Origin of the sequence: Streptomyces sp. NBC_00005, assembly GCF_045160215.1 — a bacterium.
In the GTDB taxonomy this organism is placed as follows: Bacteria; Actinomycetota; Actinomycetes; order Streptomycetales; family Streptomycetaceae; genus Streptomyces.
On the sequence record NZ_CP108316.1, the window covers coordinates 10,900,159 to 10,957,829 of the forward strand.

Genomic DNA, 57,671 nt, shown 5'->3' on the forward strand with positions numbered 1-57,671 from the left:
ATGCGCGGGCTTCGCCCTCACCGCAGCGCTGTGGCCGCTGGTCTGACCCGGTGTCGACGCACACAGCGCGCCTGCCCGGACCCTGACCGGTCCGGGCAGGCAGCTCCGGCGCGCGACAGGGCTGTTGCTGCTCGGGGGCCAGATGCGGTCGACCAGCACTCTGGTGCCATCGGGTGTGGGCCGGTGTGCCGTAGACGCGGCGGACGTACACCGTGCGTTGTGTGAGCATGGAGGGGCCGCAGGTGAGTACTCCGCTTCGTCCGGCATCACACGTAGTAACGAGAGATGATCTCGAGCCGCGCCACTTCATCCGGACCCGGATAAGCCACCAGCACCGGCAGACCGCTTGGATCCCGGCCCTCGATGAGAGTGAAGCCCTCAGCTTCCCTGGTGTCGACACGGTCGGAGCGGGCTCTGAGCACGCGCTCGCACCGCACGAAGTCGTCACGGCTGTCCGCCGTCCAGATCACGTACTGCGCGCCGACATGGCCCACCGAGTGCTGGGCTTTCGGGCCTACAGCGCGTAGGTATACCTGGAGGCCGTTGTGGCTCACGAGCAGCGCGGCCGTGGCGGTACGTACGGTGACCTCCATTTCAGCAGCTCCCCGTAGAAGTCCGCCGATGCGTCGTGGTCGTGGACGAACACCACGACCGAGGCCAGCCGGGGGCCGCGCGCCTCCGGTCCGCTACCGGTCGGCTTCGAATCCGGTGGAAGCTGCGCAGGGTGCTGGCCGGAGGACGCCGCTTCATGTGGGTAGGCCATGAGGACCCTTCCGCGTTCGACCGCGATACGAGGGCTTCTTTGTGCGGTTCCCGGTCCCGTTTACACGCTCCCCGGACCGTGTCCTGCCCGCTGGAAACGTGCCTGGCCACGCAAGGGCCAGTGGTCCCGTGTGGCTTTCTGGCGTCCGGGAGCGGGCAGGCAGGATCCGGGCACTGGTGGCTTGGGACAGGCGGGAGCAGGCTGGGAAACGCGGACGTTCCTTCATGCCGGATGCCGGTCGCGAATCCTGAACATGGCTGGCTGGTGCGCTGTTCCCTGGTGGACGTCCCGGACTTGCTGTGAGGTGGGAGCGGGGAGCGGGGGTGGGGTGACCAGTAGGCAGAACTCAAGTGTGGAGTGACCGTGAGGAGCCGCTGATGACACCGGAGCACAAGGTGCAGGTGCGCAGGGCATACGAGGAACCTGAACGGGGAGACGGCACGAGGGTGCTCGTCGACCGGATCTGGCCGCGAGGTCTGACCAAGGCCAAGGCCGGCCTGGACGAGTGGTGCAAGCAGGTCGCCCCGTCCACGCAGTTGCGCAAGTGGTACCACCACGATCCGGACCGCTTCGAGGAGTTCGGGCGCCGCTACCGCAGCGAACTGGAGGATCCGGAGCGTGCGGAGGCGCTTGCGCATCTGCGCGAATTGGCGAAGCACCGGACACTGACGCTGCTCACCGCGACCAAGCAGCCCGAGATTAGCGAAGCCGAAGTCCTCGCCGGCCTGCTCCGGAGCTGAACTTGGTCGGCGTCCGGCCGGGCCACGGCAGCCGCGCCGCGGTCTGCGATGGGTCCCTGGCCACCGGTGGCGGACGGGCTCGCCCCAGTCCAGCCTGGAGGAAGGCAGGGGTCTCGATGAGGACGGCAGGCCCTGTGACCGGCGCGGTGCGGGCCTAGCCCCAGCGCCGATCCGAGCACCCATCGCATGCGCAGCCTCGGCCGCACGGCGGAGAGGAGAGGCACTGCCATGAATGCGTTGTCCGCACTGAGCGAAGCGGGAGTCTCGATCTGGCTCGATGACCTGAGCCGGGAAAGGCTGGTGTCAGGGAGCCTGGCGAGACTGGCCGAACATGACCATGTGGTGGGCGTGACCACCAATCCGACGATCTTCGCCAAGGCGATCACACACGGTGAAGCGTACGACGGGCAGATCGGCGACCTGGCTGTGCGTGCAGTGGAGGCTGGTGAGGCGCTGCGGGCGCTGACCACGTTCGACGTGCGGTGGGCGTGCGACGTGCTGCGCCCGATCTACGACGCGACGGACGGCGTCGACGGGCGGGTCTCGATCGAAGTGGACCCAAGGCTCGCGCACGACACGGCGGCGACGCTCGCGGAAGCGCGGGCGCTGTGGTGGCTGGTCGACCGGCCCAACCTGTTCATCAAGATTCCGGCCGCCCGGCAGGGCCTGGGGGCGATCGTCGCGTGCCTGGCCGAAGGGATCAGCGTCAACGTCACGCTGATCTTTTCCCTGTCGCGGTACGACCAGGTCATGGACGCCTTCCTCGACGGGATGGAAGGAGCCCGCGCCGCGGGCCGGGAGCTGTCTGCGATCGGATCGGTGGCCTCGTTCTTCGTCTCCCGCGTCGATTCCGAGGTCGACGCGCGGCTGGACAAGGCCGGCAGCGCGCGGGCGGCCGATCTGCGCGGGCGTGCGGCGATCGCCAATGCACGCCTGGCCTACCAGCACTACGAGCGGGTGTTCTCCTCTTCGCGGTGGAAGGCACTGCAGGGCGTCGGCGCGCGACCGCAGCGACCGCTGTGGGCCTCGACTTCCGCCAAGGACCCTGCCTACCCCGACACGCGCTATGTCGTCGACCTGGTTGCCCCGGGCGTGGTGAACACCATGCCCGAGGCCACCTTGCGCGCGGTCGCGGACCATGGGCAGGTGCCGGCCGACTCGGTGCGTTCCGGCTACAGCGACGCGCAGCGGGTACTCGACGGGCTGCGGGCGGTCGGTGTGGACTACGACGACGTCGTACAGGCCCTTGAGGACGAGGGCGTGGAGAAGTTCGAGGCCAGCTGGGAGAGGCTCGCCGAACAGCTCTCCGACACTCTCAGCACAGCGCGTCCGCCTCAGACCGGGGCTGATCATGACTGACAACAGCGCGTATGTGATCGTCGGAGCCAGTCTGGCCGGGGCCAAGGCCGCGCAGGCGCTGCGCGAGGAGGGCTTCGACGGCACGCTGATCCTTATCGGGAAAGAGAGCGAGCGGCCCTACGAGCGACCGCCGCTGTCGAAGGGCTACCTGATGGGCAAGGACGCCCGGGAGCAGATCTACGTCCACCCGCCCCAGTGGTACGCCGAGCACGACATCGACCTGCGCCTGGGGACGGCGGTCACCGCGCTCGACCCGGCCCTGCACGAGGTGACGCTCGCGGACGGCAGCCGCCTCGGGTACGCCGAGCTGTTGCTGGCCACGGGCTCCTCGCCGCGCCGTCTGCCGGTGCCGGGCGCGGACCTGGACGGGGTGCTGTATCTGCGCACGGTCGAGGACAGCGACCGGATCAAGGACGCCTTCTCCTCCGCCTCACGGGTGGCGGTCGTCGGGGCCGGCTGGATCGGCCTGGAGACCGCTGCCGCGACCCGCGCCGCCGGTGTGGAGGTCACCGTGCTGGAGAGGGCTGAGCTGCCGTTGCTGGGTGTCTTTGGCCGCGAGGTCGCCCAGGTCTTCGCGGACCTGCACCGTGACCACGGGGTGGATCTGCGTTTCGGCGTGCAGGTCGCCGAACTCACCGGCAGCGCGGGTACCGTCGACGGCGTGCGGCTGTCCGACGGTACCCGCATCGATGCGGACGCGGTCATCGTCGGCATCGGCATCGTCCCCAACACCGGGCTCGCCCAGGCCGCGGGTCTTCAGGTCGACAACGGCATTCTCACCGACGAGCGGCTGGGCACCTCCGCACCCGGCGTCTACGCCGCGGGGGATGTCGCCAACGCCTTCCATCCCCTGCTGGACCGGCGCATCCGCGTGGAGCACTGGGCCAACGCGCTGCACCAGCCACAGACCGCCGCCAAGGCGATGCTCGGCCGGGAAGCGGCCTACGACCGGGTGCCGTACTTCTTCTCCGACCAGTACGACCTGGGCATGGAGTACGCCGGATACGCCGAGCCCGGCGGATACGACCAGGTCGTCTTCCGCGGCGATGTCGGCGCACGCGAGTTCATCGCGTTCTGGCTGGCACGCGGCCGGGTGCTGGCAGGCATGAACGTCAACATCTGGGACGTCACCGAACCGATCCAGGCCCTCGTCCGCTCCGGCCAACAGGTTGACACCCGAAAACTCGCCGACCCGCAGGTGCCCATCGACTCGCTCCTGCAACGCCGAGGTGTAACCGACCAGCAGTAGCTCAGGCCGCATGCCGCAATTTCAGCGGGATCTAATTAACTGTCGTGTCTCATGAGGTTGGTTCCACGAAGTCCTCGATCGTGAGCTGCCGAGGGAACGTGTCAAGCGGCTCCGGCGGCTGGTCGAAGCTGACGCGGTAATGAACGGTGCCGCATGCAACGGCTTGCTGGCCCCGCTCAGTCAGCCGGTGTCGTGATGTTCGCGGCGCCAGTTGCTCCGAAGTCGCCGCATGCCAGCACCGAGCCCCGCTCAGTACTGGGCGAGAACCGGCGCCGCGATCTGGGTGCACCGGGACGGGTCAGTTCCCGGACGGCACGCTGTAAAGCTGCGCAAGGTCGCCGGAGAGGGCGGCCTTGACGAAGCGGCTGGGGTCGTCGACCAGCACCTCGATGGCCCCGGCCTGCACGCCGTCGAGGCTGGCTCGTGCGACATCGGCCGGGTCGATCTTGGGGGCATCGCGTCCCGCCATCATGTCGGTATCCGCGGCCCCCAGATGCACGCCCTGGACGAGGATCTTCTGATCGGCGAGTTCAACGCGCACGCTGTTGGTCATGTTCCACTCCGCGGCCTTGGCCACGGAGTAGGACCCCGATCCTTGGGGGGTGGCCACCCACGACAGCACGGACAGAATGTTCACGATCGCTCCTTCGCCGTTGGAACCAAGGTGTGGAGCGAAAGCACGAATGACCCGGAGCGTACCGAAGAGGTGAGTTTCCAGATCCTGCCGGATCTTGTCCAAGTCATCGGTCAGGAGCTGCGCCCCGGTAGCGATGCCGGCGTTGTTGACCAGTACCGCAACGTCCCGCGCTGCCGCAGCTGCAGCGGCGATCGATTTCTCGTCCAGCAAGTCCAGGTACAGCGGCGTGACCCGCGAGTCGGACGTATCGATCAGCTCCGGGCGGCGAGCAGTGGCATAGACCTTCTTGGCTCCCCGAGCCAGCAGCTCGTCGACGAAGCGCCGACCGATCCCGCGGTTGGCTCCGGTCACGAGTGCGGTGGAACCGGCAATATCCATGATCATTCCTTTCAGCGGGCGGAGGAAGATTCGTTTCCGCCACGCACCGCCTACGCTAAAACTTGACGTTGACGTCAGGGGCAAGCCGTGGCGGGCGACATTGCGGGGAGGAGGAGTCACGATGCGTATCGGCGAACTGGCCAACAAGGCCGGGGTCAGCACGCGCGCCCTGCGCTACTACGAGGAACAGGGCCTGCTGCAGCCCCAGCGCACGACCAGCGGTCAGCGCGTCTACTCAGAGTCGGCCGTGGACCGTGTGGGGATCATCCAGCAGCTCTACACAGCTGGTCTCGGCAGCCGCCTGATCGCGGTCCTCCTGCCCGCCATCGACGCCCGCCACGTCGACCCCGAGCTGCTGCAACGCTTGCTCGACGAGCGCTCCCGTATCAAAGGGAAGGTCGCCGAATTGCAGGACGCGGGCCGCCGACTCGACATGCTGATCAATCTCGCCACACACCCGGGTATCGACTCGTGCCCCACCTCGCTCGACCATGCGGTGACTCGGGAATCCGCCTCAGCCTGACGCCGCATGGCACCAATCTCTACGCGTCCGCTGGGAACGACGGGACGACATCCACGAAGCCTTCCTCGGCCTCGCCGTGTGCCTGATCACCAACAGGCACGTACAGCGGCTTTGTCAGGGCCAGTAAGGCAGTCACAGGCGTGGTCGTGCTGTGCAGGCGGCCGCAGTCCCAGGCGGCGAGCCGTGGACGACCGTGCCGGGGCCGGTGTCGTCCGCTGCCGGGCCGTAGCCCGGTGCCGCGCTTCCGCCTGGGTGTGGCTGACCGCCGCCGCGGTCACGGAGATCAGGTCACCGTGAATCCGTCGAACGTGGCGATGCCCCGTCCGTCCATCCAGCCGTTGGCCGCGGTCATGAAGACCCCGACGTCCTGTGCGGCAGCCGCGCCTCCCGGTGTGGCCGTGCCCACCGTCGTCCAGGTGACGCCGTCCGTGCTGGCCTCACCGGTGTACGAGGCGCCGGACCTGGTCAGCCGCAGCCGCACCGGCGCGGTGAAGGAGCCCGACTGTTCGATCGAGTCGAAACGGCCGTCACCGTCCGCGTCCCAGCTCAGCGCGCAGCCGTTGGACGGTGTGATCGCCAGGTTCACATAGCCCGCGGTCCCCTGGGTGCCCAGGTCGTTGCGGACGATGAGGCCCGCCCGTGCCCAGCCCCCGGACGCGTCCTGGGACGTGACCGTGACCTGGGCCACCGTTCCGTCCTTGTACCCGCCCGCCCGGTACACCGCCCCGAACTCGTTGGTGCCGGCCCACAGGTCGGCCCCCGCGCCCTCGATGGCGATCTCGTCGCCGGCCTGGCCGAACACCGCGTCGTTGTAGGAGACCGTGCGGTACGGGTCGCCGACCCCGGCCGCGGCCATCAGCCGTACCGGCGCCACCGCCTTCCCGCCTCCCGCGTACGCCGCCGCCGCGACGACTTGGCCGACCAGTTCCGAAGGCGCACCCGCCAGAGAGACCTCGAAGCGAGCGGCGAACGTCTCGCCGGACGCCACCGACGCCTTGCTCACCGGATCGAGCGGCTTCACCGCCATGCCCTCGGGGGCGGTGACGGAAAGGGTCACGCCGCGTGCCGCCGTGAACCCGTTCCTGTTGGTGAAGGTGACCGTCACCGTCGCGGGCGTGCCCTCGGCCACCGCTCCCCGGTCGACACCTGCCGTGAGGGCCGCCTGGTAGGGAGTGGTGGCGAGCAGGTCGCGCACGCTGCGGGCCAGGGCGTACGGGGAGCCGTGGGGATCGGTCGGGTACGTCTCGTGTGCGTGCGCCCAGCGGTCCTCCAGGGCGAACCAGTCGATCGTCGCCGGGTCCTTTCCCGTGGTGAGCGCGTTGAAGTACGTCTGCCAGCGGGTGCGGTACAGGCCGCCGACCAGTCCGGACCACTCCCGGTTCGCGTAGTCGTGCAGGCCCTCCTCGCTGCTTTCGCGTCCGCCCCAGGTGGTGATGAGGGAGCGGACGTCGTACTCGAGGCGGTCCTTCTCGGCCCGGTCGGCGCCCCAGGAGCGCGCGTCGGCGAGCCACGGCCCGAGCAGATGTGGGCCGGAGGTCGCCAGCAGGTCGTCGAGGAGGTCCATCCAGCTCAGCCAGGTCTTGGTCAGCTTGCCGAACAGGGACTTGTCCCCGGCATCGTGTGCGGCCTTGATCTGCGGCAGCAGGACCCGGCTGCGGTTGGACAGGACCTGCCGGGCCACGTCGACGACGTCGTAGCGGTAGGCCGAGCTGTCCCTCAACCCCGCTTGTACCGCGAGGAGTTCGGTGAGTGCGGCGTCGAACGCCGTGGTGTCGTAGCGGTCCTTCTCCGGCCCCCAGGCGGCGGCCTTGTTCGCCGTCAGGCTCGGACGGGCGCCGAACAGGCCGTCGGGTGCCTCGCTCCAGGAGTCCGCGCGGGACATGTTGTACGCGGTGTCGCGGATCGTCTGCCAGGCCGCGGCGGCATGCCGGTCGGGGCCGCCGTAGCGGGAGAGGGCGTACGCGGCGAACCAGTCGTCCAGGTCCACGGTGCCGGGCGTCCAGGCCAGGTCGGTGAGGAGGGCGAGGGCGGGCGCGTTGTTGTCGGCCCCCTCGGGCATCGCCGCGATACCGGCGAGCGCACTGCCCTTCTTGTCACGCCACTTGGGGTACTGGTCCACCCAGTCCGGGGCGTTGGCGCCGATCGGGGTGTGGCCGCCGAAGTTCCAGATGCTGCCGAAGGCGTACGGGGTGCCGCCCCAGTCGCTCTCCCGGTCCGTGACGGTGGTGTAGCGGTCCGAGAGGCCGTCCACGATCAGCATCCGGCTCTTGTCGACGCCGTCGAGGAGTTCCTTGGCCGGGTTGTTCTGCCAGCCGAGGATCGCCCAGACGGCCCCCGGGTGGGCCTTCTGCAGGGCCACCTCGACGGCCTTGGCGGCCTCGCCCACCGGCACGTCACCGGCGTTGCCGCCCTCGTGCAGCAGGTCCATCTTGTACATCGTGCTCTCGCCGAATCGTTCATTCTGGGCACGGTAGAAAGCGGCGGCCACGTCGTCGAAGGCCGTGGTGCGCGGGTCGAGCCAGTCGGGGCGTTTGAAGGCGCCCCAGGTGCCCTGCGCCACCACCGCCGCGTCCCCGCCGTGCTTGGCGGGGAAGTCGTCCGGGACGCTGCCGTAGTAGCCCGGCAGGACCGGCGTCATGCCCAGGTCACGTATCCGGTCGGTGATCTTCTCGGCGAGCGCGGCACGCTTTTCGATGAGCTGCCGGGAGATGGGCCCGCCGAAGCCCGACATGTTCTGCAGCAGCCACCAGGGCTGGCGGGCGGGGGCCGGGATCCAGGCGCGCATCTCGGAGTCGGTGTAGCCGAACTGACGGAACGTGTCGTAGTAGACGGCGTCGCCGCCCATGTAGACCAGGACCCGGTTGACTCCGTGTACGGCCAGCACGTCCAGCTCGTACTGCCAGGCGTCCCAGTCGCGGTAGGCGCCGGTGTAGCCCTCGTTGGTGTCGTTGAAGGCGAAGCGGTGCGGCACGTTGGCCGTTCCCGTGATCTCCGCGGCGGGCGCGGGGAGGGTGCGCGGCAGGTTCAACTGCTCGCCGGTCCAGGAGACGGAGGCGTGCGCGGTCCGCCGCAGGTAGGTGTGGAGGCCTGCGAGCAGCACGGCGGGGCTGGTGCCCTCCACAGTGATCTGTCCGGCCCGGCCGGTGACCCGGAAGCGGTCGGTGTCGTCCTTGACGGCCCGCAGGGTGAGCTGCTGGTAGTGGTCGGGAAGCAGCCGCTTCACAGCGGCCGCCGCGGGCGCGGTGTTGAACAGGGCGCCGTCGGCCGCGTACGCGCCCTGCGGGAGGGGCAGCAGCGCGGCGCCGCCGAGCACGACGGCGCCGGTGAGGATCCGTCTGCGGGTGACACCTGTGATGCCGAGGTGGTCTCGGTTGTCGTGCATGAACGTCCTTCCGCAGAGCTCAGTTGATCGGCGTGATCGTCAAGGCGAAGATGTGCAGGGCCGGGGCGCCCGCCTGGATGCCGTCGCTGACCTTGGGCAGGACCACGAAGCGCAGTTCCTTGCCGGCCGCAAGATCGACGCCGAACGTGAACAGGCTGACGGGGTTGTCGTCCCGGCCGGAGCTGATGTGGCGGTAGGGCAGCACCACCGCGGCGGAGGAGTTCGCGCCGTACCAGTCGGGGACGGCGACCGAGAACGCCTGCTCGGTGCCGTCGGCGTAGACGACCTTGCCGTCGCCCTTGCCCTCGCCCCAGGTGCTGGTGGCGAGGAAGGACAACCGGGAACCGGAGCCGGACAGCAGCACGGTCTGGCCGTAGGAGATGACGTTGTCCTTGCTCCCGGGCCGGGTGTCCGGCCAGGTGAAGGGCACCCCGTCGTAGGTGACCGTGGCCCCCGGAGTCAGCCCCACCGACGCCAGCGCCTCGGCGGACAGGCTGGAGTTCGAGCCGTCGATGTTCGCGACGGTGAGGACGTCCTCGGTGGAGATCCCCGCGTTGTCGAACGCCTTGGGCAGCGAGCGGTACGGCAGCAGGACGGGGATGGTGGCGCGGGTGCAGTCGGAGCCGTGGCGGTGCACGTCGAAGAGGGCGTGCGCGGTGAACACGACCCGGCCCTCCGCGTCGTCGGCGAGCCGGGTCCGCCAGGTGCGGGTCACCGACCGTCCGGGCGCGAGGTCGCCCAGGCCGTCCTGTTCGGCGGAGTCGTCCACGGCGAGATAGAGCACGGTGCCGCGCAACGCGATCCTGGTGGAGTTGGTGAGGGTGGCCGTCAGGGTCACGGTCTTGCCGGCCTCGGGTGCGGACGGGGCGACGGTGAGTGAGACGGGCGGCGAGAGGAAGTCCTCCTCGGGACGGTAGGCGGTCACGAGTTCTCCACGGTGAAGTGGTCGAACACGGCCTGGACCGTCGTGCCGGGGTAGTTGAGGTTCACGGCGCTCGCCACCACGCCCGCGTCCAGGGCGCCGCTCGCGGAGGGCACGGTCGCGCTCGCGATCTCGTTCCAGGAGAGGCCGTTGTTGATACTGGTGTACGCGGTGTAGGTGGTGCCGGAGCGGACCAGGCGCAGCAAGGCGGGATGGGTGGAAACGCCGCCGCCTGCCCAGGTGTCGAGGTGTCCGTTGCCGTCGCTGTCGGTCATGAATTCCACGCCGTACGACTTCGACATGGTGAGTACGGCGTAGCCGCCCTTCTCCGGGGCGGTGAGGTCGTTCGCGACGGCGATCCCGTACTTGGCGGTGGGGTTGTCGCTGCCGGTGAGGCTGACCGTCTCGACCTGCACCACGCTCGACTCGGCGGCGGAGCCGGGAAGGAGGATGCCGCCCTTCTCGTCGGTGCCGCCGGAGAAGTCGCGGCCGCCCGCCCAGATCACCAACTGGCTGCCGTACTGGCCGAACTTGGCGTCGTTGGTGGTGGCGAACGTCCGGTACGGGTCCCGCACCTCATTGGGCTCGTAGGGCACCGTGAACGTCTTCACGGACCGCGCGCAGTCGCTGCTGTCTTCGTCGACGTCGAAGACCAGGTGCGCGGTGAACGACACGTCCCCGGCCACGTCGGCCGGCATCGCCGTCTCCCAGCGCCGGGTTGTCTTCGCGCCGCGCCCCAGGTCGCCGAGCGGGATGGTCTTCGCCGCCGTGGTGGCGCCGGGGTTGATCAGGTGGAGCACGGCGTTGAGGAGGGGGAAGGGGCAGTCGTTGGTGAGGACCGCGGTGGCGGTGACCGTGTCACCGCCGGCCGGCTCCGCCGGCTGCGTGGTGACGGTGAGGGTGGGGCCCAGGGTGTCGAACTGGGTGCCGTTGCTGATTCCCATGCCGCTCACCGGGCCCAGTCGACGGTGAAGACATTGGCGATGTCGCTGGGCAGGGAGGACGGGACGGTGATGTTGATCTTTCCGTCACCGCGGGTCCACCTCAGACTGCCGCTCGTGCCGAGCAGCCGGATCCGGGACGTGGCGCTGATGGGGATGTCGCCCGGCACCGAAAGGGTGCCGCTGGGCTTGCCCAGCACGATGATGTTGAACTTGCCCGGGGAGACGGTGTAGCGGATGCCGAGCGGGCTGCCCCCCTCTTCTGCCCGCACCCAGGGCGTCGACCCGTAGATCGCGGGGCCGTTGACCTTCAGCCAGGCGCCGATGTCCATCAGCCGCTCCTGCATGATCTCGGGGATCGTGCCGTCCGGCTTGGGGCCGATGTTGAGCAGCAGGTTGCCGTTCTTGCTGACCACGTCGGCGAGCAACTGGATCAGGAACTCGGAGGTCTTGTAGTCCTCGTCCGGCTCGTGCTTGTTGTAGCCCCAGGAGTAGCCGATGGTCATGCAGCACTCCCACTTCTGGGGATCCATCGTGGGATTGGTGCGCTGCTCGTACGTCGCGAAGTCGAAGTGGGTGTCGAACCGGTCGTTGATCACGACACCCTTGGGGCGCGTACGGTTCTTGGCCTGGTTGTAGTAGTGGGCCATGGGTTCTTCGCTGCGCCACGGCGGGTTGTCGGCGGGCCGGAACCACTGGCCGTCGGCCCAGAGCAGCTCCGGGTCGTAGCGGTCGATGATCTCGTACAGCTGCTTGAGCTCGTAGTCGCCGACGTAGTCCTGGACCGGCTTGTAGCCGGTCATCGGGATTTCCTGGTCGGTGTAGAAGTTGCGCATCGGCCGGCCGATCGCCGGGTTGAAGAACTCGCCGAGCGAGTAGTACAGCCCGGGCCGCACGGTGCCTCGTTTGCGGGCCGCGGTCATCAACTCGCCGACCAGGTCACGCTTCGGGCCGTACGCCACGGAGTGACGGTCCGTCACCTTGCTCGGGTAGAGGGCGAATCCGTCGTGGTGCTTGCTGGTCAGCGCGAAGTACTCGGCGCCCGCCTGCTCGAACAGCTTCACCCAGGCGTCAGGATCGTACTTCTCGGCCTTGAACTGCGGGATGAGGTCGTCGTAGGTGACGTTCTCGCCGTAGGTGTCGCGGTGGTACTTCCACTCGGCGGAGTCCTTGGTGCTCTGGTACCACAGGTACCACTCGGAGGCGCTTCTCGGTGTCGCGCCGCCGATCACCGAGTAGATGCCCCAGTGGACGAAGATGCCGAACTTGGCGTCCTTGTACCAGCGCGGCACCGGGTGGGTGTCGAGGGATGCCTTGGTGGCCTGGTAGTCGGGAATGCCCGGGACTCCGGACGTGGTAGCCGAGGTGAGCGCCTGGGCGGTGCCGGGCGGGGCGAGCAGCACCGCGCCACCGAGGGCGGCAGCGGTGGTCATGAAGTGTCTGCGGTTGACTGGCATCAACATGCCTCTCACTCTTGGGTGGAGAAGGAGTCAAAAAGTGCGGTCGTGATCTGGCCGGGGTAGTTGAGGTTGACCGCGCTCGCGACCAGACCGGCGTCCCCGGTGCCGCTCGCGGAGGGAACGGTGGCGGTGGCGACCTGCTGCCAGGCGGTGCCGTCGGAACTGGCGTACGCCGTGTAGGCGGTACCGTCGCGGACGATCTTCAGCCAGGCGGGGTGGTACGAACTGCCGCCCCCGGCCCAGGTGTCGAGCTTCCCGTCACCGTCGCTGTCGGTCATGAACTCCAGGCCGTACTGCGCGGACATGGTGAGCACCGCGTAGCCGCCCGCATGAGGCGAGGTGAGGTCGTTGGCCACGGCGATCCCCGCCTTGGCGGACGGGCCACTGCCGGTCTGACCGACGACCCGGGCGGTCACGGTGCCGGACGGCGGCGCGGCGTCGGCGAGGTAGACCGCCGCCTTCTCGTCCTTCCAGCCGGACAGGTCCTGGCCGCCCGCCCAGATGGCGAACTGGTCGCCGTTCTGGGCGTATTGAGCCTTCTCGGTCGTGGTGGCGGTCGTCAGATACGGCGCCCGCACCTCGGACGGGGCGGGGGTCACCGTGGCGTCCACGCTGTCGGAGTCGTGCCGTGTCCGGCCGTCCTGGACGAAGGAGGTGCGTACGCCGATCTCGTGGGTGCCCCAGACCGCGTCGGCCGTCGGCGTCACCGTCCAGGTGACCTTGGCGCTGTCGCCCGGGGCGAGGGAGCGTACCCGCGTGCTGCCGGCCGGTTCGGCGGACCAGCCGTCGGGGAGATCGAGACGCGTGCTGACCTCGGTGACCGCTTTGGTGCCCGTGTTGGTGACCATCGACGTGATCTCCGTGCCGTCGCCGCCGGCCTGCAGGGTCGGCCGGTACGGGGTGATCCGGACGCGGGCAGACGGGCAGTCGCGGCCCGCCCCGAGAGTGGTGAGGTCGACGGCGTCGGCGAAGGCCTTCATCCCGACGTCGTTGGGGTGCAGATGGTCACCGGAGTCGAACGCGGCGGCGTAGCGGGTGGGGTCGTCCGGGTCCCGTACGGCCTTGTCGAAGTCGGCGTAGCCGTCGAAGACGCCGCCGTCGCGGACGAACGTGTTGACCTTCTGCCGGTCGGCCTCCTTGGCCTCGGTCCACCAGTCGCCCCAGCCGCGATACGGCACGACCGTCGCGCCGATCACGCGCAGCCCGCGTTCGTGGGCGCGGCGCACGATCTCCTTCATGCCGTCGATCACCTGATCACCGGTGGCGCCGCCCCAGCTGAGATCGTTGACGCCCTCGAACAGGACCACCGTCCGGGCGCCCGGCTGCGACAGCACATCGCGCTCCAGCCGGTCCAGCGCCGACGGGTTGCCGTCCACGCCCGCCGTGATCCGGTTGCCGCTGATGCCCTCGTTCAGCACCCCGGCGGTGGACGAGCAGGCCGACAGCCGCCCCGCCAGATAGTCGGGCCAGCGCCGGTTGGCGTTCGACGTGGAGGCCGCGCCGTCGGTGATGGAGTCGCCGAGCGCCACCACCGCGCCCGCCGCGTTGCCGCCCTGTACGTCGACACCGGTCAGGAACGGGAAGGTGGAGTCGGTCTTGGTGAAGGCGTCGCCGTCGGCGTCCGCGGCGTGGTCGCCGCCTCCGTCGGGTGTCCAGTAGACGGTCTGGAGGCCCATCCAGTGCTGGCTGATGTGGGTGAGCCGGCCGGGGAAGTACAGGCTGACGACCAGGTCGCTGCGGGACGGCACGGTGAGCTGGACCTGATCGCCGGCCGCCTGCTCGCCGGCCGCGATCGTCACCCCGCTCTTCCCGCCGAACCGCAGCTTCTGCGGCTTCGCGACGGCGGAACCGCCATCACGAAGTCCGACCGTCGCGTGTCCGATCGTCACCGGCTCGGTGGTGAAGTCGTTGGTCAGGCGGATGCGCACGCTCGACCCGCCGGCGCTCACCCGCACCGGTATCCGAACCGTCACTTCCGAGGTGCCCGGGTCGTACGCGGCGTGCTGGGCGGTCGCCCACGTCCCCGTCCAACCCGGCTGCGCGGTCTCGGCAGCGGCCGGCGCCACCGGAAGCAGGGCTGCCACGGTGGCAGCCAACGCCGTGGCCAGGACCGCGAATCTTCGGTGCCCACGCAGGTGTTCAAGCCGTCTGGACACGGTTCCTCCTCATCAGGAACAGCCGCGGCCGAGGCCGAGGGACGTCAGGTCGATGGAGTCGGCGAATGCCTTCATCCCGGCGTCATTGGGATGCAGATGGTCACCGGAGTCGTACGCCGCGCCCAGCCGCTGCGGATCCGCCGGATCCCGGACCGCCCGGTCGAAGTCGGCGTAGTCGTCGAAGACCTTGCCGGAGGCCCGGACGAACGCGTTGACCTGCTGTCGCCGCGTCTCCGTCTCCTCGGTCCAACCGCCCCAGGTGAAGTCCTTGTACGGGGTGATGGTGGCGCCGACGACCCGCATCCCGCGCTGGTGCGCCCGGGCGGCGATCTCCGTCATGCCGGCGATGATCTGCTCGGCACTCGCCCCGCCGAGATCGTTGATCCCATCGAAGAGGATCAGAGTCCTGGCGCCCGGCTGGGAGAGCACATCCCGGTCGAGCCGGTCGAGCGCCGAGGGATTCGTCGCGGTCCCGGCGGTGATCCGGTTGCTGGTGATGCCCGCGTTGAGCACCCCGGCGCCGGGCAGGCAGGCGTTCAGCCGGGCCGACAGCAGATCGGGCCAGCGCTGGTTGGTGTCGGCCGTCGAGTAGGACCCGTCGGTGATCGAGTCGCCGAGCGCCACCACCGACCCGGTCCTCGGCGCGGTCACGTCGACGCCGCTGAGGAACGGCCAGCTCGTGGTGGTCCAGGTGTAGGCGGCGCCGGAGGTGTCGGCGGCGTGGTCACCCGCACCGTAGTCCGTCCAGTACACGGTCTGCTGCGCCCACCAGTGATCGGTGATGTGTGTGACCTGGCCGGGCAGATGGAGACTGACGACCAGGTCGGCCAGTGCCGGCACGGCGAGTCCGACCGGATCGCTCACAGCCTGGCCACCCGCCGGAATGGTGACCGCGCGCTTCCCGCCGAACCGCAGGTCGTACGGGCGGGCCACGGCGGAACCGCCGTCGCGCAGGCCCACGGTCGCGTGCCCGATCGTCACCGGGTCGGTGGCATAGGCGTTGGTCAGCCGGATGCGTACGGATGAGCCGCCGACGCTGGTGTGCACCGGCATCCGTACCGACACCTCGGACATCCCCGAGATCTCGTAGTGCTCGCTGGCCGCCGTCGCCCAGGTCCCCGTCCAGCCGCGCCCGTCGCCTTGCTGACCGGCCTCGGCGGGTGCCACCGTCCCGGCCACGACGGCCGAGACCGCCAGGAGCAACGCCGCGAACCTGCCGCGTATCCCATGCATCTGACGCCCCTTACTGTTCCGCGCCGGTGCGCGCGAGCGCCGCGTACGCCTTGGTGGCGCCCTGGGCCTTGAGGTTCACGAACGCCGGCGTCACTCCGAGCGGCGCCGCGTACCCCTTGAGCGTCACGGGGCCGCGGACGACCTTGCCGTTGGTGACGTCATGCCACGTTCCGGTGGGCAGGAAGACGTCCCGGGTGGTGCCTTCGTCGAGCTTCGGTGCGGCCAGTACGGCCGGGCCGAGCGTCCACTCGTCGGCGACCGTGTAACTCGCCTCGTCCTTCGGGAAGTCGAAGAACAGCGGCCGCATGATCGGATCGCCGGTCTTCAGGGTGCTCTGCACCTGGTCCCAGATGTAGGGAGCGAGCTTCTCGTGCGTCTTGATCGCCTGCCGGTAGAGGTCGACCGTCTCGCGGTCGTAACCGACCCACTCGCCGGTCGTCGCGTCCCGTACGCCGGTGGGCGAGGTCGAGGCGTACATCAGCGGCATCAGGGACGCCGCCTGCGCCCAGCGGGCCAGGACCTGCTTCGTGGGCGGCGGGTAGCTGAGCGAGCCGCCGATCATGTCGGTCTCCACGAACGGGTAACCGATCATGGAGACCGCCAGGTTGGCCGAGACCGCGGCGCGCAGCCCCGCGAAGGTGGTCGGCTTGTCGGCCGTGCGGGTGGCGAAGCCCTTGGCCTGCGCGGCGTTCCACGCGACCCGCAACCCCGCCCCCTGCTGATCGAACTCGTCGGCCAGCTCGGTGCCGTACTTCACGTAGTCGGCGCGGGTGGCCCCCGGGTAGGGAGCGCACCGGTCGTCGAAGAAGGCGGTGTCGAACTTGAACCCGGCCACCCCCAACTCGCTTGTCTGGTCCTTGAGATCGTTGGTGTACCACTGCCGGGCGGCCGGGTTCGCCAGGTCGATCAGCCCGGTCTGGCGGCCGTTCCACCAGGTGAACAGGCACGGCTTGGACGGGTCGGACGGGTCCTTCAGCAGATACCCGTTGTCGACGGCTTCGGAGAAGTCGGCGGCGGTCTCGGGCATGTACAGGCCCGTCCACATACCGAGGTCGAAGCCGAGGCGGCCGAGTTGCCTGGACAGCGCGGGCAGATCGGGGAAGCGTTCGCCGAAGTCCGAGGCGATCACGCTCTCCTCGATCTGCACCGCGTGCCCGCCGAGCCCGGCGCCGGCCAGCGCACGGGCCCAGGCGAGGACGTTCTCCTGGGTCTGCTCGCCGTAGAGCTGCGCCCAGGAGTTCCAGAGCGGTGTGGCGTACTGCTCGTAGGGGGTGTCGGAGCGTTCGGGCTTGCCGACCAGCGCGATGTGGTCCCGGTACACCTCGGCGGGGGTGTCCTCGACGAACACCGTGGAGGCGGCGGGTCGGTCTCCGGTGACGGTGAACTCGCCGAGCCCGTTGCCGCCGGAGTTGATCCGCACGTCCATCGGGTCGTTCGTGTCCGCCCACAGTCCGGTGGCGCTGGAGGTGTACCAGAAGGGGGAGACCACTTGGTAGGACGCCGGGCTGAACCCGGTGTCCACCACTTGCCCGGAGTCCAGCGGCCACGGCTGGACGGTCTGGTCGCTGTTCTCGCCGTGTCCGTACCAGTGCCCGGCGCTGCTCAGGTCGTACGCCGTGCTGAGCGCGTCGGCCTGTGCGCCCGACAGGGACCAGTTCATGTCGTACCGGTCGGAGCGCAGGGTGATCCGCAGATCGATGGTGACGCCCGGCAGGTCGGTGGCGGCGGTGACGCGCAGGGTGTTGCCGTCACGGGTGCTGCCGGTGACCTCCCCGACGATGTGCCAGTCGGAGCCGATCCGGAACCGGAACGCCGCGGGCGCGGTAGCCAGCACGGTCCGGCCCGCCCGTACTGTGGTGAGGGTCAACCGGTCCGTGGCGACGCGCAGTTCGTAGGCGGGTGTCGTGAGGGTGACCGGCCCCCCGGAGTCGGCGGCGGCCGGTGCCGTGCCGAGCAGCGGGGCGGCCAGCACCAGCGCCGCCGAGCTGCGGCGGACGGTTCGTCTCAGACTGGGCATCAGGCACCGCCGCCGCAGGTCAGCTTGGCGTCGGCCCAGTCGGCGTGGTCGAGGGCGTTGCCGTCCCCGGCGTCCGAGACGACGAGTTCGAGCCGCCGCGCGCCTGCCACGTCGACGTCGATGTTCTTCGTCGCGGTGTCCCGGTCGACGGTGCCGCTCTCGTAGACGGACGTTCCGTCGGCGAGGACGGTGTAGGTGACGGTGGCCGGGCCGTCGGACCGGCCGTACGTCTCCTGGTCGAGGCCGAGCGCGGCGTGGAAGGTGGTGCAGGTGCCGCCGAGCCACACCTGCACGCTGCTGGCGGCGTGCGTGCCCAGGCCCTTCTCGTAGACGGTGTCGTGGAGAGTGAGCGGCAGGCCGTCGCCCTCGGCGTTCTCGCCGACGGACTGGTCGCGTTCGACCGGGCCCCAGCCGTTGCTGCTGGAGGCGAACGGCAGATCGCTGACGTAGTGTTCGCCCGCCGTGAGCGGCGGTGGCTGCGCCGCCACCACCTGTTCCCCCGTCACCGAACCGGGTTTGCCTGCCCGGGTGAAGTCGGCGGTGACGCGGAGGATGGCGACGGTGGCGGTCTTCTGGTCGGCGGGCACGGTGACAGTCCACTGAGCCTTCGCCGAGCCACCCGGTTCGAGGGTGCCGAGTTTCACCGGATCGGCCGGGGTCGCGTTCCAGCCGTCGGGCAGCTTCGGGCTCAGGGTGAGGCCGCTGAGCGTCTTGGCGTTGCCCGGTACGGAGGCCGTCGCCGTGACCTGGTAGGTGGTGCCCGGCTCGACGCTGTCGGGGGCGTCGACGGTCACCCGCGCCGGGGTGGCCGGGTCGGCGTAGGTGGCGGCGTCGTAGGCCGGGGCAGCCACATCGGCGACCCGCAGCGAGGACGTGACATTGCCGAGCGTGGTCAGGCCGACCTTGCCCAGGCCGCCGCTCTTGGTGTCCTCGCTCCACGAGGCGATGGCGATGGCGTTCTTGCCGTCGGCGCGCAGGATGCCGTTGGGGATGGGGAAGGTGTGCTGGGGACCGGTGTCGTTGACGTAGTTCCCCATCAGCCAGCCGTTGACGTAGATGAGGGCGCGGTAGTCGCGGTCGGGGTTGTCGGTGATCGTGACGCCGACGGAGACGTCCTGGCCCGTGGGCAGCTTGGGGTTGAAGGTGGTGCGGTACCAGGCGATACCGGGAGTGGTGTCACTCGTCGGCAGCGTGGCCGCGTCCCACGACCCGTCAGGGAATCCGGGCAGGGTCCAGCCCGAACGCTCCCCGTACAGACCGCCGTTGTTCATGTGCCCGCGCACCGGGTCGACGGGCTTCTCGCCGCCCCGCGCACCCTGGATCCGCCAGGTGATCTGCGCGTCGGAGCCGGCCAGATACGCCGTGGTCAGGCCGCGCGGTTGCTTGTGGTCGTCGCTGTTCCAGGTGAAGTCCTCGTTGTGGCCCATGGTGCCGACCAGGACGGAGACCACGTTCTCCTTGCCCTTGTGCAGCAGACCGTCGGCGATGGGGAAGGTCTTGCGGCCGGTCTGACTCGTCCCGGCGAACTTCCCGTTGATCCACACCGAGTACGCACCCACCGCCGCCGAGCCGGTGTCCGGGTTGGTGGCGTAGGCGGTCAGGGAGAGGGACTTCTCGGTGCCGGTGGCCTTGAAGCGGCCCCGGTACCAGACGTAGCCGTAGTGGTAGCCGTACTCGTCCTGATAGAGCACTGGCAGAGTCCCGGGCTTGGTCGGGTTGTTGGTCGTCAGCTTGTCGGCGTACGTCCAGGACGAGTCGTCGAAGCCGGGGGCGGCCTCGGGGGTTTCGGCGGACGTCTTCCAGCCGGTCAGCTCGGGGAGCTTGACGTCCTTCGGGCCGGGCACGGTGCCCAACAGGCTGCCGGAGGAGGTCGGTTTCACGCTCAGGGGTGCGCCGTTCCAGGTGACGTTCCGTACGCCGGACGGGGCGAAGACCTCCAGCGGGCCCGCCTTCTTCGCGTCGCCGGTGAGGGCGAGCGTCGTTCCCAGGCCGGTGACGGTCGCCGTGCGGACCAGTTCGGTGCCGCGTTCCAGGACCGGACCGGCTGCCGTGTCCTGCCGCCAGAGGTTGGCGGCCTGGTCGTCGGTGCCGATGAGCAGCAGCAGGTCGGGGCGGCCGGCGCTCTGGACGAGGACTCGGGTGACGCCGGAGTGGGTGTAGTCCAGCTTCAGGTCGCCGCGCTCGGCGTCCCAGCTGACGTCCGCCTTGCCGTCGAGCACGGTGACCTTGGGCTTGGCGGCGTAGCGGAGCATCGTCTGGCCGGGGTCGCCCTCACCGCCGTACAGCACGGCTTGTGTACGGCCACCGGTCTTCGCGCTGGTCAGCAGCTCGCTGGTGGAGTAGACAAGCCGCTGCCCGCCGCCGAGGTCGTGGCCGGCGATGAGGATCTTGCCGGTCTTGCCGTTGAGCCGGGCGGTGACCGGATAGGTCCCGTCCGGGGTCTTCCAGTCGAAGGTGGTGGTGGCGTCGGCGTCGGCCATCGGGTCGCTGTGCCGGAGGTAGAGGAACTGGGTTTTGGTGTCCGGGTTGGCACGCGCCTCGATGTGCACGGCGTCGTTGGAGGAGGCGGGGGCGTCGGCCGGATCGGTGGCCGTGAGCGGGGCGGTGGTGGTGTAGAAGAGGCCCTGCCGCTTCATCTCGTCGTAGTCGGCGCCGGTCTGGCGCGGCTCACTGATCGGTGCGCCGTAGTCGTACGACGTGTAGACCTGGCGCGGGTCGGCGAGCCAGCCCCAGTTGGTGCCGCCGTAGGTCATGTACAGGTTCTCGATCGTCGTGCCCTGCATGACCTCGTGCTTGTTGACGATCTTCTGGTAGGCGGGGCCCATCTTCTCCGGGCACTTCTCGTAGCCGGTGTCGCCCCAGGTCTGGAACCAGCCGGTGCCCGCCTCGAAGATCGACAGCGGCGCGTTGTCCTGCTGCCGTTTGAGGGTGGGCAGCCACCACTCGCCCTTGCAGAAGGAGTTGTACTGGTCCAGCTCGCCGACGAAGTCCAGGCCCTCGCCACCCGCGTACTGCGGCATCGGCTCGTTGCCGACGAGGGGCACGGTGATGCCGTCGGCCCGTACCTGCTTGGAGAGATCGACGATGTAGTCGCGGCCTTCGGGGTCGTACAACTCGTTCTCGACCTGGTAGAGCAGCACCGGGCCGGTGCCGTTCGTGACCTGGTGGCGGGCGAGGATCTTGTCGATCTCCTTGAGCCACTCGCGGGCGGCGTCGAGGTATTCGGGGTCGGTGGAGCGGGCCTGCCCCTTCTGCGTCATCAGCCAGCCGGGGAACCCTCCGCCGTCCGTCTCGGCGTTGATGTACGGGCCGGGCCGGGCGATGACATAGAGCCCGGCCTCCTCGGCCATGTCGAGGAGCTTGTCGACGTCACGGATCCGGGTGAAGTCGTAACGGCCCTTCGCGGGGGAGTGGTAGCCCCAGTCGAAGTAGATCGAGACGGCGTTCATGCCGCTCGCCTTGATCTTCTGGAGCACGTCGCGCCACAGGTCGGGACTGGGGAGCCGCCAGTAGTGGAACTCCCCGGACCAGACGAAGAGCCGCTTGCCGTCGACCTTGACGGAGTGCTTGTCGTAACTGACGGTGTGGGGCGTGGGCTTGGCTGCCGCGGCGTCGGCCGGGACCGTGGCGTGTGCGGGCACCGCGGCGGCGAGGACCGCGAGCAGTACGGACACGAGCGCCGCGGACAGCAGGGCTCTCAGTCGTCCGACTCGGGCGAGGTTCACGAGGCGCCTCCCGCGCAGGTCAGCTTGGCGTCGGCCCAGTCGGAATGGTCCGAGGAGACATCGCCGGCACCGTCGACCAACAGGTCCAGCCAACGGGCGTCGGTCACATCCACGTCGATGTCGGTGCCGCCGTCGGAGCCGCGCACCACCGGGGTTGTGGTGAGGGATCGGCCGTCGGCGATCACCTGGAAGGAGACGCTGCCGCCGTCGCCGACCTCGTCGTCCACCCCGGCGGTCGCGGTGAAGCGGGTGCAGCCACCGCCGAGATAGACCCGGACCTGGCTGTTCGCGTGCACGCCGAGGCCCTTGGTGTACGTGGTGCCGCCGATGCTCAGGGGACGACCGTCATCCGCCGCGTCCTCCCCGTTGGAGGAGTCCTTCTCCACCGGCCCCCAGCCGTTCACCGCCTTGACCAGGGTCAGGTCGCTCACATAGGCGTCGGCGGACAGCGCGGGCGGTGGCACCTGTACGGCGCGTATACCGGTGACGGTGCCCGGACGGCCGGGCTGGGTGAGCTTGGCGGTCGCGGACAGCACGGCGTAGTGAACCGGGTCACCCGGCGGGGTGACGGTGTAGTCCGCGGTCACCGTGGCGCCGGGCCGCACAAGGTCGAATCGGGTTTTGTCGTCGGTGGTCGCGGTCCAGCCGTCCGGGACCTTCAGCGTCAGCGCGACGTTCGAGGCCTTCGGCGCGTCCTTCGGCACGCTGAGGGTGACGGGGACCTTGGTCGCGGTGCCGGTGGCCAGGAACGGCTCGGCGTCGACCGTGACGTGAGCGCCCGCGGCCGGCATCGCGTAGGTCTTGGCGTCGTATGAGGGCGCGGACACTGTATCGACCTTGATCCCGCCCGCCGAGGCGCCGAGGTCGACGAGCTTGGCCGAGCCCGGGCCCGCGCCGGCCTTGGTGGACCACACGGCCAGGGCGATGGTGTTGTCGCCCTGCTCACGCAGGAGGCCCTTGGGGATGACGAACCGTGTCTGGGGTCCGGTGTCCGGTAGGTAGCGGCCGATCAGCCAGCCGTTGACGAAGATCTCGGCTCGATAGCCGGTGCTGCCGCCTGCGGCTTCGGCGAGATCCAGCGCGAGCGCGTTGTCCTGGCCCTGCGGCAGGTCGAGCCGGGCGGAGGTGCGGTACCACCGCACGCCGGGCTCGGTCTTGGCGGCCTGCCCGGAGAGGGTGGTGCTCTTCCAGCTGCCGTCGGGGAAGCCCGGCAGCGACCAGCCGGCCCTCTCCCCGTACAGCCCGCCGTTGTTGTACGGGCCCCGTGCGGTGTCCACCGGGTCCTCGCCGCCCCGGTTGCCCTGGATCTTCCAGGTGAGGGTGGAGGCCCCGCCGATCACCTCGGCACTGAGCAGACCGCGCGGCTCCTTGGAGTAGTCGTGGCCCCATTCCTCGTTGTGGCCCGCGTTCTCCACGAGGACGGAAAGGACGTTGTCCCCGCCGTCTGAGGCGGCCTTCAGCGTGCCCGCCGGGATGTCGAAGGTGTGCGCGCCGTCGCCGGAGCTGCCGAGATAGCGGCCGTTGAGCCACACCGCGTACTGGCCCGTGTTGCCGGTCTTGGCGTCGAGTGCGAGCGCGGTCGCGGCACCGGTGGTCTTGAACCGGCCGCGGTACCAGACGTTGCCGTGGTGGAAGCCGTACTCGTCCATCGCGAGGACCGGCAGCGACCCGGCCAGCGCCGCGTTGTTGGCGGTGAGGTGGTCGGCGGTGGTCCAGGTGGAGTCGTCGAAGCCGGGAGCGGACTCCGGCGCCTCCTCCTTGTACTTCCACGTCGTCAGCTTGGGCAGCTCGACCGGGAGCGGCGCCTGGGTGACGGCGACCTCGCGGCCGTTCCAGGTCACCTTCTTGGCGTCCGCGATGACCTCTATCTTCTCGGCCTTGGTGGAGTCACCGGTCAACTTCAGGGTGCCGTCCGCCAGTTCGGCCGTACGGACCAGGGACGGCCCGCGTACGAGGACCGGGCCCGCGGCGGTGTCCTGCCGCCACCAGTGGGCGGTCTCGGCGGTGTCGGCGATCAGCAGTTCCATGCCGTTCACCAGCACCCGGGCCAGACCCTTGTGGGTGTAGTCCAGGCGCAGGTCACCGCGTGCGGCGTCCCAGGTGGTGGTGACATCGCCGTCGAGGACGGTCACCTTGGGCCGCTCGGCGTACCGCAGCACGGTCTCGCCGGCCTCACCCGCACGCCCGTAGAGCAGCGCCACCTCCCGGTCGCCGATCTTGGCGTGCGTCATGATCTCCGACGTGGAGTAGACGAGCCGCTGGTTCGCGCCCAGGTCGTAGCCCGCGACGAGGAGTTTGGCATCCCGGCCGTTGACGGTGATCGTTCCCTGCTGGGGGACCCGCGGGTAGTCGCCGTCCGCTCCCTTCAGCGACAGCGTGGTCTCGTCCTTGTCCTTCACGCGCGTGTCGGCGTGCCGGACGGTCAAGAACTGGGTGCCGTCGTCGGGGTTGACACGCCGGTCGATGCGCAGGGCGTCGTCGGAAGGAGTGGGAGCCTCGGCCTTGTCGGTGCGCGCCAGCGAGGTGACGGAGTTGACCATGTACCCGAGCCGCTTGAACTCCTGGTACTTGTCCGTCAGTTGGCGGGACTCGTTGATCGGGGCCCCGTAGTCGTACGACGTGTAGACCGCGTTGGGGTCGGCGAGCCAGCCCCAGTTGGTGCCGCCGTACGTCATGTAGAAGGACTGGCCGCTCACCCCGGCGGCGATGTTCATCTTGCTGAACACCCGGGTGAAGTCGGTGCCGGTGAGCTTCGCGCAGTCCTGGTATCCGGTGCCGCCCCAGGGGTCGAAGGCGCCGCCCTGTGCCTCCGGGATGATCAGCGGGGACTCGGGCTTCCACTCGTTGACGTACGAATAGTCGGGGAGGTTCTTCCAGGTGTCGGGGTCCTTGCAGTCGAAGCCCTGCGGGTAGGCGTCGAAGCCGTAGATGTCCGGGGCGCCCTTGCCGCTCACCCAGTTCTGGTTCGCGCCGCCGTCGTTGACGAAGGTGGGCACATCGATGCCGTCCTCCTTCGCCCAGTCGATGAGGGTCTGCATGTAGTCGGCGTCGTGGCGACCGCCCTGGTACTCGTTCTCGACCTGATACAGGATCACCGACCCTGTGCCACGGGTGAGTTGGTGGCGCGCGATGATCGGGTTGATCCGGCTCATCCACTCCCGGGCCGCCTTCAGGTACTCCGGCTCGGAGGTGCGGTTCACGCCGGCCTGGGTCGACCGCCAGGCGGTCATGCCGCCGCCGGAGACCTCCGCGTTGATGTACGGGCCCGGTCGGGCGATCACATACAGGCCCGCCCGCTCGGCCTCGTCGAGCAGCCGCTCCACGTCACGGGTGCCGGTGAAGTCGTACGAGCCCGGCTTGGAGGAGTGATATCCCCAGTCGAAATAGAGCGAGACCGCGTTGAATCCGCCCGCCTTGATCTTCTGCAGGACGTCGCGCCACGCGTCGGGGCTGGGCAGCCGGAAGTAGTGGAACTCGGCGCCCCAGAGGTACAGGGGTTTGCCGTCGACCCGTACGGAGTACTGGTCGTAGGTGACGGTGTGCTGCGCCGGGGTCTGCTGCTCGGCCTGGGCCGGTGTCACGACACCCGCGCCGGTCAGGGACATGGCAGTCAGCGCTCCGGCAAGCAGCAGAGATCTCCACCTGCCTTTCATGACGTCAGCCCCTTCACGACTGCCGCCCGCGCGGTCTCGATGTCGTTGACGTCCTTCGTCCGGCCGTCAAGGTTGCGGGTCGCGGTGGTGAGCGCGTCGGTCAGCGCGTCGCTGTCGGTGCCGCCGTCCTTCTTCCGCAGCTGGGCGATGAGTTCGTAGTCCTCGATGCCCTCCTTCAGCTGCTCCCAGCGGATGCTGGACATCGGGCCGTCCTTGCCCGGGTAGACCAGGTACTCGTCGCCCTGCGTGAAGATGTGCACCGGCTGCTTGAAGGGATCGCTGGTCCAGCTGTTGTACGACCAGCGCAGGAAGCCGTCCAGATCCCGCTGGGCGGAGATCCAGGGCAGCATCCGCGACTCGACGGCGGGGGAGTAGGACAGCGTGTTCGGGTGGGCCGGCGAGCCGTACACGTAGAAGGTCGTGATCTTGCCGGCCTTGCGCCGTTCCGCCACCTTCTCCTTCGTCATCGCGTCGATGCCGCCCCAGTCGACGGACAGGTTGGACGCGACGCCTTCGGTGTTGATCGAACCTGCCACGGCGATACGGTCGTCGAAGGCCGGCGCGACCTCGTGGACGAAGTTCTTGACGACCGTCATGGTGTCGATGGGCCGCTCGTCGAAGGACAGGTAGGTGTCGTTCAGCCAGCCCTTGGCCTTCAGGTGCTTCTCGAAGGCCGGAAGGAACGTTCCCCACGCCTGACGCCAGCGGTCGCCGCCCAGATCGACGTTCTCGTAGACGGTCTTGCCGGTGCTGGTGTCGGTGTAGGTGAGGTGCTCCTGGTCCTGGAACGCCAGCATGGAGAAGGCGCCGATGTCGGGACCGAGACCGGCACGTCTGGCGGTCTCGACGTACTTGTCCCAGCGGCTGAAGTCGAAGGAGAACGTCTTTCCGTTCCAGGTCCAGCCCACCATGCTGGTGTACGGCGTGGCGGTCTGCGACTCCCGGGTGCCGAGCGACCACTGGTGGTGCCAGGGGTTGTCGACGATGGTGGTGTTGATGACCTTCTGGCCGCGCGAGGCCAGGTCGCGGTCGTACTTGTCGATCAGCTTCCAGTGCTCGTCGGACCAGAGCTTGACGCCGTGGTTCTTGGCCATCGTCTCCGGCTGCGCCCATACGTCGAGGAAGAAGCTGTAGTCCTTCGGGTCCGGCACGCTCGCGTCCGCGACCTCGATGGTCAGCGGGTACGTGCTCTGGGTGCGGCCGTCGGCGTTGACCTTCACCGTGCCGGTGTAGGTGCCGGGCTTGGCCCCCTTGGGGATGTGGAAGGTGAACCAGAGTGGCTGCGCGGCGTACGCGGGTACGTCCACCGACGAACCCTCCTGCAGGGGGTCGCCGACCACATCGGGGTTACGGTCGCCGGACACCTCCTTGCCGGAGCTGACCTGGTCGATGGTGGCGGACCAGTCGACCTCGCTCTTGGAGCGCTGCACGGGCACGTATTTGACGAACCGGACCTGGGTGTCGGCACCGGACAGCTTCGTACCGTCGGGCCCGGTGAGGTCGCCGACCACGGCCTTGACGTCGTCGAGGTTGTGGCCGGAGGCGATCGCCAGCTGCGCCGAGACCTGCTCGTTGCGGACGGCGGAGAGCTTCAGCTCCTTGGTGTCCTTGCCCTGGATGGGGGTCATCGGGTAGCGCGGGACCCGCTCCTCCGCGGAGCCGGCGAAGGAGCCGGTGGGAACCCAGGTGATGGTGTCCCTGGTGCCCATGGCGTCGGCGACCTTGACGGTCAGCCAGGTGGTGGTGGCCTTGGAATTGAGGTCGGTGCTGGTGGTCGCCGTACCGGTGACGGCGATCGCGGTGGTGCTCGCGGCCACGACGACGCCGGCGACGAAGCCGGCGGCGAGTGAGGACGTACGTGCCATGGGGCTGGGGTCCCTCTCTCACGGAGGTGCAGGGAGTGGTCCTCGGCGGGTCCTGGGGGGCGGGAGGACTGCCGGTAGGCCGGGGTGGTCCCCGGCAGGCCATCAGGGGGAGGAGGGGCCTGCCGGGAAACCGGGAGGGTGATACCGGTGGGTCAGGAGGTGACGGTGAATCCGCTGAAGACGGCTTCGATGTCCTCGCCGGGGTAGTTGACGTTGGCCGCGCTGGCGACCATTCCGGCGTCTTCGGTGCCGGAAGCCGAGGGCACCTGGGCGGTGCCGACCTGCGACCAGGTCTGGCCGTCCTTGCTGGCGTACGCGGTGTAGGTGGTGCCGTCCCGGGTCAGCTTGAGATACGCCGGGTGGTAGGTGGCGCCGCCGCCCGCCCAGGTGTCGAGCTTCCCGTCGCCGTCGCTGTCGGTCATGAACTCCAAGCCGTAGCTCTGGGTCATGACCAGCACCGCGTAACCGCCCTTCTCGGGTGCGGTCAGGTCGTTGGCGAGGGCGATGCCCGCCTTGCCGACCGGTGAGGCGCTGTTCTGGGAGACCAACTGGGCCTGCACGGTGGACTTTTCCCCGGCCGCGTCGTCGCGGTAGATGACGCCCTTCTCGTCCTTCCAGCCGGACAGGTCCTGGCCGCCCGCCCAGATGGCGAACTGGTCACCGGCCTGGGCGTATTGGGGGTCCTCGGAGGTGGTGTCGGCCGTCAGGTACGGCGCCTGCACGCTGCTCGGGGCGGCCTTCACCTGCGCCTGCACGGTGTCGGACACCTTCGTCGAGCCCTTGGACCCGGTGTAGGTGGCGGTGCCGGTGAGGTCATGGCTGCCCCAACGGGCGTCCTCGGCCGGGGTCACCGTCCAGATGGTGGTGAGCGTGGCGCCGTTCTTGAGGGAGCTCGCGGTGGTCGGACCGGCCGACTTGGCGCTCCAGCCTTCGGGCAGGTCAAGGGCCGCCTTGACGCTCTTGATGGTCCCGGTGCTCCAGTTGGTCACGTCGGTGGTCACCTGGAACGGCTTGCCGGCGTCGGTGGCCGGGGCGTCCGGGGTGATCAGGACGGAGGCGGCCGGAGCGTCGTCGCGCTTGAGCGCCTTGATGGCCTTGTCGGCGCCCTGGGCCTTGAGGTTGACGAAGGCCGGGGTGACGCCGAGCGGCGCCGCGTACCCCTTGAGGGTCTGGGGACCGCGGATCATCGTGCCCTGGTTCACGTCGTACCAGGTGCCCGGCGGCAGATGGACGGAGCGGGTGCCTCCGGTGCTCAGCTTGGGCGCGGCCAGCACGGCCGGACCGAGCATCCACTCGTCGGCGACCGTGTAACTCGCCTCGTCCTTCGGGAAGTCGAAGAACAGCGGCCGCATGATCGGATCACCGGTCTTCAGCGTGTTCTGCACCTGGTCCCAGATGTAGGGGGCGAGCTTCTCGTGCGTCTTGATCGCCTGCCGGTAGAGGTCGACCGTCTCCTGGTCGTAGTCCACCTTCTGCCCGGTGGTGGTGTCGTTGGTGTCCACCGGCGAGGTCGAGGCGTACATCAGCGGCATCAGTGAGGCGGATTGAGCCCACCGCACCAGTACGTCCTTCGTCGGTGCGGGCTGGCCGCCGGAGCCGCCGATCATGTCGGACTCGACGAACGGGTAGCCGATGGTGGAGATCGCCAGGTTCTGGGAGGCGGAGGCGCGCAGGGAGTCCCAGCCGGTGCCCTTGTCGACCTGACGGGTGACGAAGCCGGCCTCGTGGGCCGTCTTGTTCCAGTGCACCCGGATGCCGGCGCCCTGGAGGTCGAACTCGTCGGCGAGCTGCGTGCCGAGCTTCTGGTAGTCCGTGACCTGGGAGCCCTCGCGCGGCGCGCACCTCTCGTCGAAGAAGCGCGTGTCGAACTTCAGCCCGTCGATGTCGTACGTGTCCATGAGGGACTTGAGGTTGCCCTCGTACCAGGCCTTGGCGTCGGGGTTGGCCAGGTCGATGATTCCCGCCTCGCCGTTCCACCAGGTCACGTCACACGGCTTGGTCTTGTCCTTGGCGTCCATGAGCAGATAGCCGTGGTCGACCGCGTACTGGTAGTTGGCGGAGTCCAGGTTGATCCACAGGGTGACCCAGACGCCGAAGTCGAACCCCATGTCGTGGATCTTCTTGGAGAGGCCCTTGGGATCGGGGAAGGTCTTGGGATCCCAGGTCAGATTGCCGTAGTTCGACTCCCACTTGTCGTCGAGCTGGATGGTGTGCCCGTCCAGCCCGTTGTCGTGGAGGTCGGTGGCGTAGTCGAGGAGTTTCTCCTGGTCGACCTTGGTGTAGAACTGCGCCCAGGAATTCCACAGCGGCTTGGCGTACTGCTCGTAGGGGGCGTCGGACTTGGTGGGCTTGCCCACGATGCCGATGTAGTCGCGGTAGACCTCCAGCGGGGTCGACTCGACGAACACGGTGGCCTTGTAGGTGTCGGGCGACTCGACGACGAAGCTGCCGAGGCCGTCCTTGCCCTTGTTGAGCGCCACGTCCATGACATTTCCGGTGTCGACGCGCAGCCCGGTCGACTTGGACGTGTACCAGAACGGGTCGATCATGTGGTAGGACGCCGGGCCGAAGGTCGGGTGGTCGACCTCGCCGGCGTCCAGCGGCCAGGGCTGGTCGGTGCCGGGACCGCCCTGCGGGGTCTCCGCCTCGCCGTGGCCGTACCAGTGACCGGCCGACGACAGGTCGTAGGTGAGGCCCAGTTGCTTCGGTGCGCCGCCTCGGACGTCCCAGTCGAGCTGGTAGCGGTCGGCGCCGGGGGTGATCCGGGCCTCCACCGTGGCGCCGTCGAGCGTGCTGTCGGCGGTGACGGTCAGGACGCCGTTCTTCCACGTCCAGTCGGTGACGCCGGTCGCGTGCTGCCACGCGCCGTCGGCCGTGGTGAAACGCAGGGCGCCGGTGTCGCCGGACGTGGTGGCGAGCACGGTCTTCCCGGCGCGGCGCGTGGTCAGGGCGAGTTCGTCGGTGGCCACGTCGAGGGTGTAGCCCGGGGTGTTGGCCGAGGCCGGCACGGAGACCGTGACGGCGTTCGCGGTGCGGGTCACCTTCGGACCGGCGGTGGCGGCGGTGGAGGTGGTGGCGGCCGTGGCCGCGGCGGTGGAGCCGGTGAGGGGCGCCATCAGCATGGCGGCGGTCAGTGCGGCAGCGAGCAACAGGCCGCCGGGACTGCTCAATCGGGCGTGCACTCGTGTCCTCCTGTCGGACAGGACGGTGGCTCAAGAGCGGCGGTGCGTGGTGCCGGTGGCGTGCGGAGCGCACGGTCACGACGAAGCGCGGTGCCCGCCGGGGCTGCGGTCTGCTTGATTCTGCGTGCAGATGCAAGATTCGAAGCAATTTCGCACATGCTCTTGCGGGAATCGCCACCTGTCAACATGCGGGGCACGCGGCGTCCCGAGTGCCCCGAGGGCTGTCGTGGAGCGGCTGTTGTCCCTGGTGGCGGTCGGTTCCCGGGCCCGCCGACCGGCCTCGGCGGGCCCGGAAACCGTTCGTAACGGACACGTAAATTCTGTGGCGCCCGAGATCCTTCCGGGGGACGCCCGGTCAGGCCAGGATCACGGAACGGGTCAGATGGCGCGGATTGTCCGGGTCCAGCCCGCGTGCCGAGGCGAGGGCGGAGGCCAGCCGGTGCACCACGACCAGATCTGCCAGCGGGTCCCGGCCGAGTACCACCAACTGCCCGCCCGTGTCCGCGATCTCGTCGGCGAGGCCGGACGGCAGGGCCGCCGGGTCCCCGAACCACCACGCCACGCGGCCGGGTGCGGTGACGCTGATCGGACCGTGCCGGTACTCCATCACCGGGTAGGCCTCGGTCCAGGCGCCCGCCGCCTCGCGCATCTTCAGCGCCGCCTCCTGGGCGATCCCGTAGGCCCAGCCCTGCCCCAGGAAGGTGAACTGCTCGGCCTCCAACACCCCGGCCGGCAGCGGTTCGTCCAGCGCCGAGTGCCCCTGCTGCGGCAGATGCTCCAGGTCCTCGCCCAAGTGGGCCCGCAGGAGCACCAGTTCGGTGCTGGCGAACCGGGTCTGGACGACCGAGGTCTCGTCGGCGAAGTCGAGCACGACGACGGCGTCCGCCGGCCCCGTCACCGGTGACTGCGGCACCGCGGTCACCGCGGTCGTGGGAGTGTGCCCGCGCAGTCGGCCGAGCAGTTCCAGTACTTCGGTCGTGGTGCCGGACCGGGTCAGCGCGACCACCCGGTCGTAGGCCCGCCCGTCCGGCATCTCGGAGGCGGGGAAGGCATCGGTCTCGCCGTGGCCGCCCGACTCCCGCAGTGCCGCGTACGCCTGGGCGATGAACCAGGACGTCCCGCAGCCGACGACGGCGACCCGCTCGCCGGGCCGGGGCAGCGAGGCGGAGACGGGACCGTCGGGCCGCCGGGTCAGTGCCACGGCCTTGCGCCAGCAGTCGGGCTGGGTGGCGATCTCGATGTCGGTCTGACTCATCGGGGACTCCCCTCTTGGGCGCACGGCGTGACCGATACGTGATGCGACGGCCCTTGACACTGTGCGCGTTTCATTGAGCATCATGTCGTTCGATGATTGATAGCACCAGCAATCGAGCATAAACGAGCAAGCGGGCGCGCAATCAGGCGAGCACGCGCTTGACCAAGCACGCCATGCGTGCGGAGAGGTACTCCGTGAAACGGCACCTCGCGGGCATCGCCGGGGGTACGGCCCTGGCTCTGGCCCTCACCGGCTGCGGCAAGGGCAGCTCCTCGGACAGCGGCGGATCCGACGGCAAGACGATCAAGTTCGTCGCGGCGAAGTACGACGACGACACCCAGGCCTACTGGACTGCGCTGATCAAGGACTTCGAAAAGGCGAACCCCGGCTACCGGGTGAACCTCGAAGTCGTCGACTGGGAGCAGATGGACTCCAAGGTCAAGACGTACGTCCAGACCAAGCAGGAACCGGACGTCCTCAACTACAACAAGTTCTCCGACTTCGCCCGGGACGGCCTGGTCTACAAGGCGCGGGACGTCGTCTCCCCCAAGGTGCTGGCCGACTTCCTCCCGCTGTTCCGGCAGAAGGCGCAGTACAAGGGGGCCCAGTACGGCCTGCCCTTCATCTCCAGCGCGCGCCTGTTCTTCTACAACAAGGACATCTTCGCCAAGGCGGGGATAGCCCGGCCGCCGTCCACCTGGGCCGAGGTCGAGGCCGATGCCAAGAAGATCAAGCAGGCCGGTTACATCGGTCTCGGGCTGCCCCTGGGCCCCGAGGAGGCGCAGGCCGAGTTCCAGATCTGGGCGATGAACAACGGCGGGGGCTGGACCGACCCCTCGGGCAAGTGGGCGATCGACCAGCAGGCCAACGTCGACACGCTCAGCTACCTGCGGAAACTGACGAAGGAAAAGGTCACCCAGCCCAACCCGGAGGCCACCAACCGCAAGGACGTCTTCAACCAGTTCGCCCAGGGCAAGATCGGCATGCTCAACGGGGCGGTCTTCATGCGGAAGGGCTTCATCGACCCGGTCGACGCCAAACTGAACTACGGCGTCGCGGCCCTGCCCAGCAAGGACGGCAGCACGCACAAGACGCTCGGCGTGCAGGACTACCTCGTCGCGTTCAAGAAGAGCGACGGGTCGAACAAGGCGGGGGTGAAGAAGTTCCTCGACTTCTTCTACCAGAAGGAGAACGCCGCCAAGTTCGTCTCCACCGAGGGGTTCCTGTCGGTCACCGAGTCGGCCGGTCAGGTGCTCAGCTCCGACAGCCAGAACGCCGCCTACTACAAGCCGTTCGTCGACGCCCTCTCCAGCGCCGAGTTCGCCCCCGCCGACGACCCGGCGTGGGCCGCGGTCGACGGTGCGGTGAAGCAGCGCATCGGCACGGGGGTGGCGGGCGGCGACCCGGCGAAGGTCCTGGGCGAGATCCAGAAGACCGCGCAGAAGGGCGACTGACTTCGGTGGCCGTACACGATGTCACCGCAAGCGCCACCGGGGCCGAACAACCGGCCCCGGTGGCGCCGGCGCCGTCCCCGCCGCGCCGCCGTCGCAGGACATGGCGCGCGCTCGAACCCCTGTTGTGGCTCGGGCCCGCGACCCTCCTCATCCTGACCATGGTCGTCTGGCCGATCATCGAGATGATCCGTACGTCCCTGACGAAGGTGAGCTCCACCGGACTGTCCGAGGGATTCGCCGGCCTTGGCAACTACACCGATCTGTTCGCCGAGGGCGACCTGCCCGGAGTGCTGCTGCGCACCGTCGTATGGGTCGTCGGGGTCGTCACCGTCACGATCCTGGTCTCCCTCGGCCTGGCCCAACTGCTGAACGCGAGCTTCCCGGGGCGTCGGCTGGTGCGGTGGGCGATGATCGTGCCCTGGGCCTCGTCCGTGCTGATGACGGCGCTCATCTGGCGCTGGATGCTCAACAACTTCTACGGCGTGGTCAACCGGCTGCTCATGGACATCGGGGCGCTCGACGCCCCCGTCAACTGGCTGGCCCATCCGGGGCAGGCCCTCGTGGCGATGATGGGCGTGGCGGTGTTCGTCTCGCTGCCGTTCACCTCGTTCGTCCTGCTGGCCGGTCTGCAGAGCATCCCCGGCGAGGTGTACGAGGCGGCGCGGGTGGACGGCGCAGGCCCGGTCCGCGCCTACCTGAGCATCACCCTGCCGCTGCTGCGGCCCTCGCTGGTGGTCGCCGCGATCATCAACGTCATCAACGTGTTCAACTCGTTCCCCATCATCTGGGCCATGACGCGCGGAGGCCCCGGCTTCAGCACCGACACGACCACCACCTATCTGTACAAACTCGCCTTCGACAACCAGTCGGTGGGGGAGTCGGCCGCCATGGCCGTCGTCAACTTCGGGCTGGTCCTCGCCGTGGTGCTGGTCTATCTGCGCGTCGTCCGCCGACAGGAGGACACCGCGTGAGCAGAACCGCCGTCAGTCCCCGCACCTCCACGCCGCGCAGGAGGCGGCCACGACCGATGAAACTGCGCACCGTCCTGCTCACCGCGGCCGGCTGGCTGGTGGCGCTCGCGTTTCTCGCGCCCTACGCGGAAATGCTGCTGACGGCGCTCAAACCGACGCCCGAACTGATGAAGTCCCCGCCGTCCTATGTGCCCTCGCACTGGCAGTGGTCGAACTTCACGCAGATCTGGTCGCTCACCGACCCGCGCGTCGGGGACGCGCTGCTGTTCTCGCTGTACGTCGCCGGGGCGTCGACGCTGCTCGCCCTGGCCGTCGGGCTGCCCGCCGCGTACTACACCGCACGGCACCGGTTCCGCGGGCGCGGGGCCTTCCTGATCCTCGTGCTCGTCACCCAGATGTTCGCGCCGACAGCGCTCCTGGTCGGCATCTACCGGGAGATGGTCAGCCTCGACCTGACCGACACCGCCGAGGGCCTCATCCTGGTGAACGCGGCGTTCAACCTGCCGTTCTGCGTGTGGATCCTCAACGCGTACTTCGCGAGCATCCCCAAGGAACTGGAGGAGGCGGCCTGGCTCGACGGCACCGGACGGTTCGGCGCCCTCACCCGTGTCATCCTGCCCCTCGCGATGCCCGGTGTGGTGACCGCGCTCGTCTACACCTTCATCGGCGCGTGGAACGAGTACGTGGTGGCGCTCACGATCACCTCGTCCGGCAACCGGATGACGCTCACCAGGGCGATCCCCGGCTTCGTCACCTCGTACCACGAGCAGTGGCAGTACCTGTTCGCCACCTCGATCGTCGCGATCGTGCCCGTGGTGGTGCTGTTCGTCTTCGTGGAGCGCTACCTCGTCGCCGGCCTGACGGCGGGCGGCGTGCGCGGATGACGCCGGGATCCGCGTCGGAGCCGGGGCCGGGGCCGTCGCCGGGGCCGGTGCGGGACCGGCGCCCGGTGTCAGGCGCGGATGACCTCCACACCGGCCGCCTCGAACGACTCGGTCAGTTCGTCCGAGGCGGCCTTGTCGGTCACCAGGACGTCGATGTCCGCCACCGGGCAAATGCGGGCGAAGGCCCGCCGGTTCAGCTTGGAGGAGTCGGCGACCGCGATGACCTGCTGCGCTCGGCGGGCCAGCGCCCGGTTGATGCTGGCCTCGCCCTCGTGGTGGGCGGTCGCCCCGTGGGCCACGTCGATGGCGTCCACTCCGATGAAGACCTGGTCCAGTGCGATCTCCGCGAGCAGTTCGGTGGCCAGCGGTCCGATCAGCTCATAGGACGCAGGGCGGGCCACCCCGCCGGTCACCACGAGCTTGACGTGACGTCGTACGACCAGTTCGTTGGCGATGTTCAGGGCGTTGGTCACCACGGTGACCGCTGTTTCCGCGCCGCCGGAACTCAGGTCGGCGCGGGTGGCCAGTGCTCGCGCCACCTCGGTGGTCGTGGTGCCGCCGTTCAGCCCCACGACGGCGCCGGCCTTCACCAGCCCGGCGGCCGCGTCCGCGATCCGCTCCTTCTCCGGAGCCTTGCGCGCGGCCTTGTAGCGCAGTGGCAGGTCATAGGCGATCGCGTTGATCACGGCTCCGCCGTGCGTGCGGGTGACCATCTGCTGGCGGGCCAGCTCGTCGAGGTCGCGCCTGATGGTCGCGGCGGAGACGCGCAACTCCTCGGCAGCCGACTCGACTTCGATCCGCCCGTCGCGCGTCAGCATCTCCAGCAGCGCGCTCCACCGGGCCTGCGGTGCCGCCATGTCTCACAACTCCCTGTCGGTGGTGTGCGCCACGAAGTGCGCACCTCAATGAAACCACAGCGCATGATTGGGTGCTTTATGGTCGCCAAACGAGCAAAACCCTGCACTTCCCGCAAAATCCTGCGCCTGCCCCTGCCGCTGTCGCGGTCCTCGCATGCCCCGACAGGAGGCCGGCCGTGCCGCTGACTCCCACAGCCGACGTGGTGAGCTCCGCGTACCGCGACGGAGGGGCCGTCGGCGCGCTCAACGTGATCACCCTGGAGCACGCCGAGGCCGTGGTCACCGGGGCGGAAGCCGCGGGCCGCCCGGTCATCTGCCAGATCAGCGAGAACGCCGTGCGGTTCCACGGCAGCCGGCTCGCCCCGATAGCCCGCGCCACCGCAGCGCTCGCCGAGACGGCCGCCGTGCCCGTGGCGCTGCACCTCGACCACGTCACCGACGAAGCGCTGCTGCACCGCGCCGCGGACTGTGGCTTCGGATCCGTCATGTTCGACGCGTCCGCGCTGCCGCACGCCCAGAACGTCGCCGCCACACGCGCGGCGGCCCAGTGGGCACACGCACAGGGTCTGTGGCTGGAGGCGGAACTCGGCGAGATCGGTGGCAAGGACGGAGTGCACGCACCCTCGGCACGTACGGACCCCGACCAGACGCGCGACTTCGTGTCCGCCACCGGGGTCGATGCACTGGCCGTCGCGGTCGGCAGCTCCCACGCGATGACCACGCGCACCGCCCGGCTGGACCACGATCTCATCGCCCGCCTCGCCAAGGCGGTCCCCGTACCGCTGGTCCTGCACGGCTCGACGGGCGTGCCCGACGCGGAGCTCAGGCAGGCGGTGGCGGCCGGAATGGTCAAGATCAACATTGGTACGGCACTGAAGGCCGCCTTCACCGGAGCGGTCCGCGGCACCCGCGACGGTCGACCCCCGGCCGGCCCTCACCGTGGCGCGCCTGGCGATGGCCGATGCCGTGACTTCGGCGCTGCGGACCCTGTCGGGCGGTGGGTACGGGACGGGATGATCCGACGAGGGCCCCGCCGGGCCCGGCGGGGTGCTGAACCACTCCCGGTTCCGGCGACGTTCCGAACCGCTCCCGGGCCCGGCACCCGTCACCGCAAGGCCCGTGCCGCTCAGCAGCGAGGTGTTTCAGTAGGAGCCGCACACGCTCGCCGCACTCGATCGGGGATCGACGTGGATCTTGGGACCGGGCCCCGCGTCCGCAGAGCGTTCCCCGGCGAGGACGGCGCCGACCTCGCCGAGGCCCACGGTGGCCGCGACAAGCGGGACTGTAAGACGTTCGGCCCTGTCTCATTTCCGGTGGTGACTGAGCGTGCCGCTATCCGAGGAGGATGCGGTGGCGAAGGAGGGTGAAGCCTGCTCGTCCGTGCATCTGGCGCGCGATCCGCTTGGTCTTGGTGTTGACGCCCTCGGTGGGGCCGTTGCTGTACGGAAGCGTGAGCGCGGCGATCACGGCGTCGAGGTCCCGCTCCAGGCCCCGGGTGAAGGCGTGCAGGTGAGGCAGATCGACAGCGCGGACCTGGACGATCCAGCGCGAGAGTGCGTCGGCATTTCCTGCGCAAGGCGTCAGGAGTTGGGCGAAGCCCCCGACAACGGCGGCCAGTTGGGTCATCTCCAGGGCCGCTCGTTTGACAGACCCCCAGCACGCAGTCAAGGAACATCTCAAGAGCCGCGCTAACGTGCTCGTGCCGCCCGACCCGGGTGCCGCCGTCCTGTATGGGGCCGCGCACTACGCCTACGAACCGCACACGCGTGCACGGCGCAGCAGGCTGACCTACGGGACCTGCTACTGCCCGGAGTTCGAGGAAGGCGTCGATCCGGCTTCGCTGATCACTCGACAGCTGAGTCACCAGATGAGCGACACCCTCCAAGACCTTGACCGCGTCATCCGGATCCATCTTGCTCGTCCTCGCACCCCTCAACGAACCAGAGGACATCGACCAAAGCCTCAGCCAGAGCACGGGTCAGCGACTGGTACACAGGCATCGGAACGATCTCCCACCAGGCGGCTGATAGAGCGCGGCCATCTCACCACATGTCACTGACATCACTGTCGGTGAGGCATCCACAGAAATTGGACCAGAGCCGGGACAATCCCGCACGGGGTGTCCGGATATCCCGGCTGGCCCGCGCGCGGTGGACGAGGGCGAGATTCCCACGCCGGGTGAGGTCGATCTGATCGCCGAGCACATCGCGCCGCAGTACCGGCTCACCGTCTGGAACGGCTGTTCTGCAGTACGTGAGCGGCCGTGCCGTATCGCCCGGTCCGGTCGAGCCGTCGTCCTACGGCGAGTCCGGTGCTGTGCCGGCCAGATAGACCGTGTTGGCCGAGGTGCCGCCTTGCACGGGGTTGTCGAAGTCGATGACGTGGGCCGCCGACTGTGCGAAGACCTCCCTGAGTGCGGAGGCGAACTCCTCGTCGGGCGGGTCGTTCGACCACAGGGCGAACACCCCGCCGGGGTGGAGGTGATCGGCGAGGGCGCGGAGCCCGGCAGGCTGGTAGAGCGCCGCGTGCCGGGGATGGAGGACATGGCGCGGTGAGTGGTCGATGTCCAGCAGGATGGCGTGGAAGCGGCGGCCGGGATTCTCCGGGTCCACGCCGCTGGGGTCGGCGGCCAGTGCGAAGAAGTCCCCGTGCACCAGGCGGCAGCGGGCGTCCGACGTCAGCCGGGCCCCGAGGGGCACCAGGTGCCGCTGGTGCCAGCCGATGACTTCGGCGAGCGCGTCGATCACGGTCAGCGAGCGCACCCGGGGGTCGTCCAGGGCCGTTTGGGCGGTGTAGCCGAGCCCGAGCCCGCCGACGGCGACGTCCAGTTCGGTGTCCGGCAGCTGCGCCAGTGCGAGTTCCGTGAGCGCGATCTCGCCGGCGGTGAAGAGGCTGGACATCAGGAACTCGTCGCCGAGCTTCACCTCGTACACGTCGTCTCCCGAGACCGGGCGGCGGCGCCTGCGCAGGCTGATCTCGCCGATCGGTGTCGGTTGCCAGTCGATCTCCTCGAAGCGCAGGCTCATCCGTTCACCTTTCTGACGTTCGTGGATGCATGGGTGCCGTTACCGGCGTGGCGACGCGTGCTCCGCCGCGGTGTGGGAGCGGCGAGTTGGGGTTGCAGCCCGGTCAGGCGTCGATGACGACCGGGATGATCAGCGGCCTGCGGCGGTGGGTGCGGAACGCCCAGTTGCCCACGGCTCGGGCGATGAGCTGTTCGAGCTGGTGGGCGTCGCCGACGCCTTCCTGTGCGGCGGTGGCCAGCGTCTTCTCGATGACGGGGATCACCGGCTCGAAGGTGGTGTCGTCGTGGACGAAGCCGCGGGCCAGGAAGTCGGGGGCCTCGGCCAGGGCGCCAGTGTCGGCGTCGACGAGGGCCACGACCGTGATGACGCCCTCCTGGGCAAGGGTGACGCGGTCCTTGAGGGATGCTTCGGTGGCGCCGCCGACTTCCATGCCGTCCACGTAGACGTTGCCCGCGGGCACCTTGCCGGTGATGGAGGCGCGGCCGTCGACGAGGTCGACGACGACACCGTCCTCGGCGATCACGACCCGGTCGGGGTCGACGCCGGTGCGGATGGCGAGGTCGGCGTTGGCCCGCAGGTGACGGAACTCGCCGTGCACGGGCATGACATTGCGGGGTTGGACGATGTTGTAGCAGTAGACGAGTTCCCCGGCGCTGGCGTGCCCGGAGACATGCACCTTGGCGTTGCCCTTGTGGACGACGTTGGCACCCCACCGGGTCAAGCCGTTGATCACCCGGTAGATGGCGTTCTCGTTGCCGGGGATCAGCGAGCTGGCGAGCAGGACGGTGTCGCCCTTGCCGATGCGGATCGCGTGGTCACGGTTGGCCATCCGCGACAGGGCCGCCATCGGCTCACCCTGGGAGCCCGTGCACACCAGCGTGATCTGGCGGTCGGGGAGCTTCTCCACTTCCTTGGCGTTCACGACCAGGCCGGGCCGGACCTTGAGATAGCCCAGGTCGCGGGCGATGCCCATGTTGCGGACCATGGAGCGGCCCACGAAGGCCACCTTGCGGCCGTGCTGGTGGGCGGCGTCCAGGACCTGCTGGATGCGGTGCACATGGCTAGCGAAGCTGGAGACGATGACCCGACGCGGTGCGGTGCGCATCACCTGTTCGATCGCAGGGTTCAATTCGCGTTCGGAGGTGGTGAAGCCGGGGACCTCGGCGTTGGTGGAGTCGGTGAGGAACAGGTCCACGCCCTCCTCACCGAGGCGGGCGAAGGCGCGCAGGTCGGTGATCCGGTCGTCCAGGGGGAACTGGTCCATCTTGAAGTCACCGGTGTGCAGCACCATCCCGGCCCCGGTCCGCAAGGCCACCGCGAGCCCGTCCGGGATGGAGTGGTTGACCGCCACGAACTCGCAGTCGAACGGGCCGAAGCCGCGCCGGTCGCCCTCCCGCACGCGCACCGTGCGGGGGCTGATGCCGTGCTCCTTGAGCTTGGCCTCCAGGAAGGCAAGGGTGAGCTTCGAGCCGACGACCGGGATGTCCGCCCGCTCCCGCAGCAGATAGGGCACACCGCCGATGTGGTCCTCGTGGCCGTGGGTGAGGACGATGGCCACGATGTCGTCGAGGCGGTCCCGGATCGAGGTGAAGTCGGGCAGGATCACATCCACGCCGGGCTGGTTCTCCTCCGGGAACAGCACACCGCAGTCCACGATCAGCAGCTTGCTGGCATGCTCGAAGACGGTCATGTTCCGGCCGATTTCGCCCAGGCCCCCCAGGGCGGTCACTCTCAGCCCGCCGTCGGGCAGCGGCGGGGCGGCTTTGAGTTCTGGGTGCGGATGGCTCATACCCTCACGTTACCGAAGAGTCTGCCGGGGTGATCCACTGCCTGTGAGGCGACCCGGCGCCGGACGTTCGCGGTGATCAGCCACCCGGATGGGGGCAAGTCCACGCTGACCGAGGCCCTCGCCCTGCACGCGCAGGCGATCACCGAGTCGGGTGTTGTCGGCGTACGTCCTAAGCTCCCCAGCCGCGTACGGGTGAACGTCCGCAGTTATGTCGCGGAGGAGCACGGCTGCGGATCCTGGTTGAGATCGTCTGGCTGGCCGGAGACACTCGCACGATGAGTCGTAGTGCATTGCCCGGATCGGTCGAACGAGGTTGGGACGGCCCTTGGTACCGGGTTCGCGCGGATGTCTTCGAGGCCTCGTTCCTGCCCAGCCCGGACGAGGAATTGGACTCAGTGAACCCTTCTCATCCTGAGGTTCGAGACTGATGACGAGGGGCTGGTGGGGGTCCGTGACGTGGCAGGGCTCCTGGTCGTTCGGTTGGTGATCTCACTCATCACCGCCCGGACACAGGAGCCCTGTTGGTCGCATATCGCGCCATGATCGACGTCCCGCATGAGGTGATTGAGCACGTCTCCTGGCTCATCTACGCCCGAAGGCGTGAACTGCGCTCGCGCTGGCGGCGGCTGAGCTGCTTCCAGCAGGCCGTCCTCGTGCTGGTGCACCTGCGCAAGAACGAGACCCTGCAGCAGGTGGGAGTCGGGTTTGGTGTCTCCACCGCCACCGCCGGCCGGTATGTGACCGAGGGCGTCGACGTCCTGGCTGATCACGCTCCCACCCTGCTGGACGCGCTGCACCACCATGACCCGAACGAGTTCCTCATCCTGGACGGCACCCTGATCAGGACTGACCGCGTGGCCGCCGACGAGCCGTACTACTCGCAAAAGCACCGCTACCACGGGATGAACGTGCAGGTCCTGGCCCGCCCGGACGGTACTGCGCTGTGGTACTCACGCGCTCTGCCCGCGCGGACCCCTGCAGACCGAGCCTGCGCAGTGACTCCTCACCGCGGTTCCAGGTCAGCATGCGCAGCCCGAAGCCCTCGGTCTCCAGCGTTTCGATCTTGGAAGCGGAACGACTCCGCCCCAGCGCACCGCGAGGAGAACGACCTGCGCGAACCGGCGGTGTTTGTGAAGCGACAGTAGGATCACGGCATGCCATCCCCGACAGCCAGCCTCTACCTGCTGTCTGCCCTGCTTGTCGTGGCACTGATCGCGTTCGGCTACCTGATCCCTCCTTGGATACTCCGCCCTTCAGGGCGGAGAGGGAACGGACTCCTGCGGAGCAGGGCAGGGAAAGACGATTGGAGAACAGCCAGTCAGCCTGAGTTCTGGCAAAGGCTGAAGTCCCCACAGGCAGTGGTTGGCCTGGAGTTGGAGGACCACGACGCTCGTCGCACACCGCGACGTTGATATGCGGACCCTGGCCGAGCCGACAGCGCCTGCGAGAACTGTCTGTCCTCGCACTGCGATACGCCTGCTCACAGCGGCAGACTCCAGCCGACTGAGATTGCACGGCCGCACCGCGCGGTGTGGCAGACCGATAAAGCGTCCCAGCACCTCTAAAACAGACGGGCGAGGACCTACTCGGCAGGGCCGTCCTGGGCCTCGCCGCTTGTTGTGGGCTCGGCGGCCGGGGCCGGCGTGGTGTAGAAGACGGCCCTGCCCTGCCGTGTGCGTTGGGCCTGGTTCTTGGCCACGAGCCCTTCGAGGGTCGTGCGCACGACGGTTGCCTTGATGGTGCGCTCGGGGTGCTGCTGTCCCAGTGCGGTCGTGATTTCGGCGGCGGAACGGGGTTCGCTCTGGCCTGCCAGGTGTTCACGGACGAGGTCGACGAGCGTGGGCGAAAGTGACGACGTAGTCGGCGCCGTGGCGGTGCTCTTCTTGCTGGTCTGCTTCCGGTCTGCGGCGGCGGGCTTCTTGTCTTTTGTTTGCTTGGCCGCGCCCGGTGCCTTCGCTGCCTTCTTGCGGGGAGCAGGCACCGTCGCGACGGGTTCGGCTGCTGGCGCTGCGGGCGCCGGGATGCCGAGGGCCTGCTGGATGTTGACCAGGACGGTGTGGTCGTGCCGCAGGGCAGCCAACTGCGCCTGGAGTGCTTCGATTTCCCCGCTGAGACGTTCTTGCTCCTTGAGATTGCGTTCAAGGTCACCGGCCACCTGCGTGCTGTACTGCGAGGTCAACTCGGTGGTTTCTGCAGTGGTTTCGGACATGATGCTCATACCCCTTTCCTAGACGCCACGGTCGGCGAATAGCGAGCCCGCAGCGTATGCGAAATCTAACGCGTGTGCTTTTCCGCCTGGTGTCAGGTGAGCAGTAGCAGTTACTGCCGCACAGTTGTGTCGTAGTGATACCACGAAAGACACCTGCGCCGTTCCCTGCTGCATGGCTGAGAGACTTGCAGGCACGACTTGTTTGTGGGCCAGTGCCCAGGCGTTCCGACCGCCGGTGGTGCTGACATATTGCGCGACGGATGCGGTGAGGAGCTAGCTACCCCGGACCGGTCAGGGACACGTTTTGTGTTTGGCGAGTTCGAGACGCCGCGAGATCTCGGACCGTATTACACGCGCCAGGGCTTCACCGTGCTGCGGCCCGGGCAGGCGATCGATGTCGACACCCTGCTGGCCGGTGTGCCGATCCAGCTCGGTGCCGGGCCGGGCGAGACGTTCTTCCACCGCTGGCGCGGCCCCGTCAGGTGACCGGTCCCGCCGGTTCGCCGCGCAGCAGGTCAGGGCGGGCATCGGCCAGGGCGGCTGTTGGCGGCGGCGCTGTTCGTTGCGGAGGGCTTACACACGAGCGGTGAACTCTGCAGGGGCATCTTCGTCGCTGAGATCGAAGTACGGGCCGACTCCGAGACGGAAGGCGGGGGCCTCTTCCTCGGCCGAGTCGGCAGTCTGCTGCAAGAAGTAGCTGCGCTCCCGGAACTTGTAGTACCCCGTGAACATGGCCGCCACGGGGATGGCGAAGCTGATCAGCGTCAGGGCAGGCCCCCGCCAGGTCAGCTGCTGGCCGGTGTCCAGGGCGCCGATGGTCGTTGTGGCCGCCGACCCGCTCATGATGAGCCTTGAAGGCTTTTGTTGATGCCCCGGTACCTGCGGCTGTCGTTCGGGTACTGGCCGATGACGTCTGTGACTTCTTCCCGGTACAGCTTGCGCCACTCGTTCACGCCGGGGAGCGTCCACGCACTACGTCGTCGGCAACAGCCCAAGCCCCTTGCGGCAACGGAGCCTTGGGGGAGTTCCCAATCCCGTCTGCTCCCGCGATTGCCGCCGCGCGCAACCTCGCGTCATCCCGCACCCGCCCGGCGGCATTGCACCGGCGTGCGCGAAGCGTGGCTGCGGCAGGCGTCCAATTTGACACTCAGTCAAGTTACCGAACCGTAACCTATCGACTGCTACCGCGGGTAACTTACTTCTGGGTAAGTTCCTGGCGAACCACTTCCAAGCGGCGCGGGCCAACCCGTGTGCGACACCGTGCCGCCGTAGCTCAGCACCTCGGGGTCCAGGCTGGTTCGGAGGATCTGGACGCGGAGGTCGCTTCCTGCCGGCTGTTTCACAGGAGGTTCGCCATGACCACACGCCAACGGCTTCTGGCCTCGGCGGTCACCGCCGTCGCCTGCCTCGGCACCCAGACTCTCGCAGCCACCGCAGCCACCGCAGCCACCGCAGCCACCGCGGCGGACACGGTTGTGTCCCGGGGCGTCACCATCCCCGCGTTCTACAACCCGCCTGCCACTCTGCCCGCCGCTGACGGCACCCTCGTCCGCAGTGAACCCCTTCCGCTGGCCCTGAGTCTGCCCGGCCTCAGTGGCACCCTGCCGGGATCCGCGACCCGGCTGATGTACAAGTCCACCGACTCGAACGGACAGCCGGTCGCCGTCACCGGCGCCTACATCGAACCGACCGCCGGGTGGAAGGGCGACGGCCCGCGCCCCCTGGTCGCGGTGGCACCCGGCACCATGGGGCAGGGCGACCAGTGCGCCGCGTCCATGGGCCTCGAACACCCCCTCGCAGTCAACAACCAGACAGTGTCCGTCGGTTACGAGGACCTGGCGATCTACCGCCTCCTCGCGAAGGGCGTCGCCGTGGTCGTGACCGATTATGCAGGCTTGGGCGCGACGGACCGGCTGCACACCTACGTCAACCGGGTCGACGAGGCCCACGCCGTACTGGACGCCGTCCGCGCCGCCCGCTCGCTCGACGGGACCTCGGTCACCGCCGCCTCCCCGGTCGGGCTCTTCGGCTACAGCCAGGGTGGCGGAGCGACCGCCGCGGCCGCCGAACTCCAGTCCTCCTACGCCCCCGACGTCACCCTCTCTGGGATCTACGCCGGCGCCCCGCCCGCCGACCTGACCTCCGTCACCAAGGCCATCGACGGCAGCGAACTCGCCGGTGCGCTGGGCTGGTCGCTCAACGGCTTCCTCCAGTCCGACCCGTCCCTGAAGCCCCTCGCCGAGGCGCACCTGAACGCGGCCGGAAAGACGGCCCTCGCCGACCTGTCGACCATGTGTGTCGGCGACGCCCTCTTCGGCTACGGCTACGCGAAGAGCACCAAGTGGACGACCGACGGACAGTCCATCAGTGACATCATCGCCGCCACACCCGTGTTCCAGGCCTTCCTGGACAGCCAGCGCATCGGCACACTGAAGCCCTCCGGCCCCGTCCGGCTGGCGACGGGCGTCAGTGACAATCTCGTCCCGCATGCCCAGGCCCGCCAGCTCGCCGCCGACTGGTGCAAGAAGGGGGCGGACGTCACCTATAAGGCCGTCGTCCTGCCGAACGTGGGCAGCGCGCTCCTCAACCACTTCGCGCCGTTGCTGACCGACCAGGGTGACGCTATCTCCTGGCTGACCGCGCAGCTGTCCGGCAAGCGGGCCGCCTCCAATTGCTGGAGCCTGCCCGCACAACCTTGACCCGGTCAGTAGGCGAATCGTTCCCGCACGGTGTCGAAGACGGGACGGTACGTGTCCCATCGGGCGTCCGGGGCCGACAGGTAGATGTCGCACTCCCGGCCGCTCTCCGTGCCGTATCCGAGGTCCATGGCGGGGACGGCGCGGGCGCGGCCGTGGAAGGTGAACTCCCACACCGCGGCCGGCTGCTCCTTGAAGGTGGTCTTGTGCAGGCGCAGCCTGCGGTACGTGGGGTAGTTGGCCTGGGTGTTCGCCTCGATGTCCTTGAAGTGCTCGATGGGGTGCGAGCCGGCGGGGTCCACCCTGCCGATGGTGATGTCGGCCAGGCCGGTCGGGTCGGTGTAGGTGGCCTCGTCGTCCGGCCCCTTCTCGCGCTTCCAGCCGTCCGGTACGGGGGAGGTGAGGGCGAGCTGCTGGTCGCGGACCAGGCAGCAGCCGTCGGGGACAGGCGAGGGCATAGGGGTGGCCAGGCAGTATGGGCTGCGGGCTCATCCACACCAGGTGGTTTTCGAACTGGTCGGCCACCTCTGGAGGTTGGCGTCCCACGACTGACGTCCGTCTCGCCGGCGAGGGTGAGGGTGACGGACCGGCCCGCACCGGCCTCGTCGAGGTCGCCGTCGGCCGTCACGATCCGCCCGACCGTGCTGTCCCGGTCCGGGGGCAGGATGTGTACCCGGTCCCCGGGGCGGACCGTGCGCATCGCGAACACGAAGCAGGTGACCAGCTCACCGGCCAGGCGCACCTTCACTTCACCGAGGTCCACCTGCTCGTCGGCCCCCGGCCGGTGGGGCTGCGGAAGGAACGCGCGGACCACCCCGCGGCCGGCCTCGACAGCGATCCGGGGGCACCGGTCGGCGACATGGGCCCGCACCATCGGGTGGGTACCCGCCTTTGCCCGTGCTCGTCGAGGAGCTGGTCGAAGATCCTCTTGGCCGTGTGGCGCTGTGTGCGCGGCGCATCCAGATCCGCCAGAAGCATCTGGTCGGTCAACGGCTTGTAGGCATCCAGGCGGGTCCCGCGCGGACGCGGTTTCTTCCGCGGCTCCGGCCCGAGCGACTCCAACGAGGCCTTGGCCGTGCGGGATCCGACTCCGTACTCACGCATCAAGGCCCGGTTGGCCCGCCCGGCCCAGGATCAGCAGCACCGCGTACATCAAGTGGCTGATCCCGCACTCCTTCTCGATCCTCCGGCCCGGGCTGTACTCCAGTCGGTTCGCGGCGCTCTGTAAGCGTCCGAACGCCAGGTCCAGCTCGTTGTCTGCCGCTTCCTTCGCGGTGGTGATCTCCGTCTGCTCGTCCTGCTCGCCCACGGCAACTGCGTGTGTTCGTCCAGCGGAACCTGCCGCGCCTGATCGCGCAGAGGGTCAGCACGCATGGCGGCTGGGGTGCCGCGATGTTGCGCGGAGTCTTGACACCTCCTGTTCGACTGCGTAGATATGACACCGCAGTCATGACAGCGCAGTCATACAGGACAGGCTGTCGGACGGCCGGCTGTGACTGACTAGGATTTGAGCCACCGGAGATCGGGAGACACCAATGACGCCAGGGGGAGGACGGGGCGGCAGCCCTGTCGCGCCGCGCAGCGTGGACGTGGCCCGGTTGGCAGGTGTCTCGCAGAAGACGGTGTCACGGGTCTTCAACGGTGAACGGTACGTATCCGACGCGGTGCGCCGGCGCGTGCTCGAAGCCGCCGAGGAACTCGGCTACCGGTTGAACAACGCGGCCCGGGCGCTGGCCTCGGGACGCACCCGTTCGATCGGCGTGGTCACTCTGGGAACTGCCCTGTACGGACCCGCTTCGCTGCTCATCGGCATCGAGCGGGCTGCACGGGACGCGGGCTATGCGCTCCGGGTGGTCAACACGCTGGAGGGCGACCAGGGTGGCGTTGCCGGGGCCGTGGAGTCGCTGCTCGAGCAGGGCGTGGACGGCATTGTCGTGTCCGAACCGATCGACGAGGGCGACGAGGGGGCGGTCTCGCTCAGTGTCGACGTGCCGGTACTCGTTGTCGGCGCGCCGGCGGCGTTCGGTGGTCCCCGGGCGGTGGCCGTGGGGGTCGGTGCCGAGTCGCTGGCGCGAGCGGCCACCGAGCACCTGCTGGACCTCGGGCATGTGACGGTCCATCACCTCGCCGGTCCGCAGCGGTGGTTCGCCGCCCGGGACCGTCTCGAGGGCTGGCGGGCGGCGCTGTCGGCACGTGACAGGAAACAGCCGCCCGTCCTCGATGGCGACTGGTCGGCGGCGTCCGGCTATGCGGCGGGGTGCGAGCTCGCCGCCGCCGGTGACGCCACCGCGGTGTTCGCCGCCAACGACGACATGGCCATCGGTCTGATCCGCGCGCTGGTGGAAGCCGGTCTGCGCGTGCCGGAGGACGTGAGCGTCGTCGGCTTCGACGACATCCCCGTCTCCGCCTACCTGACCCCTCCGCTGACCACGGTGCGCCAGCCGTTCGATGCCGTTGCGCACGACGGGCTCAGGCTCCTGGTGCAGGCCATCGAGAAACCGGACGCGGAGCCGGCGCCGCCGAACGATCCGCCGGTCGAACTCGTCGTCCGTGCCTCGACCGCACCCCCGCCGGTCCCGAGCAGCCCGGTACGCGGGCGGCGTTCGGCCTCCCGCTCACGCGGCCCGGCACACGCGCCTCCGGCGCGGGTCAGACCTCCCGCCACTGACTGACAAGCACTCATCGGCCCGACCGGAAAACGCGCAGGGCCGACCGGTGTGCCCGTCTTTTGAGCTCACAGACCATCAGAAACCCTCCACCACCGTGGACTTCCGCTGTACGGCACACAACACAGGTGCCGGCCACAGCCCGCGCGACGCCTGCCTGAACTTGGCGACCCCGATGCCCTGGTAGCGACGTTTCGCGCCGCACCTCCCCTCACGCCTCTTCCTTCCCACCCGTGCGACGCGCCCTCGCCAGGCGTGCCGTCCCTCTGCCCATCGGCGGGAGTTCACCATGCCCCGATCCTTCCTTCCCACGTCCTCCATGAGCCGCCGCGGATTTCTCGCCGCGACCGGCGCGGTGTCCCTCGGCGCTGCGCTGGCCGCGTGCAGCGGCGACAGCGGCTCGGGAGGCTCCTCCTCCGCCAAGCCTGTCAGCCAGGCCGACATCGACAAGGCCATGAAGACGCCGACCCAACTGACGTTCTGGACCTGGGTCCCCAACATCCAGCAGGAGGTCGCGCTCTTCGAGAAGAAGTACCCGGCCATCAAGGTCAAGGTCGTCAACGCCGGCCAGGGCGTTGCCCATTACACCAAGCTGCGCACCGCACTCAAGGCCGGAACCGGCGCACCGGACCTGGCGCAGATCGAGTACCAGGCGGTCCCCACCTTCACGATCACCAACAGTTTGCTGAACCTGAGCCCGTACGGCGCCTCGGCGCTGAAGGACAAGTTCGTCGACTGGACGTGGGGACAGGTCAGCGGACCCGACGGTGAGGTCTGGGCGATCCCCCAGGACACCGGACCCATGGGGATGCTCTACCGCAAGGACATCTTCGACAAGCACGGCATCCAAGTGCCGGGGACCTGGGACGAGTTCGGGGCCGCGGCCCGCAAGCTCCACAAGGCCGACCCGAAGGTCTACCTGACCAACCTATCGGCGAACGAGCCTGCCGCCTGGCACGGGCTGCTGTGGCAGGCGGGCGCCAAACCGTACGCGACGTCCGGCAAGAGCACCCTGTCGATCAGCGTCGACGACGCGCTCTCCAAGAAGCTCGGCGCGTACTGGGGCGGGCTGGCGAAGGACGGCGTCATCAGTACCGACCCGGACTTCACCGACGGCTGGTACGCCGGTTTCAACAAGGGCAAGTACGCCACCTGGCTCACCGCGGCCTGGGGTCCGGCCTTCCTGTCCGGCTCGGCCAAGTCCACCGCGGGCAACTGGCGTGCGGCGCCGCTGCCGCAGTGGGACGCCTCCAAGCCGGTCTCGGGCAACTGGGGCGGCTCCACGACCGCGGTCCTGCGCCCGACCAAGAACCCGATCGCCGCGGCGCTGTTCGCGCAGTTCCTCAACAGTGATCCGGCCAGCGCCAAGCTGTTCGCCACCAAGCAGTTCTTCTTCCCGGCGACCAAGGCCCTGCTCACGGACGCGAGTTTCACCGGTGATGCGCCCTCCTTCTACGGCGGCCAGAAGGTCAACCAGGTCTTCGCCGACATCAGCGACACGGTTACGCCTTCCTTCCAGTGGCCGCCGTTCCTCGACCAGGCGGCGACCGACTGGACCGAGACTGTCGGCAAGTCCCTTGCCGACAAGTCCGACACCGTCGCTGCGCTCGGTACGTGGCAGTCGCGGATGACGGCCTATGCCAAGAACCAGGGCTTCACCGTCAAGGGGGCCTGAACATGTCGGCCACCACCGCTGCCCCGGGCAGGCCCCGTCGGCTCCGGCACCGGGCGGCCGGGCCACTGTTCGTCGCCCCGTTCCTCATCCTCTTCCTCCTGCTGTTCCTCGCTCCGCTCGGCTACGCCGCCTACCTGAGCCTGTTCCAGCAACGCCTCATCGGCGGAACGGTGTTCGTCGGCGTGGACAACTACGTCACCGCCCTCAAGGACCCGCTCCTCCTGCACGGCGTCGGCCGAGTGGCCCTGTTTTTCGTGATCCAGGTGCCGCTCATGCTGCTGCTGGCCCTGGCGTTCGCGCTGGCCCTCGACAGCGGTCTGCTGCGGCTGGCGAGGGTGATCCGGCTGGGCATCTTCGTGCCCTACGCGGTCCCGAGCGTGGTCGCCGCGCTCATGTGGGGCTATCTGTACGGACGCGACTTCGGCCCGTTCGCCCAGCTGAGCCGGAAGCTGGACCTGCCGACTCCGCACTTCCTCGGCGACGGCTGGATGCTCGGCAGCCTGGCGAACATCGTGACCTGGGAGTTCGTCGGCTACAACATGATCATCCTGTACGCGGCCCTGCGGACCATCCCGCAGGACCTGTACGAGGCGGCTGCGATGGACGGGGCGGGCGCCTGGCGGGTCGCCTGGTCGATCAAACTGCCCGCACTGCGGCCCGCGCTGCTGCTGACCCTGCTGTTCTCGGTCATCGGCAGCTTCCAGCTGTTCAACGAGCCGAGCCTGCTGATGAAGATCGCCCCGGACGTGATCAGCAGTTCCTACACCGCCAACCTCTACGCGTACTCGCTCGCCTTCACCGGCAACCAGGTCAACTACGCGGCCACGGTCTCCTTCCTCCTGGGCCTGGTCATCGTCATCGCCTCCTACGCCGTACTGCTCCCCGCCAACCGCAGGAGGGCAAGGTGACGACCACGATGCCCAAGGCCACGATCGCACCGGCTGACCCGGCACCCGTCGTACCGGCGCGGCGCCGGTCCGCGTCCCGGCGCCGCAGCACCCCGCTGACGATCGCCATGCTGGCGGCCCTGGCCTACTTCCTCCTCCCGCTGTTCTGGCTGCTGGTCGCCTCGACCAAGAACACCCAGGACCTGATCAACAGCTTCGGCCTGTGGTTCTCCCACGCCCCGCAGCTGCTGGTGAACATCAAGGCGACCTTCACCCAGGACGACGGCGTCTTCGTGCACTGGCTGCTCAATACCGTTCTGTACGCCGTCGTCAGTGCGCTCGGCGCCGCCCTGCTGGCGGCCGCCGGCGGCTACGGCTTCGCCAAGTTCCGCTTCCGCGGCGACCGTGTCTCTTTCAACCTGGTCCTGGGCGCCATCATGGTCCCGGCCACCGCCCTGGCGATCCCGACCTACCTGCTGTTCGCCAAGGTCGGCCTGGTCAACACCCCTTGGGCAGTCATCCTGCCCTCGCTCGTCAACCCCTTCGGCCTCTACCTCATGCGGATCTACGCGGCCGACGCCGTCCCGGACAGCCTGTTGGAGGCCGCCCGCATCGACGGCGCAGGCGAGGCACGGATCTTCTTCCGGATCGCCCTGCGGATGCTGGCACCCGGCCTGGTGACGGTCCTGTTGTTCACGCTCGTGGCGACCTGGAACAACTACTTCCTGCCCCTGATCATGCTGAACGATCCGAAGCTGTACCCGATCACGGTCGGCCTGTCCTCCTGGGCCGCGCAGGCGCAGAACGGCGGGTCCGGTGCCAGCAGCGACATGCTCCCGCTCGTCGTCACCGGCTCCCTGATCTCCATCGTCCCGCTCGTCGTCGCCTTCCTCCTGCTCCAGCGCTACTGGCAGAGCGGCCTGGCGAGCGGCAGCGTCAAGCAGTAACTCCCCTTGTTCTCCTGGAGGTTGCCCTTATGGCGGTTCTGCCCGCCCGCGTCCTGTTCGGCGCCGCGTACTACCACGAGTACACCCCCGAATACGATCCCCGACTGCGGCCCGACGAACGGCTCAAGACCGACCTCGACCTGATGGCCGAGGCGAACTTCACCGTGATCCGGGTGGGCGAGTCGGTGTGGTCGACCTGGGAGCCGCAGAACGGGACGTTCGACCTCGACTGGCTCCAGCCCGTCCTTGACGGCGCCCACGAGCGCGGCATCTCCGTGATCCTCGGTACGCCGACGTACGCGGTGCCGCCGTGGCTGGCCCGGCAGTACCCGGAGATCACCGGGGAGCATGCCACCGGACAGCGCATCGGCTGGGGCGGCCGCCAGGAGGCGGACTTCACCCATCCCGCCTTCCGCTTCCATGCCGAGCGGGTGATCCGCCGGATCGTGGCCCGGTACGCCGACCACCCGGCGATCATCGGCTGGCAGGTGGACAACGAACCGGGCCTGCACCTCTTCCACAACCACGGCGTCTTCCAGCGCTTCGTCGACCACCTGCGCGCCAAGTACGGGGACGTCGAGACCCTCAACCGCGAGTGGGGACTGGTCTACTGGTCCCACCGGCTGTCCGACTGGGCAGACCTGTGGACCCCGGACGGCAACGTCCAGCCCCAGTACGACGTCGCCTGGCGAAAGTTCCAGGCCCGCCAGGTCACCGAGTTCATCGGCTGGCAGGCCGACATCGTCCGCGAGTACGTCAGCCCCGAGCAGTTCGTCACCACCTGCATCTCCTACACCCGCCAGGGAGTCGAGGACGACGAGCTGTCCGCCCGGCTCGACATCGCCTCCGGCAACCCGTACTACGACATGCAGGACGGCCTGCTGCTGCCGGACCCGACACCCGACGACCACGAGCAGATCTGGAAGACCACCGGCGTCTGGTCGATGTACCAGACCGCCGACTGGATGTTCTCCTCCCGCCAGGAGCCGTTCCTGGTCACCGAGACCAACGCTGCCTCGATCGGCTTCGCGTGGGACAACCGCCCCGCCTACGACGGCCAGTGGCGCCAGGCCGCGTGGGCGCACGTGGCGCGCGGCGCGCGGATGATCGAGTACTGGCAGTGGCAGACCCTGCGCTTCGGTGCCGAGACCTACTGGGGCGGCGTCCTGCCGCACAGCGGACAGCCCGGCCGTGCGTACGCCGAACTCGCCCGACTGGGCGCCGAGTTCGACAAGGCCGGCCCGCTCGTCGCGGGGCTCGAACCGGACGCCGACATCACACTGGTCTACTCGACGCCCAGCAAGTGGCTCATGCAGAAGCACCCCCCGCTCGCCACGACCGACGGCGAACCCGATCCCGCCTCCTACCACCGCATCTTCGACCCCTTCTACCGCGGCGCCTTCGAAGCAGGCCGCCAGGTGCGCATCATCCACGCCCGGCAGCTGCACGACCCGAGCGGCGAGCGCGAGGTCATGGCGCCAGAGGAGGCCGCACGCCGCCACCCGGTGCTGGTCGTACCAGCGCTGTACGTCGCCGATGACGCGAGCCTCGACTGGCTCGCGGCCTACGCCCACGCCGGCGGCCACCTGGTCCTGGGCCCGCGCACCGGTTACGCCGACCACGAGGCCCGGGCCCGCCACGAACCGGCCCCCGGCCGCCTGACCGAGGCCGCGGGCGTGTCGTACGACGAATTCAGCAACCTCGGACGCGACCTCCCGGTCCTCCCCGCGCCCGACAGCCCGTTGCAGCTGCCGCAGGAGGCGACGGCGACCCAGTGGGCCGACGGCCTGACCGTCACCGACGCCGAGACGCTCGCCGTCTACGACCACCCGCACTTCGGCCGCTGGCCCGCGATCGCCACCCGCCTTCACGGAGAGGGCCGCGTCACCTGCGTCGGCACGGTCCCGGGCCGCACTCTTGCACAGGCGGTGGCCGAGTGGCTGGTGCCCACCGCGATCAGCGGCTGGCGCGACCTGCCGAAAACCGTCACCGCCACGACCGGTACGGCCCCCGACGGACGCCGAGTCCATGTGATCCACAACTGGAGCTGGGAGCCGGCCCGCGTCACGGCTCCGGTGGACCTGTCCGACGTTCTCGACGGCAGCCGCATCACCGCCGCCACCGCTCTGGAGCTCCGCGCGTGGGACGTACGGGTGTTCACCACCGCAGACGGACCGACGGCCTAGGACGAGTGCCGGCCGGCATCACCATGTCATCCCCAAAGGAGGGGCTATGCACAGAAGAAAGCTGAGAAAGGCGCTGGGAACCTTCGTCGCGGCATCCGCGATGGTGGCCATACCCATGGCCAGTGCGCAGGCGTACAACCCCACGGGCGGCATCCTCTACCAGCTGGGCAACGAACCGTGCCTGAAGGGGCGGGGCAACTGCGCGATCTACCCCAAGTCGGCGCAGCTGCCGAGCGGACGGCTCGTCGCGTCGTTCGAGAAGGCCACGGTGGTGCCCACGACGGGAACCGCCGACGGCGAGACCCTCCCGGTCTACAAGAGCGACGACTACGGAACGTCCTGGCAGCAGCTGTCGGAGGTCAAGGCTCCGGCGTACCTCTCCAGCGATCCCAAGTACGCGAAGTACAAGAGCAACTGGGGAAACCCGTTCTTCTACGTGCTCCCGCAGGACGTCGGCAGCCTCAAGGCGGGCACGCTGCTCCTCGCGAGCGTCGTGACGGGCGACGACGCCTACTACAAGGAGCACAAGGCCGCCGACCCGAACTGGACGCCGTCCAACGACGGCGACCGCAGCGACATGGCGCTCGCCCTGTACTCCAGCCCCGACAACGGCGTGACGTGGAAGGTCGCAGGCGTCATCGCGACGGGCGGCTGGCAGGGCGGCAGCGCGGGCGCGATCGGCAAGAACGTCGCCGAGGCGAACACATACAAGCAGGTGGATCCCCTCTGGGAGCCGTACCTGATGGTCTACAAGGGCCAGCTCGTCTGCTACTACTCCGACGAGGACGACTACCTCGGCTACGACCCGGCCACGGGCGCCGCGATCCCGGACCCCGCGAACACCACCGCCACGGACTCGCACGGCCAGATCCTCGTCCACAAGACCTGGAACGGCAGCAGCACGCAGTGGAGCGGTCCCGTCGTCGACATCGCGGGCCTGACCCAGGACATGGGAGGCGGAAAGAGCGAGATCGGAGGCGGCCGGCCGGGCATGACGAACGTCGTACCGACGACGGACGGCAAGTGGCTCCTCACCTACGAGTACTGGGGCGGCGGAGTCAACACCAGGTACGCGATCGCGGACGACCCGCTGAAGTTCTACAGCGGCTCCGTCGGCAACCCGGTCACCTCACTGCCCCTCGACCCCGGTTCCCGCACTCTCGCGACAGGCGGCAGCCCGGTCATCGTCAGGCTCCCCGACGGGCGCCTGGTGTATAACGCCGCCGGCAGCGGCAACGTCTGGGTCAACGAGAGCGGACGCAGCGACGGAACGTGGAAGGAGTACCAGACGACCTCGCCGGCCGGCTACAGCCGCAGCCTGCAGTACGTCTCGGGCACCGGACGCATCTCCATACTCAACAACCAGGGCACGTCGACGATCGCCTACGCCGAGGTCGATCTCGGCCACTCGCAGGGCGCCTACTACCAGTTGGTGAACCGCAAGACGGGGCAGGTGATCGGCACCGGAAGCAAGACCAACGACGCGAACATCGGCAACGGCGACGTTCCGGACGTCGTCCTGGAGAACGCCGGCTCGGCGGCGAACAAGGACACCCAGTACTGGCACATGGTGACCGAGCCGAACGGCGGCGTGACGCTGCTCAACAAGTCGGGCGGCCGCGCGGCCGCCATCTGGACCGGTAGCGCGACGGTCGGCCAGAAGATCGGGCAGTGGGTCGACAACAGCGCGACGGGCAGCTGGAACGTCGTCAAGACCGCCGACGGGTACTACAAGTTCCAGGCGGTGAAGAACACGAACGTCTACCTGACCGGTCCTTCCCAGGGTGCGGCGCTGACCTTGCAGAACGCCGCCCAGGACGGCTCGCAGGAGTGGCAGCTCGTCCAGCAGACGCCGACCTCCGCGGATCTGACGAAGGACGAGCGGTCGACGAAGCTGATCGCGGCGAACCAGGTCGGAGTGAAGACGACCGTGTCGCTGGACGCGGCGGCATCGGACCCCGCGGCCACGGCCCTGCACGCGAACACGACAGGCCATGCCTACGTGTTCGCAGCCGACGGGAAGGTCAGTGACCTCGGCCCGGTCTCCTTCGACGAGGCCCAGAAGGGCAGCGTGACCCTTCCGCAGACGGTCGCGGCCGGGAAGAAGATCAAAATCGCCGTGGTCTTCGACAACACATCGCCGATGTGGGACGCGGTCACCGTTCGGGCTGCTGCCACCAAGCACTGATGGTGGGTCGGGGTGAACTGACGAGTCGGTTCACCCCGACCTCAAGTGCGGGTGGGCTACACGCAGCCGTCTGTCCGGCACCGCGACGGCCACTTGTCCGACGGCAGGTGGTGGCCATGATGGAACGGAGCGTGTCCATTGGGTCGTTGAGCTGAGCGTCTCTGATGAGCTAAGTGATCGTGTGTCAGGCGTGGTGTCGACATGGGTTGTGCCCACCGTGGAGGGGTGGCCTGGGCGTGCAGGCGTACGACGACTCTGCGGTGATGCCGATCACTGCGATGTGCCGGGCGGTGGACGCGTGCCGCGGTAGTCACGCAGCCGTGTCGCACAGGCGGTCATGAACTCGCGGAACACCGCGGCCGAGGCCGGGTCGCCGGGCCGGAACGGGAAGTCGATGCGGCAGTGGACGCAGCCGTCGCCGAAGTGCCCGTACGGAACGCCCTGCAGGCCGTGTGCCCGCAGGAGTTCCTCGAAGTCGCGCAGCCACGCACCGAGGTGCTCCGGCGGTACGGCGGCGTCCTCCCATCCGCCGTACGCCGGCGTGGGCAGCGACCGGCCGGCGAGCCCGGCGCCGTCCTCACGGATGCGCCACAGTGCGGCGGCCTCACGCCGGTCGTCGACGAGCCTGGTGTCCAGCGCGGAGGCCGCGGCGACGAGCCGTCGCACCGCGTCCGGCGTGTCCTTGCCCGCCACTTCCGCGAACAGCCAGCCCTGCCCCCGTGGCAGATCGGGCACCGGCGAACCCTTGGCCCGCACCAGATCTACGATGCGCGAGTCCATGCCCTCGCACGCGACGAGCCGGCCCGGCGCTGCGGCGAGCAGCGCCGGGCCGGCATCGGCCGCCTCGGCCATCGTCGGGTATCCGAGCACCAGCATCCTGCGTTCGACTCGGTCGTCGACCAGCCGGACGGTCGCCTCAAGGACCGTGGCCAGCGATCCTTCGCTGCCGACCAGGAACCGTTCGAAGCGGCGTCGCTCGGGCAGCACTCTGGGGGCTGGGCGCCTCGCTCGGCTTTCCTCTCGCGCTCTCGGCCGCCGGGGAATCCGGCCCGGACCAGACGGCCCGGGTCAGTCTGGTCGCCGTCATCGGCTACGTCGCCTTTCTCGTCGGACCGCCCGGACTCGGCTTTCTCGGCGGCCACGTCGGCCTGCGCCCCGCCATGCTCGTCGTTCTGGCCTGTGTCGTATGCGCCGCCTTCCTGGCCCCCGCGGTGGAGACCAGGGCCCACACCGGGGGCTCGTCCGGGAGGCGCACCGTCGATGCCGACGTACCCGCCACGGCCGACGACGTGGGCTCGGCGTAGACCGCAGGCGACACCGTGCTCACCCCGATCACCTGGCGTTCGTCGACGGCGCTGGAGCCTGCTGGATGGCGCGGTGGCACGTACGCGCCGACGCGCGCGGACGAAGTTCGTCAGCGCCGCAGGTACGCCATGCCTCGCCAGGCGAGCGGCAGCAGTCCTGCCGCCAGGGCGGTTTTGAGCGCGTCGGTGACGAGGAACGGGGTGACGCCCAGGGCGATGGCGCGCTGGGCGCCGAGGTGCAGGTCCATGGCCAGCCACGCTGTTCCGGCCGTGACCTCGACGGACGCATCAAACGAGTCAAAGTCGATGTCGACCAGTCCTCCCAGCCGGCCCGGCGATTCGAGGTACAGGTGGTGCCCACCTGCTGGTGCTCCACAATGGGCAGGTCATCGCCCGGCAGACCGACGCGGCACCCGCGGACGTCCTGCGCTCGTGGGTCGAGGAAACCCTCCCCGGACACCGGCCCGGGCCGTCTTCGCAAGGGGCACGGGG

At 68.9% G+C, this 57,671-nt stretch carries 37 protein-coding genes and 7 pseudogenes (1 of these 44 running past the window's edge); 20 read left to right on the forward strand and 24 right to left on the reverse strand.

Annotated features, from left to right (window positions below; translation table 11 throughout):
* On the forward strand, window positions 1–46 hold the 3' end of the coding sequence (locus OG303_RS49900) for an SLC13 family permease (RefSeq protein ID WP_405876847.1). 1,397 nt of this gene lie to the left of the window's left edge; 46 of the gene's 1,443 nt are visible here — the last part of the coding sequence; its start codon lies beyond the left edge, outside the window; the stop codon is at window positions 44–46.
* Between the two features lie 220 nt (window positions 47–266).
* Here the strand turns inward: OG303_RS49900 and OG303_RS49905 are convergent, their stop codons facing one another.
* Entirely contained in the window at window positions 267–593 is a 327-nt protein-coding gene (locus OG303_RS49905; protein WP_405876849.1) for a hypothetical protein, read from the reverse strand.
* Window positions 594–1,140: 547 nt separating this feature from the next.
* Between OG303_RS49905 and OG303_RS49910 the strand changes: the two genes are divergently transcribed.
* The 3 genes from OG303_RS49910 (at window position 1,141) to OG303_RS49920 (ending at window position 4,111) form a co-directional block, all read left to right on the forward strand.
* A complete protein-coding gene (locus OG303_RS49910) occupies window positions 1,141–1,503 on the forward strand; it encodes a DUF488 domain-containing protein (protein WP_405876851.1) in 363 nt (120 codons plus the stop codon).
* 228 nt (window positions 1,504–1,731) lie between these two features.
* On the forward strand, window positions 1,732–2,862 hold the full coding sequence (gene tal / locus OG303_RS49915; protein WP_405876853.1) for a transaldolase: 1,131 nt from the start codon (window positions 1,732–1,734) through the stop codon (window positions 2,860–2,862).
* Window positions 2,855–4,111 carry an NAD(P)/FAD-dependent oxidoreductase gene (locus OG303_RS49920; protein ID WP_405876855.1) on the forward strand — a complete coding sequence of 419 codons (1,257 nt, stop codon included), beginning with the start codon at window positions 2,855–2,857 and terminating at the stop codon, window positions 4,109–4,111. The genes tal and OG303_RS49920 overlap by 8 nt, the downstream gene beginning before the upstream one ends.
* A 298-nt stretch (window positions 4,112–4,409) precedes the next feature.
* On the opposite strand, the gene OG303_RS49925 is transcribed toward OG303_RS49920, so the two are convergent.
* Window positions 4,410–5,126, reverse strand: a complete 717-nt coding sequence (locus OG303_RS49925; RefSeq protein WP_405876857.1) for an SDR family oxidoreductase — start codon at window positions 5,124–5,126, stop codon at window positions 4,410–4,412.
* Window positions 5,127–5,247: 121 nt separating this feature from the next.
* Here OG303_RS49925 and OG303_RS49930 point away from each other — a divergent pair, with 121 nt between their 5' ends.
* Complete coding sequence (locus OG303_RS49930) at window positions 5,248–5,649, forward strand: MerR family transcriptional regulator (protein WP_405876859.1); 402 nt, start codon at window positions 5,248–5,250, stop codon at window positions 5,647–5,649.
* Between the two features lie 19 nt (window positions 5,650–5,668).
* Window positions 5,669–5,776: pseudogene (locus OG303_RS49935) on the forward strand (IS5/IS1182 family transposase); the annotation flags it as partial.
* Between the two features lie 156 nt (window positions 5,777–5,932).
* Here the strand turns inward: OG303_RS49935 and OG303_RS49940 are convergent.
* The 12 genes from OG303_RS49940 to OG303_RS49995 all read right to left on the reverse strand — a co-directional run bounded on the left by OG303_RS49940 (window position 5,933) and on the right by OG303_RS49995 (window position 31,440).
* Window positions 5,933–9,031, reverse strand: a complete 3,099-nt coding sequence (locus OG303_RS49940) for an alpha-N-acetylglucosaminidase TIM-barrel domain-containing protein (RefSeq protein ID WP_405876861.1) — start codon at window positions 9,029–9,031, stop codon at window positions 5,933–5,935.
* 19 nt (window positions 9,032–9,050) lie between these two features.
* Window positions 9,051–9,956, reverse strand: coding sequence for a beta-glucosidase (locus OG303_RS49945; protein ID WP_405876863.1), 906 nt, complete (start codon window positions 9,954–9,956; stop codon window positions 9,051–9,053).
* Window positions 9,953–10,897, reverse strand: coding sequence for a hypothetical protein (locus OG303_RS49950; protein ID WP_405876865.1), 945 nt, complete (start codon window positions 10,895–10,897; stop codon window positions 9,953–9,955). The genes OG303_RS49945 and OG303_RS49950 overlap by 4 nt, the downstream gene beginning before the upstream one ends.
* Before the next feature lie 5 nt (window positions 10,898–10,902).
* Window positions 10,903–12,357 carry an alpha-L-fucosidase gene (locus OG303_RS49955; protein WP_405876867.1) on the reverse strand — a complete coding sequence of 485 codons (1,455 nt, stop codon included), beginning with the start codon at window positions 12,355–12,357 and terminating at the stop codon, window positions 10,903–10,905.
* Window positions 12,358–12,362: 5 nt separating this feature from the next.
* Window positions 12,363–14,510, reverse strand: a complete 2,148-nt coding sequence (locus tag OG303_RS49960) for a GDSL-type esterase/lipase family protein (protein WP_405876869.1) — start codon at window positions 14,508–14,510, stop codon at window positions 12,363–12,365.
* Window positions 14,511–14,522: 12 nt separating this feature from the next.
* Window positions 14,523–15,743, reverse strand: coding sequence for an SGNH/GDSL hydrolase family protein (locus tag OG303_RS49965; protein ID WP_405876871.1), 1,221 nt, complete (start codon window positions 15,741–15,743; stop codon window positions 14,523–14,525).
* 10 nt (window positions 15,744–15,753) lie between these two features.
* Window positions 15,754–17,760, reverse strand: a complete 2,007-nt coding sequence (locus OG303_RS49970) for a TIM-barrel domain-containing protein (protein WP_405876873.1) — start codon at window positions 17,758–17,760, stop codon at window positions 15,754–15,756.
* Window positions 17,760–21,485 carry a beta-galactosidase gene (locus tag OG303_RS49975; protein WP_405876875.1) on the reverse strand — a complete coding sequence of 1,242 codons (3,726 nt, stop codon included), beginning with the start codon at window positions 21,483–21,485 and terminating at the stop codon, window positions 17,760–17,762. Before OG303_RS49975 ends, OG303_RS49970 begins: the two co-directional genes overlap by 1 nt.
* Window positions 21,482–25,090 carry a beta-galactosidase gene (locus tag OG303_RS49980; RefSeq protein WP_405876877.1) on the reverse strand — a complete coding sequence of 1,203 codons (3,609 nt, stop codon included), beginning with the start codon at window positions 25,088–25,090 and terminating at the stop codon, window positions 21,482–21,484. The genes OG303_RS49975 and OG303_RS49980 overlap by 4 nt, the downstream gene beginning before the upstream one ends.
* Before the next feature lie 44 nt (window positions 25,091–25,134).
* The gene (locus OG303_RS49985; protein ID WP_405876879.1) at window positions 25,135–27,003 is read right to left on the reverse strand and encodes a glycoside hydrolase domain-containing protein; all 1,869 of its coding nucleotides are present in this window, start codon (window positions 27,001–27,003) and stop codon (window positions 25,135–25,137) included.
* 152 nt (window positions 27,004–27,155) lie between these two features.
* On the reverse strand, window positions 27,156–30,125 hold the full coding sequence (locus OG303_RS49990; protein WP_405877875.1) for a TIM-barrel domain-containing protein: 2,970 nt from the start codon (window positions 30,123–30,125) through the stop codon (window positions 27,156–27,158).
* A 415-nt stretch (window positions 30,126–30,540) separates the two neighbouring features.
* A complete protein-coding gene (locus tag OG303_RS49995) occupies window positions 30,541–31,440 on the reverse strand; it encodes an SIS domain-containing protein (RefSeq protein WP_405876881.1) in 900 nt (299 codons plus the stop codon).
* Window positions 31,441–31,613: 173 nt separating this feature from the next.
* Here OG303_RS49995 and OG303_RS50000 point away from each other — a divergent pair, with 173 nt between their 5' ends.
* From OG303_RS50000 to OG303_RS50010, 3 genes are read left to right on the forward strand one after another with little or no spacing between them, the layout of a single operon-like run.
* A complete protein-coding gene (locus OG303_RS50000) occupies window positions 31,614–32,894 on the forward strand; it encodes an extracellular solute-binding protein (RefSeq protein ID WP_405876883.1) in 1,281 nt (426 codons plus the stop codon).
* Between the two features lie 5 nt (window positions 32,895–32,899).
* On the forward strand, window positions 32,900–33,865 hold the full coding sequence (locus tag OG303_RS50005) for a carbohydrate ABC transporter permease (protein ID WP_405876885.1): 966 nt from the start codon (window positions 32,900–32,902) through the stop codon (window positions 33,863–33,865).
* A gap of 56 nt (window positions 33,866–33,921) precedes the next feature.
* A complete protein-coding gene (locus tag OG303_RS50010; protein WP_405876887.1) occupies window positions 33,922–34,749 on the forward strand; it encodes a carbohydrate ABC transporter permease in 828 nt (275 codons plus the stop codon).
* A 68-nt stretch (window positions 34,750–34,817) separates the two neighbouring features.
* On the opposite strand, the gene OG303_RS50015 is transcribed toward OG303_RS50010, so the two are convergent.
* Complete coding sequence (locus tag OG303_RS50015) at window positions 34,818–35,606, reverse strand: DeoR/GlpR family DNA-binding transcription regulator (RefSeq protein WP_405876889.1); 789 nt, start codon at window positions 35,604–35,606, stop codon at window positions 34,818–34,820.
* A 176-nt stretch (window positions 35,607–35,782) separates the two neighbouring features.
* On the opposite strand from OG303_RS50015, the pseudogene OG303_RS50020 reads away from it, so the two are divergent.
* Window positions 35,783–36,623: pseudogene (locus OG303_RS50020) on the forward strand (class II fructose-bisphosphate aldolase).
* Window positions 36,624–36,938: 315 nt separating this feature from the next.
* Here OG303_RS50020 and OG303_RS50025 read toward each other — a convergent pair.
* The 3 genes and pseudogenes from OG303_RS50025 to OG303_RS50035 form a co-directional block, all read right to left on the reverse strand.
* A pseudogene (locus OG303_RS50025) lies at window positions 36,939–37,244 on the reverse strand (transposase); the annotation flags it as partial.
* 659 nt (window positions 37,245–37,903) lie between these two features.
* Window positions 37,904–38,632, reverse strand: coding sequence for a spermidine synthase (locus OG303_RS50030; RefSeq protein ID WP_405876891.1), 729 nt, complete (start codon window positions 38,630–38,632; stop codon window positions 37,904–37,906).
* Window positions 38,633–38,735: 103 nt separating this feature from the next.
* The gene (locus tag OG303_RS50035) at window positions 38,736–40,421 is read right to left on the reverse strand and encodes a ribonuclease J (protein ID WP_405876893.1); all 1,686 of its coding nucleotides are present in this window, start codon (window positions 40,419–40,421) and stop codon (window positions 38,736–38,738) included.
* A gap of 480 nt (window positions 40,422–40,901) precedes the next feature.
* Here OG303_RS50035 and OG303_RS50040 point away from each other — a divergent pair.
* Window positions 40,902–41,458, forward strand: a pseudogene (locus OG303_RS50040) (transposase family protein); the annotation flags it as partial.
* A 545-nt stretch (window positions 41,459–42,003) separates the two neighbouring features.
* Here OG303_RS50040 and OG303_RS50045 read toward each other — a convergent pair.
* Window positions 42,004–42,639: a hypothetical protein gene (locus tag OG303_RS50045; RefSeq protein WP_405876895.1), complete on the reverse strand. Its 636-nt coding sequence runs from the start codon at window positions 42,637–42,639 to the stop codon at window positions 42,004–42,006.
* Between the two features lie 297 nt (window positions 42,640–42,936).
* Between OG303_RS50045 and OG303_RS50050 the strand changes: the two genes are divergently transcribed.
* Window positions 42,937–43,116: a hypothetical protein gene (locus OG303_RS50050; RefSeq protein ID WP_405876897.1), complete on the forward strand. Its 180-nt coding sequence runs from the start codon at window positions 42,937–42,939 to the stop codon at window positions 43,114–43,116.
* Between the two features lie 87 nt (window positions 43,117–43,203).
* Here the strand turns inward: OG303_RS50050 and OG303_RS50055 are convergent, their stop codons facing one another.
* Window positions 43,204–43,473: a hypothetical protein gene (locus tag OG303_RS50055; RefSeq protein WP_405876899.1), complete on the reverse strand. Its 270-nt coding sequence runs from the start codon at window positions 43,471–43,473 to the stop codon at window positions 43,204–43,206.
* 512 nt (window positions 43,474–43,985) lie between these two features.
* Between OG303_RS50055 and OG303_RS50060 the strand changes: the two genes are divergently transcribed.
* Complete coding sequence (locus tag OG303_RS50060; protein WP_405876901.1) at window positions 43,986–45,329, forward strand: alpha/beta fold hydrolase; 1,344 nt, start codon at window positions 43,986–43,988, stop codon at window positions 45,327–45,329.
* A gap of 5 nt (window positions 45,330–45,334) precedes the next feature.
* Here OG303_RS50060 and OG303_RS50065 read toward each other — a convergent pair whose 3' ends face one another.
* Window positions 45,335–45,784: a serine/threonine protein phosphatase gene (locus tag OG303_RS50065; protein WP_405876903.1), complete on the reverse strand. Its 450-nt coding sequence runs from the start codon at window positions 45,782–45,784 to the stop codon at window positions 45,335–45,337.
* A 647-nt stretch (window positions 45,785–46,431) separates the two neighbouring features.
* Window positions 46,432–46,635: pseudogene (locus tag OG303_RS50070) on the reverse strand (MarR family transcriptional regulator); the annotation flags it as partial.
* A 226-nt stretch (window positions 46,636–46,861) separates the two neighbouring features.
* Between OG303_RS50070 and OG303_RS50075 the strand changes: the two are divergent.
* The 6 genes and pseudogenes from OG303_RS50075 to OG303_RS50100 form a co-directional block, all read left to right on the forward strand.
* Window positions 46,862–47,998, forward strand: a complete 1,137-nt coding sequence (locus OG303_RS50075) for a LacI family DNA-binding transcriptional regulator (RefSeq protein ID WP_405876905.1) — start codon at window positions 46,862–46,864, stop codon at window positions 47,996–47,998.
* A 283-nt stretch (window positions 47,999–48,281) separates the two neighbouring features.
* Window positions 48,282–49,667, forward strand: a complete 1,386-nt coding sequence (locus tag OG303_RS50080) for an ABC transporter substrate-binding protein (protein ID WP_405876907.1) — start codon at window positions 48,282–48,284, stop codon at window positions 49,665–49,667.
* A gap of 2 nt (window positions 49,668–49,669) precedes the next feature.
* Window positions 49,670–50,575, forward strand: coding sequence for a carbohydrate ABC transporter permease (locus OG303_RS50085; RefSeq protein WP_405876909.1), 906 nt, complete (start codon window positions 49,670–49,672; stop codon window positions 50,573–50,575).
* Entirely contained in the window at window positions 50,572–51,501 is a 930-nt protein-coding gene (locus OG303_RS50090; protein WP_405876911.1) for a carbohydrate ABC transporter permease, read from the forward strand. The genes OG303_RS50085 and OG303_RS50090 overlap by 4 nt, the downstream gene beginning before the upstream one ends.
* Before the next feature lie 29 nt (window positions 51,502–51,530).
* The gene (locus tag OG303_RS50095) at window positions 51,531–53,687 is read left to right on the forward strand and encodes a beta-galactosidase (RefSeq protein ID WP_405876913.1); all 2,157 of its coding nucleotides are present in this window, start codon (window positions 51,531–51,533) and stop codon (window positions 53,685–53,687) included.
* Between the two features lie 46 nt (window positions 53,688–53,733).
* Window positions 53,734–55,533: pseudogene (locus OG303_RS50100) on the forward strand (RICIN domain-containing protein); the annotation flags it as partial.
* Window positions 55,534–56,145: 612 nt separating this feature from the next.
* On the opposite strand, the gene OG303_RS50105 reads toward OG303_RS50100, so the two are convergent.
* On the reverse strand, window positions 56,146–56,751 hold the full coding sequence (locus tag OG303_RS50105; RefSeq protein ID WP_405877877.1) for an FAD-binding oxidoreductase: 606 nt from the start codon (window positions 56,749–56,751) through the stop codon (window positions 56,146–56,148).
* A 98-nt stretch (window positions 56,752–56,849) separates the two neighbouring features.
* Here OG303_RS50105 and OG303_RS50110 point away from each other — a divergent pair.
* Window positions 56,850–57,179 (forward strand): annotated as a pseudogene (locus OG303_RS50110) (MFS transporter); the annotation flags it as partial.
* A 110-nt stretch (window positions 57,180–57,289) separates the two neighbouring features.
* Here the strand turns inward: OG303_RS50110 and OG303_RS50115 are convergent.
* Complete coding sequence (locus tag OG303_RS50115; protein ID WP_405876915.1) at window positions 57,290–57,427, reverse strand: hypothetical protein; 138 nt, start codon at window positions 57,425–57,427, stop codon at window positions 57,290–57,292.
* Window positions 57,428–57,671 lie beyond the last annotated feature (244 nt).

Excerpts from the sequence above, each read along its gene's own strand:
- OG303_RS50030 (WP_405876891.1), bottom strand. The coding sequence starts at position 38,632 with ATGAGCCTGCGCTTCGAGGAGATCGACTGGCAACCGACACCGATCGGC.
- OG303_RS49940 (WP_405876861.1), bottom strand. The coding sequence starts at position 9,031 with ATGCACGACAACCGAGACCACCTCGGCATCACAGGTGTCACCCGCAGA.
- OG303_RS49950 (WP_405876865.1), bottom strand. The coding sequence starts at position 10,897 with ATGGGAATCAGCAACGGCACCCAGTTCGACACCCTGGGCCCCACCCTC.
- OG303_RS49970 (WP_405876873.1), bottom strand. The coding sequence starts at position 17,760 with ATGCCCAGTCTGAGACGAACCGTCCGCCGCAGCTCGGCGGCGCTGGTG.
- OG303_RS50115 (WP_405876915.1), bottom strand. The coding sequence starts at position 57,427 with ATGGACCTGCACCTCGGCGCCCAGCGCGCCATCGCCCTGGGCGTCACC.
- OG303_RS50045 (WP_405876895.1), bottom strand. The coding sequence starts at position 42,639 with ATGAGCATCATGTCCGAAACCACTGCAGAAACCACCGAGTTGACCTCG.
- OG303_RS49905 (WP_405876849.1), bottom strand. The coding sequence starts at position 593 with ATGGAGGTCACCGTACGTACCGCCACGGCCGCGCTGCTCGTGAGCCAC.
- OG303_RS49920 (WP_405876855.1), top strand. The coding sequence starts at position 2,855 with ATGACTGACAACAGCGCGTATGTGATCGTCGGAGCCAGTCTGGCCGGG.
- OG303_RS50105 (WP_405877877.1), bottom strand. The coding sequence starts at position 56,751 with ATGCTGGTGCTCGGATACCCGACGATGGCCGAGGCGGCCGATGCCGGC.
- OG303_RS49995 (WP_405876881.1), bottom strand. The coding sequence starts at position 31,440 with ATGAGTCAGACCGACATCGAGATCGCCACCCAGCCCGACTGCTGGCGC.
- OG303_RS50000 (WP_405876883.1), top strand. The coding sequence starts at position 31,614 with ATGCGTGCGGAGAGGTACTCCGTGAAACGGCACCTCGCGGGCATCGCC.
- OG303_RS49930 (WP_405876859.1), top strand. The coding sequence starts at position 5,248 with ATGCGTATCGGCGAACTGGCCAACAAGGCCGGGGTCAGCACGCGCGCC.
- OG303_RS50010 (WP_405876887.1), top strand. The coding sequence starts at position 33,922 with ATGAAACTGCGCACCGTCCTGCTCACCGCGGCCGGCTGGCTGGTGGCG.
- OG303_RS49965 (WP_405876871.1), bottom strand. The coding sequence starts at position 15,743 with ATGCATGGGATACGCGGCAGGTTCGCGGCGTTGCTCCTGGCGGTCTCG.
- tal (WP_405876853.1), top strand. The coding sequence starts at position 1,732 with ATGAATGCGTTGTCCGCACTGAGCGAAGCGGGAGTCTCGATCTGGCTC.
- OG303_RS49985 (WP_405876879.1), bottom strand. The coding sequence starts at position 27,003 with ATGGCACGTACGTCCTCACTCGCCGCCGGCTTCGTCGCCGGCGTCGTC.
- OG303_RS50085 (WP_405876909.1), top strand. The coding sequence starts at position 49,670 with ATGTCGGCCACCACCGCTGCCCCGGGCAGGCCCCGTCGGCTCCGGCAC.
- OG303_RS50035 (WP_405876893.1), bottom strand. The coding sequence starts at position 40,421 with ATGAGCCATCCGCACCCAGAACTCAAAGCCGCCCCGCCGCTGCCCGAC.
- OG303_RS50015 (WP_405876889.1), bottom strand. The coding sequence starts at position 35,606 with ATGGCGGCACCGCAGGCCCGGTGGAGCGCGCTGCTGGAGATGCTGACG.
- OG303_RS50055 (WP_405876899.1), bottom strand. The coding sequence starts at position 43,473 with ATGAGCGGGTCGGCGGCCACAACGACCATCGGCGCCCTGGACACCGGC.
- OG303_RS50095 (WP_405876913.1), top strand. The coding sequence starts at position 51,531 with ATGGCGGTTCTGCCCGCCCGCGTCCTGTTCGGCGCCGCGTACTACCAC.
- OG303_RS49955 (WP_405876867.1), bottom strand. The coding sequence starts at position 12,357 with ATGTTGATGCCAGTCAACCGCAGACACTTCATGACCACCGCTGCCGCC.
- OG303_RS50060 (WP_405876901.1), top strand. The coding sequence starts at position 43,986 with ATGACCACACGCCAACGGCTTCTGGCCTCGGCGGTCACCGCCGTCGCC.
- OG303_RS49925 (WP_405876857.1), bottom strand. The coding sequence starts at position 5,126 with ATGGATATTGCCGGTTCCACCGCACTCGTGACCGGAGCCAACCGCGGG.
- OG303_RS50075 (WP_405876905.1), top strand. The coding sequence starts at position 46,862 with ATGACGCCAGGGGGAGGACGGGGCGGCAGCCCTGTCGCGCCGCGCAGC.
- OG303_RS49990 (WP_405877875.1), bottom strand. The coding sequence starts at position 30,125 with ATGCTGATGGCGCCCCTCACCGGCTCCACCGCCGCGGCCACGGCCGCC.
- OG303_RS50065 (WP_405876903.1), bottom strand. The coding sequence starts at position 45,784 with ATGCCCTCGCCTGTCCCCGACGGCTGCTGCCTGGTCCGCGACCAGCAG.
- OG303_RS50080 (WP_405876907.1), top strand. The coding sequence starts at position 48,282 with ATGCCCCGATCCTTCCTTCCCACGTCCTCCATGAGCCGCCGCGGATTT.
- OG303_RS49910 (WP_405876851.1), top strand. The coding sequence starts at position 1,141 with ATGACACCGGAGCACAAGGTGCAGGTGCGCAGGGCATACGAGGAACCT.
- OG303_RS49980 (WP_405876877.1), bottom strand. The coding sequence starts at position 25,090 with ATGTCCCTGACCGGCGCGGGTGTCGTGACACCGGCCCAGGCCGAGCAG.